The organism is Microcoleus sp. A6-C6, assembly GCF_036705955.1.
Taxonomy (GTDB): domain Bacteria; phylum Cyanobacteriota; class Cyanobacteriia; order Cyanobacteriales; family Microcoleaceae; genus Microcoleus.
Genome location: NZ_JAUBVR010000003.1, coordinates 154,996 through 197,735 on the forward strand (window position 1 = coordinate 154,996; position 42,740 = coordinate 197,735).

General features: G+C 45.9%; 31 protein-coding genes (1 of these 31 running past the window's edge). 18 read left to right on the forward strand and 13 right to left on the reverse strand.

Annotated features, from left to right (window positions below; genetic code table 11):
* Positions 1-967: the 5' portion of an aldo/keto reductase gene (locus tag QUB52_RS03050; protein WP_332974263.1), read on the reverse strand. 215 nt of this gene lie to the left of the window's left edge; the window shows 967 of its 1,182 coding nt (coding positions 1-967); its start codon is at positions 965-967; its stop codon lies off the left edge, out of view.
* Here QUB52_RS03050 and QUB52_RS03055 point away from each other — a divergent pair.
* Positions 930-1,145 carry a hypothetical protein gene (locus QUB52_RS03055; protein WP_332974265.1) on the forward strand — a complete coding sequence of 72 codons (216 nt, stop codon included), beginning with the start codon at positions 930-932 and terminating at the stop codon, positions 1,143-1,145. The two genes, QUB52_RS03050 and QUB52_RS03055, sit on opposite strands and share 38 nt — an antisense overlap.
* Before the next feature lie 160 nt (positions 1,146-1,305).
* Here QUB52_RS03055 and rpiA read toward each other — a convergent pair whose 3' ends face one another.
* Positions 1,306-2,022 (reverse strand): ribose-5-phosphate isomerase RpiA, encoded by a 717-nt coding sequence (rpiA, locus tag QUB52_RS03060; protein WP_332974267.1) that lies wholly within the window; start codon positions 2,020-2,022, stop codon positions 1,306-1,308.
* 214 nt (positions 2,023-2,236) lie between these two features.
* On the opposite strand from rpiA, the gene QUB52_RS03065 reads away from it, so the two are divergent.
* A complete protein-coding gene (locus QUB52_RS03065) occupies positions 2,237-6,685 on the forward strand; it encodes a tetratricopeptide repeat protein (protein WP_332974269.1) in 4,449 nt (1,482 codons plus the stop codon).
* Between the two features lie 356 nt (positions 6,686-7,041).
* Here the strand turns inward: QUB52_RS03065 and QUB52_RS03070 are convergent, their stop codons facing one another.
* A complete protein-coding gene (locus QUB52_RS03070; protein ID WP_332974271.1) occupies positions 7,042-10,983 on the reverse strand; it encodes a diguanylate cyclase domain-containing protein in 3,942 nt (1,313 codons plus the stop codon).
* Positions 10,984-11,278: 295 nt separating this feature from the next.
* Here QUB52_RS03070 and QUB52_RS03075 point away from each other — a divergent pair, with 295 nt between their 5' ends.
* Positions 11,279-11,683, forward strand: coding sequence for an SLC13 family permease (locus QUB52_RS03075; protein WP_265235281.1), 405 nt, complete (start codon positions 11,279-11,281; stop codon positions 11,681-11,683).
* Here QUB52_RS03075 and QUB52_RS03080 read toward each other — a convergent pair.
* On the reverse strand, positions 11,663-15,517 hold the full coding sequence (locus QUB52_RS03080; RefSeq protein ID WP_332974274.1) for an alpha-mannosidase: 3,855 nt from the start codon (positions 15,515-15,517) through the stop codon (positions 11,663-11,665). The genes QUB52_RS03075 and QUB52_RS03080 overlap by 21 nt on opposite strands.
* Before the next feature lie 183 nt (positions 15,518-15,700).
* On the opposite strand from QUB52_RS03080, the gene QUB52_RS03085 reads away from it, so the two are divergent.
* The 4 genes from QUB52_RS03085 (at position 15,701) to QUB52_RS03100 (ending at position 21,872) form a co-directional block, all read left to right on the forward strand.
* A complete protein-coding gene (locus QUB52_RS03085) occupies positions 15,701-17,677 on the forward strand; it encodes a hypothetical protein (RefSeq protein ID WP_332974276.1) in 1,977 nt (658 codons plus the stop codon).
* A gap of 75 nt (positions 17,678-17,752) precedes the next feature.
* Positions 17,753-17,869 carry a photosystem II reaction center protein I gene (locus QUB52_RS03090; RefSeq protein WP_039887172.1) on the forward strand — a complete coding sequence of 39 codons (117 nt, stop codon included), beginning with the start codon at positions 17,753-17,755 and terminating at the stop codon, positions 17,867-17,869.
* A 509-nt stretch (positions 17,870-18,378) separates the two neighbouring features.
* On the forward strand, positions 18,379-20,928 hold the full coding sequence (locus QUB52_RS03095; protein WP_332974277.1) for a DUF3769 domain-containing protein: 2,550 nt from the start codon (positions 18,379-18,381) through the stop codon (positions 20,926-20,928).
* Between the two features lie 272 nt (positions 20,929-21,200).
* Positions 21,201-21,872: a hypothetical protein gene (locus tag QUB52_RS03100; RefSeq protein WP_332974278.1), complete on the forward strand. Its 672-nt coding sequence runs from the start codon at positions 21,201-21,203 to the stop codon at positions 21,870-21,872.
* Between the two features lie 38 nt (positions 21,873-21,910).
* On the opposite strand, the gene QUB52_RS03105 is transcribed toward QUB52_RS03100, so the two are convergent.
* The gene (locus tag QUB52_RS03105; RefSeq protein ID WP_265235286.1) at positions 21,911-22,423 is read right to left on the reverse strand and encodes a phycobiliprotein lyase; all 513 of its coding nucleotides are present in this window, start codon (positions 22,421-22,423) and stop codon (positions 21,911-21,913) included.
* A 707-nt stretch (positions 22,424-23,130) separates the two neighbouring features.
* Between QUB52_RS03105 and QUB52_RS03110 the strand changes: the two genes are divergently transcribed.
* Complete coding sequence (locus QUB52_RS03110; protein ID WP_265235288.1) at positions 23,131-25,365, forward strand: hypothetical protein; 2,235 nt, start codon at positions 23,131-23,133, stop codon at positions 25,363-25,365.
* 147 nt (positions 25,366-25,512) lie between these two features.
* Here QUB52_RS03110 and QUB52_RS03115 read toward each other — a convergent pair whose 3' ends face one another.
* The 3 genes from QUB52_RS03115 to QUB52_RS03125 form a co-directional block, all read right to left on the reverse strand.
* Positions 25,513-26,232 carry a Uma2 family endonuclease gene (locus QUB52_RS03115; RefSeq protein WP_332974279.1) on the reverse strand — a complete coding sequence of 240 codons (720 nt, stop codon included), beginning with the start codon at positions 26,230-26,232 and terminating at the stop codon, positions 25,513-25,515.
* A 178-nt stretch (positions 26,233-26,410) separates the two neighbouring features.
* The gene (locus QUB52_RS03120) at positions 26,411-27,820 is read right to left on the reverse strand and encodes a (Fe-S)-binding protein (protein ID WP_332974281.1); all 1,410 of its coding nucleotides are present in this window, start codon (positions 27,818-27,820) and stop codon (positions 26,411-26,413) included.
* A 291-nt stretch (positions 27,821-28,111) separates the two neighbouring features.
* On the reverse strand, positions 28,112-29,431 hold the full coding sequence (locus QUB52_RS03125) for an FAD-binding oxidoreductase (RefSeq protein WP_332974282.1): 1,320 nt from the start codon (positions 29,429-29,431) through the stop codon (positions 28,112-28,114).
* 96 nt (positions 29,432-29,527) lie between these two features.
* Between QUB52_RS03125 and QUB52_RS03130 the strand changes: the two genes are divergently transcribed.
* From QUB52_RS03130 to QUB52_RS29205, 4 genes are all read left to right on the forward strand, one after another.
* Positions 29,528-30,991 (forward strand): ATPase domain-containing protein, encoded by a 1,464-nt coding sequence (locus tag QUB52_RS03130; RefSeq protein ID WP_265235292.1) that lies wholly within the window; start codon positions 29,528-29,530, stop codon positions 30,989-30,991.
* 437 nt (positions 30,992-31,428) lie between these two features.
* The gene (locus QUB52_RS03135; RefSeq protein WP_265235293.1) at positions 31,429-31,800 is read left to right on the forward strand and encodes a response regulator; all 372 of its coding nucleotides are present in this window, start codon (positions 31,429-31,431) and stop codon (positions 31,798-31,800) included.
* Positions 31,797-32,930: a hybrid sensor histidine kinase/response regulator gene (locus QUB52_RS03140; RefSeq protein ID WP_332974284.1), complete on the forward strand. Its 1,134-nt coding sequence runs from the start codon at positions 31,797-31,799 to the stop codon at positions 32,928-32,930. The genes QUB52_RS03135 and QUB52_RS03140 overlap by 4 nt, the downstream gene beginning before the upstream one ends.
* A gap of 164 nt (positions 32,931-33,094) precedes the next feature.
* Entirely contained in the window at positions 33,095-33,220 is a 126-nt protein-coding gene (locus QUB52_RS29205) for a hypothetical protein (RefSeq protein WP_375339798.1), read from the forward strand.
* 116 nt (positions 33,221-33,336) lie between these two features.
* Here the strand turns inward: QUB52_RS29205 and QUB52_RS03145 are convergent, their stop codons facing one another.
* Entirely contained in the window at positions 33,337-34,188 is an 852-nt protein-coding gene (locus QUB52_RS03145; RefSeq protein WP_332974286.1) for a DALR anticodon-binding domain-containing protein, read from the reverse strand.
* 357 nt (positions 34,189-34,545) lie between these two features.
* Here QUB52_RS03145 and QUB52_RS03150 point away from each other — a divergent pair, with 357 nt between their 5' ends.
* A complete protein-coding gene (locus QUB52_RS03150) occupies positions 34,546-35,403 on the forward strand; it encodes a Crp/Fnr family transcriptional regulator (RefSeq protein ID WP_442923207.1) in 858 nt (285 codons plus the stop codon).
* Positions 35,404-35,518: 115 nt separating this feature from the next.
* Here the strand turns inward: QUB52_RS03150 and QUB52_RS03155 are convergent, their stop codons facing one another.
* Positions 35,519-35,656, reverse strand: a complete 138-nt coding sequence (locus tag QUB52_RS03155) for a hypothetical protein (protein ID WP_332974288.1) — start codon at positions 35,654-35,656, stop codon at positions 35,519-35,521.
* Here QUB52_RS03155 and QUB52_RS03160 point away from each other — a divergent pair.
* The 4 genes from QUB52_RS03160 (at position 35,643) to QUB52_RS03175 (ending at position 39,504) form a co-directional block, all read left to right on the forward strand.
* Positions 35,643-36,311 (forward strand): HAD-IB family phosphatase, encoded by a 669-nt coding sequence (locus QUB52_RS03160; protein ID WP_265235297.1) that lies wholly within the window; start codon positions 35,643-35,645, stop codon positions 36,309-36,311. The genes QUB52_RS03155 and QUB52_RS03160 overlap by 14 nt on opposite strands.
* A 252-nt stretch (positions 36,312-36,563) precedes the next feature.
* Positions 36,564-37,193 carry a methylthioribulose 1-phosphate dehydratase gene (gene mtnB / locus QUB52_RS03165; RefSeq protein WP_332974290.1) on the forward strand — a complete coding sequence of 210 codons (630 nt, stop codon included), beginning with the start codon at positions 36,564-36,566 and terminating at the stop codon, positions 37,191-37,193.
* 258 nt (positions 37,194-37,451) lie between these two features.
* A complete protein-coding gene (locus QUB52_RS03170; RefSeq protein ID WP_265235298.1) occupies positions 37,452-38,486 on the forward strand; it encodes a patatin-like phospholipase family protein in 1,035 nt (344 codons plus the stop codon).
* Between the two features lie 208 nt (positions 38,487-38,694).
* Positions 38,695-39,504 carry an MlaE family lipid ABC transporter permease subunit gene (locus QUB52_RS03175; protein ID WP_265235299.1) on the forward strand — a complete coding sequence of 270 codons (810 nt, stop codon included), beginning with the start codon at positions 38,695-38,697 and terminating at the stop codon, positions 39,502-39,504.
* Positions 39,505-39,641: 137 nt separating this feature from the next.
* On the opposite strand, the gene QUB52_RS03180 is transcribed toward QUB52_RS03175, so the two are convergent.
* Positions 39,642-41,120 carry an SGNH/GDSL hydrolase family protein gene (locus QUB52_RS03180; RefSeq protein WP_265235300.1) on the reverse strand — a complete coding sequence of 493 codons (1,479 nt, stop codon included), beginning with the start codon at positions 41,118-41,120 and terminating at the stop codon, positions 39,642-39,644.
* A gap of 344 nt (positions 41,121-41,464) precedes the next feature.
* Here QUB52_RS03180 and QUB52_RS03185 point away from each other — a divergent pair, with 344 nt between their 5' ends.
* Positions 41,465-41,809, forward strand: a complete 345-nt coding sequence (locus QUB52_RS03185; RefSeq protein ID WP_265235301.1) for a Dethiobiotin synthetase — start codon at positions 41,465-41,467, stop codon at positions 41,807-41,809.
* A 47-nt stretch (positions 41,810-41,856) separates the two neighbouring features.
* Here QUB52_RS03185 and QUB52_RS03190 read toward each other — a convergent pair whose 3' ends face one another.
* Positions 41,857-42,054 carry a hypothetical protein gene (locus QUB52_RS03190; RefSeq protein ID WP_265235302.1) on the reverse strand — a complete coding sequence of 66 codons (198 nt, stop codon included), beginning with the start codon at positions 42,052-42,054 and terminating at the stop codon, positions 41,857-41,859.
* Between the two features lie 177 nt (positions 42,055-42,231).
* On the reverse strand, positions 42,232-42,645 hold the full coding sequence (locus QUB52_RS03195; protein ID WP_265235303.1) for a hypothetical protein: 414 nt from the start codon (positions 42,643-42,645) through the stop codon (positions 42,232-42,234).
* Between the last annotated feature and the right edge of the window lie 95 nt (positions 42,646-42,740).

Below are 42,740 nucleotides of genomic sequence, written 5' to 3' on the forward strand. Positions count from 1 at the left end.
TCACCAAATTCCACAGCCACAAAATCACTCGAATGTTAACCTCTCCGGGAGTATTTTCGATAGTTGGTAAACCGACATCCCAAGTCTTAAACCAATCTTCTCCTAATTTATCAATCGCTGCCTTTTCCAACCTTGCTAATATCGGCGGCAACAATTCATCGGCTTTATCTAACAATTTTACAGCTTTCAGATGCTCGTTAAAATCTTCAGGTTTTGCAGCACCCAAACTCAAAGTATGTACATGAGGTTGCGACAAACAAAACAAATCATTAAACACCATCGGACTCAGGGGATAGCACAAATCCACCAATTTTTGCGATGGGTTGTAAAGTTGACCGCCTTTGTCAGAAGGGCTGATAATAAAAACGCCCATGTCGTGACGTTTTGCCGCTTCAATTGCGGGCAAATTAATTTGATTGATGTAGTACCAGTGCAAGTTAAGATAATCGAATTGATTGGTTTCAATTGTTTTGACAATCACATCCGTAGGGCCGTGAGTTGAAAAACCAATAAACCGAACTTTGCCTTCTGCTTGCAATTGTTTAGCAACATCCATGCAGCCGCCGGGACGCATAGAGTCCTCTAGCAATTCCCACGTATTAATGCCGTGTAGGGAAAATAAATCGACGTATTCTAGTTGCAAATAAGCTAAAGATTTATTAAATTCTTCGCGAAACTCCTGGGAGTTGGCTTGGGGATTTACTTTAGTTTGAACTATCAATTCTTCGCGGGGAAAATGCGGCAAAATCCAGCCCAACTGCATCTCGGAAGTGCCGTAACCGCGAGCAGTTTCTATGTGATTGATGCCAGATTGGATAGAATAGCGAATCGTCGCTTCTAGATTTTGTTGATTGTCTGATGGAATCTCATTTGCTGGCACGTCTTGCCATTTGTGCTGATATCTCATGCCGCCGCAGGAAAAGACGGGCATGGATAATTCTGTGCGGCCGAATCTGCGATATTGCATTATCAAAAAGAAGGAAGAAGGAAGAAGGAAGAAGGAAGAAGGAAGAAGGAAGAAGGAAGAAGGCTATAAAGGCTTCGCTCAGGGTGAAAAGAAGGAAGAAGGAAGTTCGGCAACGGATTCTGTAACGGATGTAACGGATTTCAAGAAGAAGGAAGAGGGAAGAAGGAAGAGGGAATAACTTTAACGTCGGAACTTACGCACCAAGCTTAATAAACTGGGTTTCATGGACGACAATATTTCGTTGCAGTCCGTAGATTCGGGCAAAAACTCGGTTTCTGACTATTGGTGCGTAAGTCCTATTAACTCTAGGTACGCGCAGCGCCCTGTCTAACTATTTCCTATTTAGAAATCTCCCGCACTACGGGTTTCCCGTCTTTGATTTCGCCGACTAAAACCAAATCTGTACAGTTAACAAACAAGCCATTTTCTAACACGCCGGGAATATTATTCAAAGTTTTTTCTAATTCCGCAGGATTGTCAAGGTTATCAAATTGAACATCGATTACCATGTTACCTTGGTCGGTAATTACTGGGCCAGCTTTTCTGATTCCCATGCGGAGTTCTGGCTTGCCTCCCAATTTTTCGATGGCGCGAGTAACGGGGGTGATTGCCATCGGGATAACTTCGATGGGTACGCGAAAAGTCGAACCCAATTTATCTACCATTTTGGAACTGTCAACCACTACAATAAACTGAGTTGCGAGGTAATCGACAACTTTTTCGCGGGTGTGTGCCGCGCCGCCACCTTTAATTAAGTTGAGGTGGGGATCGACTTCATCAGCGCCGTCTATAGCTACGTCAATTCTGTCAATTTCGTCGAGGGTTGTCAGCGGTACTCCGTATTGTTTGGCTAATACTTCTGATTGAAAGGATGTCGGGACTCCTTTGATATCTTTGAGTTCGCCTGATTTTATGCGATCGCCCAACGCTTGAATAGTATAAGCTGTAGTTGACCCCGTGCCGAGTCCGACAATCATACCTGATTTTACGCGATCGGCTGCTGCAAAGCCGACTTGCTGTTTCATCAATTTTACGGGATCTTGTTCTGTGGTCATGTTCGGTATTCCTCAATAGCTTTAAGATTATATCATTTATTATGGATTTATTTAACCGCAGAGAACGCAGAGAACGCAGAGAGGAAGAAGCAGAAGAGACGGCACTCGCAAATTGTTTCAAGTGGGAAATTCTCTCTTTATTCTCTGCGCCCTCTGCGCCCTCTGTGGTTAAACAAAAAAAATCTAGTTCACAAATCGGCGGATAATTGCCATAATGAAAATCGGTTTTCTGGATACCTACACTTGGGATTATAATATTGAAACTCCTTATCGCGAACCTTTGGGCGGCACTCAGTCGGCTATTTGTTATTTGGCTGAGGCGTTGGCTGCGCTGGGAAATGAGGTATTTTTACTTAACAATACTTCCGAGTCTGGGATGTGGCGCGGTGTTGATTGCAGACAACGGGTAGGGGATAAAGCTAATTTAGAATTACTGCGATCGCTGGATTTTTTAGTTATAGTCAATATAGTCGGCAAAGCGCTGGAAATTAAGCCGCTTTTAGGCAAATATACTAAGTTGATTTTGTGGATTCATAATGAACCGGGCTTTGTCTTTCTTGAAAATTTTAATAATTATCAAGAAATTAATGCTTGCGATGCGTTTGTTTTTGTCAGCGACTGGCAGCGCGAGCAATTTCACGCTCGTTTTGGGCTTGACTCGAATCGCAGTTATGTTTTAAGAAATGCGATCGCACCTTGTTTTACTAACATTTTTTCAGATAATATTTTAATCCTATCTCAAAAATCTATACCGCCAATTATAGCTTATACTAGCACTCCCTTTCGCGGACTGGATATCTTATTAAAAGTCTTTCCCGAAATTCGCCAAGCTGTCCCCGGCACCAGATTGAAAGTATTTTCGAGTATGAAAGTACACCAAATAGATGACAATGATAACGAGCTTTTTTTCGGTAAACTTTACCAAGAGTTTCAGGCAACAGAAGGCGTCGAGTACGTCGGTTCCGTACCGCAACCCGAACTCGTCCGGCAACTGCGTTCAGTCGCGGTTTTAGCTTACCCGAATACCTATTTGGAAACGTCATCGATTGCCGTGATGGAGGCGATGGCTAGTGGTTGCCGGATTGTGACGAGTGATTTGGCGGCTTTGCCGGAAACAACGGCTGGATTTGCGCGTCTAGTTTCCATATCAGGGGTAGAAAATTTAGCATCTGTGACTAATTGGAAGCGTGCCGGCCAACCGGATTGGGAGGGATATACCAGGCGGTTTGTTGAGGCGATAGTCGAAGTTTTAAAAGAGTGTACTGGTGCAGGCGGCGCAACTGCTGAAACTGAGCTGAGACAGCAGGTAGAATATATAAATAGAGGGTGTATTTGGTCTGGACGAGCCAGAGAGTGGGTAGAATGGTTGAATAGTATTAGTGTAAAACCTGTAAGAGTGGCAGAGCAAATGATAACAGAGTTTTTGGTGGATTTAGAATCAGCTCAAGCATATTTTGTCAAGGGAAATCGCCTGAAAGATACAGGAGATATCGGTGGCGCAATCGAGAATTATCAGAAGGCTTTAGAGTGCAATCCCAAAGATGCGGAAGTTCATAAGAAGTTGGCGGAAGTTTATGTTTTGCAAGGAGAATTTGACCGGGCGATCGCCCAATGTAACCTCGCCATCAAATTTCAACCGAATTTTGCGGCCGCTTATTTGACAATGGGCAATACTCTGCACGCTCAAAACCATCTGGAAATGGCGATTCAAGCTTACTTGCAAGCTTTAGAAATTCAGCCAGAATTTGCCGAAGCTAGTGCGAATCTCGGCAGTATGTATTACAAGTTAGGGCAATTGGCAGAGGCGGCAATTGCTTACCAAAAAGCTGTTGCTATTAATCCCCGTTTGTGCTCTGTTCATTTGATGCTAAGCGGCGTTTTACAGCAGCAAGGAAAGTTAGATGCAGCAATTTCTTGCTGTCAAAAAGTGCTACAACTGCAACCGCGAGATGCCAGCGCTGCGGAGAAATTATCAAGTTTAATCGCCCAAAAACAGCGGGAAACTACCGACAGCAAATTTCTCGAATTAGAAACGGAATCTGACGAGCAAAAACCAGTATCTGTCAACAAAGATGAAGGCTATGGATTGCAGCCTTCGAGTATCAATTTGCCGCCAGCGCCCACTCCTGAAAATTTAAATACTCCGTTTACCAACCCTGCTGAAATTTCCGAACAAGTTACTTCGCTGAATGTTCCAGATAGCACACAAGTTGCTAATTTTCAAGCAGTAGAACAGTACAAAAAACTGGCAGAAAACTTTTTAGTTAAAGGTAAAATTCAAGAGGCAATCGCTGCGTGCCACCAAGCGATCAAAATTCGACCTGATTATATCCATGCTTACGTAACTTTAGGCAATGCTTTGCAAGCGGGAGGCAAAATTGAAGCTGCGATTAGATCCTATTCTCAAGCCCTAGAATTGCAGCCAAATTTTGCGGAAGTGCGCGCCAATATCGGCAGTATGTATTTCAAAATGGGGCGTTTGGAAGAGGCGATCGCACATTACCAACAAGCCATCGCCCTGAGTCCCGATTTAGCGGGTGCTCACTGGAATTTAGGCAAAGTATATCACAAACATGGCAACGTCGAAGCTGCGATCGCCTGTTTTCAGAGAACATCCGAACTCAACCCGCAACTGGTGGGCGCAGACTTCCACTTTAACCTCGGAAATCGGCTTTTTGGTCAAGGCAAGCGCGACGAAGCGATCGAAAGCTACGAAAAGGCGATCGCCATTAAACCAGATTGGGCAGAAGCCTATGCTAACATCGGCAGCGCGCGATCGCAACAAGGCAATCTCGATGCCGCCATCACTTCCTACCAGAAAGCCGTAGCCCTCAAGCCGGAATTAGAAGTGCTGCACTTCAATTTAGCCAATTCTTTCATGCAGCAATACAAGTACGAAGAAGCGATTACTAATTACCAAAATACTCTGAAAATTAAGCCCGATTGGCCGGAAGTTCACGCGAACCTCGGCAGTTGTTTTTCCATGCAGGGGCGGCTGGAAGAAGCTTTAGCCAGCTATCAGCAAGCTTTGACACTAAAACCGGATTGGGCAGAGGTTTACTGCCGGATGGGACACATTCAGAAGCAGGATAAGCCGTTGGATGCGATCGCATATTTTGAAAAGGCGATCGAATGCAACCCCAAATACAGCGAAGCCCACCAACAACTGTGCGACTTACTAAGCCACTCCACCAACCTCGCCAGAGCCCGCAGCGTAGCCGACAAATACTGCGAATTTTGCGGCGACAATGCCCCAGTCATGTCAGCCACAGCCTACGTTTTTTCCTACCTCCAATCAGGAGTTAGCAAACAGGCAATTCAAAAACTAGAAGAAATCGAAAAACTCTGCTACGAAAAAGTCGAAACCTTTAGTGTTATCGAACTCAAACTGCTTTACGAAATCTTCCTGTTTGCAGTTTCCCACCTACGAGATCACCGTGAAAAAAATGCCAGTTTCTACCGACTAATTGCGAAAGAATACTACCAAAAAGCCGTCCCGCAGCGGCAGCAACCCAACAGAATCAAATCCGCAAATTACCTGACAAAACAACAACCATTAAAAATCGGATTCCTTTCCAAACACTTCCGCCGCCACTCAGTAGGTTGGTGCAGCGAAGCCTTAATTCGCGAATTAAGCCGCATCACCCCCCACGTTCACCTTTATGTAACAGGTAAACTCAACCGAGATGAAGTTACGCAACGGTTTGAAGATATGGCCGGCAAGTTTTACTGGCCGAAAAAATATCCCAACGGCTTTGCTGACGGTGGCGAAATCCTCGCCGAAGTAGTGCAAGACGATTTGGATGTTTTGATAGATTTAGACTCGATGACAGTGCCGACAAATGTCGAAGTGCTGCACCAATATCCGGCGGGGATTTGCGTTTCTTGGTTGGGATTCGACGCGCCCTATATTTCGGATAATCACTACTTTCTTTGCGACGAACACACTCACCCCCCAGGTGTTGATAAAAATTACTTAGAACAGTTAGTGAGATTGCCTAATTGTTCGGTAGCAATTGGCGAATTGCAAAGCATTCCTGTGAATCGAGAGGCGATTAGAAATGCTCTGGGAATTGGCTTGGAGCAAATGGCTTATCTCTGTGTTGCGCCAGGGAGAAAAACTAATCCTGAAATGGTGCAAGCTCAAGTTAGAATACTTAAGGAAGTACCAGATAGTATGTTGATTCGCAAGGGCCAAGGCGATCCAGATATTATTCACAGCACTTATCGGGAAGAATGCGATATTCAGGGAGTAGATTTTGCTCGGATTAAGTTTATCGGCCAAACCAGAAGTGAAGAAGAACATCGCGCTATTTATTATGTAGCTGACGTGCTGTTAGATTCCTATCCTTATAATGGTGGGACTCACAATTTAGAGGCTTTATGGGCGAATTTGCCAGTAGTAACTAGATCCGGCGACCAATATCTTTCACGGATGGGTTATGCTTTTCTCAAAAGTGCAAATCTTGATGTGGGTGCGGCTTGGAGTTGGGAGGAATACACGCAGTGGGGAGTTAAGTTTGGCCGCGATGCTGGTTTGAGAAATGCGGTGAAACAGCATTTGATTAAGTCTAAACTGCCAGAAAATCTTGCGCCTTTGTGGAATCCTAAACAGTTAGCCCAGGATATGTATGAGGTGTTTCAAAAACTGTTAGCTAAATAGGTGGGGAATTGGGAATTGGGCATAGGGCATAGGGCATAGGGCATAGGGCATTGCTGCTATAGCAATCCCTCATCAGTTGCCAACTCCTTTCTTTCTTCTCTTCCTCTGTGCCCTCTGCGCCCTCTGCGGTTCAAAAAAAAGAGATATCAGGTAGAGAAAAGCGATTTCTGGATATTTTTACCCACCAGTAAAGTTTTGTAACAATATTCGTGAAAATGCGTAAAAACTCCGCGCCGAGTCTGATAAATAAATGCTGATTCATAGTACCGCGATCGCACTGACCTTATGCCGGTTAGGGCGATCGCTTTTTTTACCAAGCTGTCAACCGTCAACTGTCAACCGTCAACTGTCAACCGTCAACTGACTACTCGATCGCGCCCGCCCGACTTAGCCCGATACAGCGCCTTATCAGCAGCTTCAATCAGCATCTTCGGCGAATTTTGACCTTCAGAAATCGTCGCCACCCCCATGCTGAGAGTCACACAATCGGTGACAACGGACTTGAGGTGGGGAATTGCTAAAGCTTTGACGCGCTGGCGGATTCCCTCAGCAAAAGCCTGTGCAGCCGCGATATCCGTATTTGGCAAAATTACCCCAAATTCCTCGCCACCGTACCTAGCAGCCAAATAAAGGCGTTCTGCGGGTGCGTTCGTGCAACAATCCCCGATCGCCCTCGCCACTTGTTGCAAACAAGCATCCCCAGCCTGGTGGCCGTAGTTGTCGTTATAAAGTTTAAAACAGTCAATATCGCACATGATCAAAGATAGCGGTTCCGAACTGCTCGATAGTTCCCATTCGCGGTTAATCACCTCGTCAAACCGGCGGCGGTTAGCTAGCTGAGTCAGACTGTCCAAATTCGCCAACCCGTCCAACCGCTGGTTAGCAACAGCTAACTGCTGGTAAAGTAAAGATTGTTCGATCGCGATCGCCACTTGAGTAGCCAACTGACTCAGCAAATCCATGTCAAACTGCTGCCACTCGCGGGGTCCCGAACAGTGGTGGGCAATCATTAAACCCCACAGTTTCGGCACTTGACAAGAAGGATTACCGTCACGGTGTTCCATTCCCTGCTGCACAATAGGCACCACCAAATTCGCCTTCACCTGACACTGGGCCAAAAAATTGACGTGACACTTGGTCAAATTAGAACCCTGAATATCCTCTATGGCGCGAATGCGGCCGTTTAAATACTGTCCGATGTAAGTATTAGCAAAACAGCAATCGTCAATTCCCATCCCCTTCAGTGGCATCCATCCTTCTCCAACCGACTCCACCACCACATCTCCGTTCCAATCTGGGCGGAACCGGAAAAGAATCACCCGATCCGTTGCCAAAAACTCCCGCACTTCCGCTACTGTAGTGTTGAGAATCTCTTGGAGATCGAGAGAAGAACGGATGCGCGATTGAATCTGCGCGATCAAGCGTTCCCGTTCTATTTGTTGCCGCAGCGCGACTTGGGCTTGCTTACTGTGAGTAATGTCCCGACCTTCCGGCAGCAACAATACTATTTTGCCAGTTTCGTCCGCCACCGGTTTGAGAGAAAAATCGATAGTTGCCGTGCGGTTTGCACCTTGAACTTCCACTTCATAGCGGACAAATTCACCTTTTGCCGATCGAGAAATCGCCTCTTGCAACTGTTCCCGAACTTCCTGAGAAACTCCCCACCAAGGCCCCTGCCAAAACGGACGATTTGCCACATCTCGCAGCTTAATTCCAGCAAAATCCAGAGAAGTTTGGTTAGCTTCCAGTAAAGTGCCGTCTGGTTTCAACAAGCTGACAAATTGAAACGAAGAATCAAAAATTGCCCGAAAGCGCCGTTGAGAATCTCCCAACATTGCCGTCACCTTTTCACGAGAAGTAATATCGCGGAAGCGCCACACCCTGCCAATAATATTTTGTCCGACTCGAATCGGCTGCGTGTAGCGCTCAAAAGTCCGTCCGTCTTTAAAATCGAGAATATCGCAGCCATTAGACTCCGCATCGCTATAAATTTCTTTAACTCTCTGCAAAAAATCCCTCGGATCTTTAACTTGCTTAGTAAGAAATGTCAGCCGCACCGTTCTATCCAGCGAGTTTCTAACTTCTTCATGAATCCCCCACATTTGAACTAATTTTTCGTTAAAACTAATTAATTCTCCGCTGGTAGTAACGGCAAGAATGCCGTCTGCTGTTGCTTCCATAGTAGCGTGCAACAAAGAGCGCGAACGCTCTAATTCTGCTGCGATTAATTTGCGTTCCGTGAGGTTTCGCACTGCTTTAACCTGCACCAAACGACCTTCGTAAACTACGAATTTGCTGCGCACATCAGCAGGAAAAGCAGTTCCGTCCCGCCTGAGAAAAATCGCTTCACAGACGGTATTGCTGGCTGCGGAAATCATTTGCGGTGCCACTTTGTAAGATTTCGGCGATAGCAGTTCCAGCAAGCTCATTCCCACCATTTCCGCAGGTTCGTAAGCAAACAGCTTAGCAAAATTGCTGCTGACGCTCAAAATTGTGTCGCGGTCAGCGACGGCAACTGCTTCAAAATAAGCTTCACATTCGAGCAATTGTGCTGCTGTGTTGCCGCCACTCCCCCCGGCATAGCTGTTGTTGATTAGCTGTTGCATTTGCATATTTGCCGAGTACAGAGCGGCCATTGCCTGCCGATACATAGCAGTGCGTTTCTCGACTTTTTCAGTGAGGCGAGCGCGATTTTCTCGCAGTTCTCTTTCGACTGTAATTAAATCCGTAATATCTACTGCAAATACGATCACGCCAGCCACTTGCCCTGAGTCGTCACGGTAAGGTATTGTATCTGTCCGCACCCAGCATTTTTGACCGGAGGAAGTTGGCAGCAGTTCGACTTTTCCCAGTTTAGGAACGCCGGAATTGATTACTTCCAAATCTTCTAAATAATATTGCTCTGCTTCGTCTGGATAGATTTCATAAAAAGATTTTCCTTCTAGTTGATTTGCTGGAAAACCTCTCGATGCAGCGGCGGCTTTGTTAATTCGCAGCAGGCGGCTTTCCGTATCTTTGTACCAAATCATCGCCGGCACGGAATCAAAAATAATTTGCTGTTCTTGCTGCTGCTGACGCATTTCTGCTTCTGCTTGTTTTCTTTTAATTATTTCTTTTTGCAGTTTTTCGTTAGCTTTTTTGAGTTCGGAAGTGCCTATTTCTACTGTTTTTTCTAATTGATCGTAGTATTTTTTCAGCAAGTCTTGATGCTGTTCGCGTCGGATTTCTTCTAGTTTCAATCTTTCGCTAGCCTCCCAACTTTCCGATACAAAGTCTGCTAAAATTTGGCTGAATTCCTGTTCTTCTTCCGTCCACTCGCTGCCAGAATTTTCCCGTTCTACTCTGACAATTCCCGCCATTTTGCCTGCTAGCATAATAGGTAAGTGCAACAGGGAAGGAGAGCCTTGATCGGCAAAATAAAGACTGGCAAATTCTCGCGTTATCGGGTCATTTTCTGCTGCCACGGTTGCGATCGCACTTGCGGATTTTAAAGCTTCAAAATATGCCTGACAGTCGGCTGCTGTGACGATTATTTGTACGGAATGGAGTTGAGTATTTTGTTCGTAAAGGTCGATGCAGTGAAGCTGCGTTTTGTCTTCGCCGTACAGCCAAATGCTGGCTCGATCGCAGTTGACGATACTGACAGCCGTTTCTGTGACTTCGCGGATAAATTCTTCTAGATTGTTGCGTTCTTTAAGTTGACTTTTGGCTAATTTTGCGATCGCCAAAGCTGAACGGTGCCAATTGTCCTGAGAGTTTGGTGGCGCTGCGGAGGGCGAAGCGGCTTTAATTTCTTCGCAAACTAACAGTACAACCGGCCGTTGGAAATTGGCAACTGAGCGACCATCGGTATTTTCCTCTATTTTCCATTCTACCCCAGGCATGGCGCGCGCGGTTGCTTTTACCCAGATAATCTTGCCGTCTTTGCAAGTCAAGCCGCCTTCCCAACAGGCCACTTTTGGAGTTGACGTGCCGTTTTTCGGGTGAACCAATCTCGCAAATTCTGACTGCATCTTCTCTTGATCTTGGCAGTAAAAGATGTTAAAAAATGAATGACAAATTAATTCCTGCGACCTGTAGGCGAGGCGATACTGGCCGAATTGATTGAGCGAAAAAACTCTTCCCAAAGCATCTAGAACGAAATAAATGCCCGGAAAATTGTCGTAGAGAGTTTGATACCAATCCTGTTCGACTTGTTTGTTGGACAAAACTTTCGTGACTGCGAGAGCGTCGCCCGTGCCTGTCAAGTGAGAATTGTTGGTTTCTGGGTTGCTTGAATTACTTTTTTTAGCAAACACTTTTAGGTTAACTCGACTGTAATTAATTTTACTTTCTGGAATTTAACTTTCTTTTGAAACTAAATTCAACCTTTTATTTCAAAAAATTACAACTTGTAACAAAATTACAACTTGTCCAGCGCGTTGGTTTTCGCTTCCCAATGCAACCCCCGTATTTGTTTGTAATTGGTAAATTGTCTGTCGGCGATATTTGCGCCTAGTTGTAGTACCAGCAAGTTTAACTGCAATTACCCCCTGTGTAGCTGTAGTATCCTCGACAATGGAAAAAATAGGCAATTAATGGTTTTAAGTATCTATGATAACACTCAAATATCTCGTGTTGGGATTGACTTACTTGGGTTTCGGTTTGGGATATTTGCCCGGACTGCGGATGAACCGGGCAGCGATCGCAATTGTCGGGTCAGCTTTTGCCGTAGCTTTGGGGATACTCGACCTGAAAACTGCTTGGCAGGCGATCGACCCTGGTACGATCGTTTTTTTGCTAGGAATGATGGTCGTCAATTCGGCTTTGGGAGCATCCGGTTCTTTTCAACCAGCTTTAGAGTCTTCAATTCGCTTTACTCATTCTCCTTTGGGCATTTTAGCAGCGGTTACTTTTGGCAAAAAGGCGATCGACATTACCCGATACTTCGAGATAATTCCTTCTTCCCTTCCCCCTCTTCCTTCGCGACAAGAGCGGTTACGCGCGGGCTTCACCTAAAGCGCCTTCGCGGTTGATTAAAACAGCAAAACTCGCTATTTTCCAAGGCTCTATCTTAAAACCTCGCCCTTGAGGCAACTTTTCAGACAAATGTGCAGGTCGTTCTAACAAATCGACTGGCTCTACAATCTCCAACTCCAAATCGCTATCCAATTCTAACACAGCCTGTTTACCCTCGGATTCGCAGCACCGCAAAATCCACAGATTCGCATCATCTTCCGACTGTTTAAACGCCATCAACACTAAATTTTCGGCGGACAAATCCAAAAACTTGCCAACTGTCGGCAGAGTCTTATTTCTGGTTTTCTGTAACTGCGGCAACACCTTTACTAGCAGTGGCAAATTCAACTCGTACCCACGCCGAAATGTGCCTGCATCTTGCCAATTTCCAGCGTGGGGATAGACTGCACAAGTAAATTCTGAAACTCCAACATCTGCTTGTTCATCCGGCCAAGTCGAGCCCCGGAGTAAAGTCAGCCGGATTTGATTTGGTTGAATGTCGCAACCATATTTACAATCGTTGAGCAAACTCACTCCAAAACCGTTATTGCTGATATCAGTCCAGCGCAAAATCGGCACTTCCCATTTAGCTTTTTCGGCGGCTGTCTGCGGTTTTGTGGTGCGTGCGATCGCCCCGCCGGGAATTTCGCAAGTTGCAAAATCTGCTTCTACATTTAACCCGAAGGCTGCTTTTACCAAAACGTGAGTTTCTTGCCAATCTGCAACTGTCTTTATTTTCAGCAGCGGTGAACCTTTTTCTACCATATAATCTTGGCAAAACTCGGATTTGCCAATTTGCATAACTACGCGCAAACTCTGCCGCAATTCTCCCCGCTCTACCCAATAAATCTCTTTGAGTATCGGCGCGGGTAAAGGATGTTTTTGATAATTCGGATCGATGTTCCAAGCATCCCAATATTGACCGCTGTCTTGAAAGGCTTGCAGTTGATTGCCTCCGGCTGCATTCAACACTTCTCTATGATTAATTTTATCCCAAATGCTGGATAAATTGCCAGTTTGTTGGTCTATTTTTGCCAGAATAAGTTCATTTTCTAAGATGATTTGTGGGGCAGCAAAATGCGTTTCTTGACAAAGTGCGTTTTTTTGTGTTATACCGTATGTAAGTTTCGATAAATCTGTCTTGTTTTCGGTTCCTGGGCTTGTGGAGAGATTATGAACGGTTTGAGAGTCTTTACGACAGAGCCAAAACACGCGGTAGCCGATCGCCGGAACATCCTCTGCACAAAATAACATGGTAAATTGCGGTGGGAGTCGATCGCCCTTAACAATCTGCGAAATCAGCCGTTGTCCCGACAAATCGTAAATTTGCCAAGCTGTATCGGAGGAATCGGGAAGAGTTAAAGCGACAACCTCAGAGCGCGACCAATTGAGAGTATTAAAAATCAGAATCGGTTGAGCGTCCGACTGCGGCGGAGAAGGCAGAGAAATTTGAGCAGCGATCGCATCTAAAGATTGTAACAGGATTTGGCGACAAGCGCGATCGACCTCAGCAAAGGCTAGATTAGCATCCGTGTAGACTTGGGCGATCGCCGAACCGGGCAAAATATCGTGAAACTGGTTAAACAACACTTGTTTCCAAGCCGATTCTAACTCAGATTTCGGATAAACCGCACCAGTGCAGATTGTGGCGATCGAAGACAACAACTCAGCTTGATAGAGCAAATCTTCACAGCGGCGGTTTTGGCGTTTTTGGTCAGCGCGAGTCGTGTAACAACCCCGGTGGAATTCTAAATAAAGTTCGTCCTTCCAAATCGGGAGAGTGCGGAGATTTTCGAGTTGTGAGATAGAAGGATTTGCATCCGAAATTTTCGACAAATCGGAAAATTCTAGCGCCCGCAAATTCCCGACAGTTTCGCCAACTTGCAAATTTTCCCGATTGTCCGATTCTGAAACATCATTTTCGGGCCAAGTTGGCGTAACTTGCGGCAAAAACTGACTCTCAATCAAAGCCAAATAATCAACCGCCTTCGCAAACTCCATCCTAGGGAAAAAAGGCGACAATTTCCAGCGTTTCGCCACCTCCAGCATATCACGAGTCGGGCCGCCGCCGTGGTCGCCAACTCCCGGCAACCAAAGAGCATCTGGCAAATTAGTATTAACTTGCCAATCAAAAGCATAACTCGCCATTTTGACAGATGCTATACTTTCGCCGATCGCCCCAGACATCATGCTAAATATTTTAGTACCATCCAACCCTTCCCACCAAAACGCACCATAGGGAAATTCCGTCGAATCATTCCAGCGCAACTTCTGAGTCACAAAATAATCAACTCCACCGTCGCGCAAAATCTGAGGTAATTGCCATCCAAAACCAAAAGTATCCGGTAGCCAAGCCACCCGCATCAATTCCCCAAACTTTTCCCTTGCATAACGCTGTCCGTAAACAACTTGTCGCACCATTGATTCAGCCGAAATCAAGTTTAAATCCGGTTCAACCCACATCCCGCCAACAACTTCCCAACGTCCGACAGCCACCTGTTTTTGAATCGCTGCAAACAAGTCCGGGCGGTGTTCTTCCATCCAAGCATAAAGCGCCGGAGTTGAATGACAGAAAATCAAATCGGGAAACTCCGATTGTAATTTCAACACCGACTCAAAAGTTCGTTCAGCAGCTTCCCAAGTTTCCGGGACAGGCCACAGCCAAGCTAAGTCTAAATGAGCGTGACCGACCAAATAGATTTTACTTTTATATATAGATTTCGCGCCGCCATTTTCACCTATATATATAGATGTACTGTTTTGATTATCTCCAACCTGAGAAACTGCATTTCCTCTTCTCTCTGTGTTCTCTGTGGCCTCTGCGGTTAAATCATCTAACTCCCCAGAAAAAAATTTAATGTTGAGATTTTCCCCTATATATATAGATGTACTGTACTGATTCTCTCCAACCTCAAAAACTCGATCTATTCTTCCCTCTGTGCTCTCTGCGGCCTCTGCGGTTAAATCATCCAACTCCCCAGAAAAAGATATCCTCTCGCCATTTTCTCCAACCTCAAAAACTCGATCTATTCTTCCCTCTGTGTCCTCTGTGGCCTCTGCGGTTAAATCATCCAACTCCCCAGAAAAAGCTCGGAGATATCCCAGTAAATTGTGCCGCAAAACCGACAGAGAGCGATCGAACTTAGCGCGATTCGGTAAAGCCGACCAATCAATCAAATTAACCGCCAAATCAATCTCAGATTTTGGCAAATTCCCCTTGACAAACCAGGGATGATTTGCTATATTTTCGGTAGGGAGATATTGGGAATTTTTATTTTCTGAATTACCAGCTAGGGATTTTTGCAAAATCTCTAATTCATCCGCCACAAAACCCGGATCGAAACAAGCAGAATCTGCCGCTTCGTACAAGCAAATCGATCGCACTAAAGCACCATTATCGTGCCCCGGACTTATCAACCGCAACATCACAAAAAATTCATCACCCGGATTGACCGACGCACTCAACAAAACTCGATCGGCACAATCGAATAAATCACCTTGTCCGACTAACTCACCGCCCACAAAAATTTGAGCATCTTCCGCCCACCAAGTCAAGCCCAGCAGCAATCGCAAACCAGCCACAGGATAGCCGTGCAAATTGTCAGGAATGACAAATTTCTGCCCTAAATAAACAACTTGCTTCCCAGAGGGCCAAGCAATATGTCCTTTCCCGTTCAGTTCGGCAACTGGCCCGTTACAAATACCTACCGAACCCGCCACCGCGTCACCATCGCAGTACCTCCAGCCAGACTGAACCTCCAATTGACTGAGGCGGCGCAACTTCTCTACTACTTCAGAAATATTATTGCGATCGGGTGGCACGGAAGTGTTCATTTTTAGCTAAAATAGGAATTGCGTAGGAATCAGGGCTCAGCATCGAACCGCGTTGGCGCAAAGGACGCGAAGAAATAAGGGTTTCAGAGGTTTTGAAACTGCGATTAATATCTCGGTTTGATTTTACAGCAAAGTTTAGCAATTCCGGCGCGAATCTAAAACCTGAATTCAATAATTAAACTTATGTCTAACGGTTACTACGGCCCATACCAAAGCCGAATATTAAATTTTATATCCAAACAGTCCCGCCAAGTCGCCGATAATTGCGATCGCACTTGGCGACAAATTAAACAAACAACGCTCAACGGCACCCAAATTCTACTTTATCCAGCTTACTTGCTGGTGCAAAGTTCCCGAATGTTGACCAGACAGTTGCGGGAATCAAGTCCCAAGGTAGATTTACCCGAATTGCAAAAAGATGTCGGGGACGAAAATCGTGATTTGCTGCAAAATTGGGATGAGGGGGAAATGTCGGAAGGTGCGATCGGCAAAATCCTGCACTTAGCCGAAAATTTGCTAAACCCGTCACAAACTGCCAAAACTTTAGCCAGCGTCCCGCTGTTAATAAATCAGACAAATCCAGCAACGGAGAAACCAGCTAGGGGTTTACTTCCAGTTATCAATTTTTTCAGTGGAAAAACCGCCAAACATCAAATAACTTCCGCCTTAGAACATCCGCTAACCAAAACTCAATTAGACAGCAAACCACAAGTTAGCGCCATCGCGACTTTCATTCCGGCGCGCACTTTAGTTTTGGTGGGAAAAGAAAATCAGGTATTAGATATTTTGACACCCCAACAGCAGGAACTGCTGGAAAATCGGATAACTTGGGAAGTCGCCAACAACGGGCCGGAACGGCGGGAAGTTGCCCAAAAAGAATTAAAATTTAATCTCGGTTTGGAGTCGGCTGCTAAAAAATCTCAGTTAGCGCCGGTGCGTCGTTTTTGGGAATTGATGGCTTGGCTCCAGTCGAGTCCGGTTGCGGTGAAAAGAAATCAGTTTGGAGAATCAATTTTTGCAGTCAAAAAATCGATCGACCGCAACGCAATCTTACTCCAAAAAGCCGCAGCGCAGATGGCTGCTGCGACAACCGCACCGCAGTCGATTGCTCAATCACATTCCACCGATGACAATACCCCAAAATTAGAAACTAATTTTAACAGCAAGAGCGATCGCACCGGCAATCCGCTCTCCTTTGTCACATTACTCGATCGCGCCGCCGTCAACCTCGAAGAATTTACCGTCCCCCCAGCCGCCAAAACCACCGCCGCTAATCCCGAAGTCAAAATTGATACATCAGCTACACAAACTAATTTAGGTCTTACCGCCCGCGAAATTCTAGAAAAATACGCTCAAAACATCGAAAAAATGATTTGGTCGTCCGTAGACAACCTGCTGGGCAAAGAAACAGCAGCCAGTGATAATACTGAGAAAGCCGTTGCAATTCAGTATTATTTGAAACAGCGACAAGATCAAGAAACAACGCAAAATACCCCAGAGGTCGATCGACCTTGGTTGAATTGGCAAGACTTATTCGGGGAACCAGCGCCGCAGCAGTCGATCGAGGGAAGTTCCGAACCAGACGGCGCAACAGATGAAATCTCCATATCACAAAATAGCTCAAAAGTCAAGCAAGAAATTGCAGGAATGGCAGAAGGTCGATCGACCGCCGTCTCAATGTCGCCCTACCCCAAATCAATTCACCGCCTGCTAGCCGGACTCAGGCAGAGCTTGCTCGCACCAGAGTCAAAAAGTCAACCCCAAGAAGCATCAAATTTAGCAGTAACTCAAAAAAATAGCCCTGCACCCGCAGCAGCATCAACCCCAGGGGGGGTACAGGAAACCCAAGTGCTAAAAGACACAAACCCCAATACCGCACAAAACAGCCAATCCCCAGCAGCAATCACCCAGCAAACCAGCAAATATACCCCAACAGCGACAGCCTCCCAACCACAAAATCGCAGCGCCAGCGTCCCGCCCGCAGACGAATACTTAGAAACAAAATCCGAATCAATGGGTTACATTAAACACCCGCTAGAACAAGTGCTCGAATGGCTCGACCTACTCATGGTGCGACTAGAAAACATTTTAGAGCAACTCTGGAACTGGGCAAAAACTAATTGGCCAACAATCCCCCAAACCAAAGATAAAATTGAGTAATCTTTAGCCTATGATAAAAAAAGTTGCACTCGCAGCAATCAGCTCAGTATTAAACCATCTTTGGAGGCTCCCATAGTGCTAACCCTCAAAATCGTAGTTAATGTAGTTGTCCTATTTTTTGTTTCCCTGTTCATATTTGGATTTTTGTCCAATGACCCAGCCCGGAACCCCAACCGCAGAGACATGGAATAAGCCAGTTATCTGGGCCGCTAGTTCGGGGGGCCGACACCGCAGCCCCCGAACCAGGGCGCGAAGCCACAAAAGTGACTCAATCAAAACTTGACCTCGCACCACCAGCGAGGTTATGTTGTGGCAACAGAAACCCGTTTGCTAGGAAATATTCGCTGATTGCCGCGAAACATCTGTTTATTCAGTTGACAGTTGACAGTTGACAGTTGACAGTTGACAGTTGACAGTTGACAGATGAGAGCGACCTCTACAATGTAGAAGGAGGAGGATTGGAGCAATGAATAATCTTCTTTTAATTTCTTCCTACAAGGGTTCCGGCTTTAAACCAATTCTTTCTGGTAAGCAACCAAGTTTCTGAGGATGAGTCGGTTAGCTGCGAGGCATACCTGAAGATTTCCGGTTAACCTGGAAACGCTGCCTGTTAAATGCAAAAATTTTGATGATAAATTGTCCGCTATAAAAAACCCTCTAAAATCTAAAATCTAAAATCGGATGACTCACCTGTTGTAACTATGCCATATCCGGTCCCGCCGCCCGAACCATCTGCCATCATCTACATCGCGAAACAAAAGAAAGCAGCCCTAACTGTCGCAGCCAGTGATGGAGATATCCCCAGCAACTCCGCAGAAACACCGGAACCAAGCCCAGAAATCGTTCAGCCACCCCAGCAACCGGCCCAAGTAGAAGAAGCAGCAGCACTCCTCGATAACGCCCCAGCCACCAACCAACAGCCTCCAGAAATCGCACACCCCGCAGCCACAGTCGAAAGCGACGAAGCAGTAGAAGGATTTCAGCGCCCGGTTGCTGCGGAAAAACCCGAAACTGTAGAAGCCAAGCAAGATTCCTCATTTACTGCTTACCAGTTAGGTTCGGTAGAAAATGCTGTGGCAGCTCGGAATCGCCAAAAAATAGCAGGGGAGCAGAGAAAAGACGACAAGAATGCGCTAAAACCGCAAGAAAGTTGGTATCAGGCCCAAGGCCGACAGTTAGAAGAGAACGCTCCCGTACCAGCAGAGATTCCCGTTCCAGAACCCGCACCAGAACAGCCTCCCACCGAGCAGCAACAGTTCGAGATTCCCACACCAGGAACCGCCCCCACACCAAGAACCGCCCCCGCACCCACAACGCCAAGAGCGCCCAAACCAAAGCCCAAACCTGCCGTGCCCGGAGTCCGCACTGCGCCTTCTCAGCGGACGGTGCCATTTCCGGTGAGTCCGGCTGATACGATCGAAATTAAGGCCGACAGACAAGAATTTGACGATAAGCAGCAAATTGTCACGGCGGTTGGTAATGTTGTGGTGCGGTTCCGGCAAACTGTGATTGATGCCGATCGCGCGATCGTCAACCTAGTCACCCGCCAAGTGGTAGCATCAGGCAACGTCGCCTATACCCGCGGCCAACAAGTAGTCCGCGGCCAGCAGATGGAATTCAATCTCGGCCTCAACTCCGGCGCAGTCGAACAAGCCAGCGGCGAAATATTCCTCCCCGCAGCAGGTAGCGAATTAACGCCCACACTACCCACAGATATTAGTGCTGGAACCATTCTCGAACAGCCTCTGAGCGATCGAATTACCAGCCAGCAACCCCTGCGCGGAGTCAAATCCCCAGGAGCAGCCAGCATTACCGTCGGCGGCGGCGGACAGCTAGCAGCCCCCCAAGTTGTCGGCGCAGTCAACCGCATCCGCTTTGAAGCAGAACGCCTCGAACTTCTGCCAAACGGCGCCAGAGTAGCAACCAACATTCGGATTACTAACGACCCGTTTTCCCCGCCAGAATTTGAATACAGGGCGCGGAGGGCGACGATTACCAGGATTTCGCCCACGGCTGAAGAATTAGTCACACATTCGCCCCGCTTAGTATTCGACAACCGCATCAAAATACCCGTGTATCCCCGCAGACAAGTGTTTGACAGCCGACAGCAGAACGGCCCTTGTTTGACCTTTGGCTACGACGCCCGGGACAGGGGCGGTTTGTATGCCGAGTGCGGTTTTCAGGTATTGCAAAACGGGCCGGTGCGGCTCACCCTGACACCCCAAGTTTACCTTCAGCGGGTCGTGGCAGATCACGGCGGCAATCCGTTTTTTCCCGACAGCTACGGACTCAAAGCGAAGTTGACCTCTAGGCTCGGCCCCCGTACCAATATCGAAGCCTCAGCGATATTTCTGAGTTTCGAGAATTTCCCGAATTTGCCAGAAGACAGCTTTCGGGGCAATTTTCGCCTGCGGCAGGCGATCGGCACTCACTCTCTAGCGGCAGAATACAGTTATCGCGATCGACTGTTTAACGGCTCTCTGGGCTATCAAACCGTTCAGAGCAGCCTCGGAGCAGTGCTCACTTCCCCTGTCATCCCGCTAGGCAGAACAGGCATCAATCTCAGCTACCAAGCCGGGTATCAATTTATCAATGCTGACACCGATCGAGCAGATTTGCTCGAACCAGTGCGCGAAAACAACCGCATCGATTTAGGCCGCGCCCAAGCCAGCTTCGCCTTGAGCCGCGGCTTCAACCTGTGGGAGGGTAAACCGCTACCCCGCACTCCCACCCAGGGTTTGAAGTACACGCGCAACCCAGTGGTTCCTTTCTTGCAACTAGCCTTGGGAGTCCGGGGAGTTGGCACTTATTACAGCAGCGGCGACACACAAAACTCGATCGCCACCAGCGTCGGCATTCAAGGGCAGTTCGGTCATTTCTCCCGCCCTTTCCTCGACTACACTGGATTTAACGTAACTTACACTCAGGTAGGGCGGGACGGCATATCGCCTTATTTGTTCGATCGGCTAGTAGATTTGAAAGTCCTATCTTTTGGACTTGTCCAGCAAGTTTATGGAGGATTTCGAGTCGGCTTTCAAACAGCTATTAATACAGAGAGCAAGGAAGTAATCAGTACGAACTACACTTTAGAATACAGCCGTCGCAGCTACGCAATTATTTTGCGTTTTAATCCTGAACGTCAAGTCGGCAGCCTGACTTTTAGAATTAGCGACTTCAATTGGAACGGCAGTCCCCAACCTTTTTACGGGGACGTGCGAACTGTAGAAGGAGGCGTGCGTTTATCCGATTAATTCAATTGGGGGTAATGGGTAATCAGTAATTGGTAATCGGTAATTGGTAATAACCAAGCAAAAAAAATCACCAATTCCCAATTCTTCAATTCCAAATGCTCCAAATGCTCCAATTCCCAATTTCCAATTCCCAATTTCCAATTCCTAAGGACAACTGACAACTGACAACTGACTACTGACTACTGACAACTGACAACTGACAACTGACTACTGACTACTGACTACTGACTACTGACTACTGACTACTGACTAATGACTAATTACCAATTCCCATGACAGATGGACGTACAATATCTGCACAAGCAGCAGCTCTGCTGGTTCACTACGGTTTTGATCTAGGTGGCAAAAAAGCAGAGAAATTGGCTGGTGAATGGCTGACCAAGTATCCCGGCTATTGGCTGCGTTTAGCAGTAGTTGAAGCGCTTTATCAAGGGCGCTACAAAGCTGTTTCTGTCGGACAGCTATTGAGTATGTGGCACCGGATAGGCCAACCACTTTATCATTTTAATCGCGAGTTTGAACGCTTAGTCTGCAACAACTTTCCTCAAGATTTAACCTTTGAAAGTTATGCTCAACCGCCGCAGGAAGAGATACTTTTATCGAACCCGGAATCGGAAGTCGGTGTCGCAGAATTAGATCCAATTGAGCACTCAGAAGCAGAACTCGATCGCCCGCCAGATGCAGAAGTCCCGAATACAGAGGTTCTGGAAGCAGAACAACTGCGCGTCGCGGACGATCGCACAAAAGAAAATACAGAAGTTGTAGTATATGAAGATGTGGATGTTACCGCCCTGGCCGATCGAGCCGAACCAGAGCGCCAATTAATAGACCAAGCTGTAACAAAATCATTCCCAGTTGCCAAACACACTGATTTTCACACCAAACTAAAAGCCGTTGCCCGAGAAGGCCGTAGAAAGAAAGGAGAAAGCATCAACAAGAAATAAGCTGTGAACTTTGGGAATGAGATAGTTGTTTGTCACTATTAACTTTTCGGACTTGCACCCATCCGAATTTCCGAACAAAAAGATGCTTGTTCCGTACCGTTAGCTTGCTTAACAACGCTAGTCCGCAGCCGCAGATTGGGGATGAGATACCACAGCCTTTCTTCAGCATGGACGGTATCTGATTCTGTAATCAATGTCAGCACATCGTCGCCACCCATCACGTAGCGGGTGTTTCCCTTTGCTTGCAAAACTTTGCCTTCGCTGGGATTGTCGGGATTCGGGACGATCGCTAATATTGTAGAACCAACTTGTTTAGCTTGGTTGCGATCGGGAACACCATCCCAAGAAATCCGAACGCCCTTTAGCCCAGTTGAGTCCGGGTTAATCGAGTGCTGTTGGCAAAGTTTGACGACTGCTGCATCGCTAGCTGTCAGCATTTCTATTTTGAGGTCAGATTTACCTGCTTGCAATTCCCCAGAATTGAGATTGTGTACGGTGCGCTGAGAAAACCATTTGCCTGCACTTAACTCAAAAAACTCGATAACATCCATGAAATTTGTCTCTAAACTTAAATACTTCTTTATTTTCGATCGCCACGGGCGTACTATAAACTCAGAAACCCGGTTTTTGCCTGCGTACCTAGCGGTTAAACCAATGATTTTAGCCGATCGACCAGGTTTAAGAGTGCAAGTGCCACTCTATATTTTAAAGGAATAGGGCGCGCCTGCAAAACTTTCCGGGATTTGGGCCAAGCAGATTGCAGGTTTGGTTGAGGTAGGAAACCCCACCGGGCGACAGCAGGCTGATGCAGCCGAGTTGACAGAAAACTAGATTCGGCATCGTATTTCGCTAAAAAAGTCTTGTTCGCACATCAAATAGGATTGCGATAGCTCAAAAAATTGAGCTTTGAGAGTGTTAGCCGATCGACAATCATCGTTCCCCGACCAGCTATATTAAGAAAAACAACGATATATGTCAGGTTTTGTCGATCGGCAGATTTGGGGCTGTTGAGTTGAATTATCTTGGTGACGGTTGATGGTAATCGCAGGCCTTGAAAATTCTCAAACCAGACTCAGACTAAAAAACCAGCGATTCATCGAAGCATCACCAAACCGATGGCAGCAGCCCCGTAGCAAATAGCCTTCAAATATGCCATGCTAAGTAAACGAGCAAAGTAAGCAATAAAACTTTCTCGATCGGGTTTTGGACAAGGTGCAGCTAGCGATCGCATACATTAAAAAAAGACATCCACAAATTTATGAGCGAGTTTACACAAGGGCTAGATAAAATGCAGCCCGCAGAACAGACGCACTGTTTGGGAATCCTACCAAGTCAGCTAGCAGCGACTTCAGACTCAGAGAAATTATACAGCTTACTAACAGATTACAATTTTATTCAAGCCAAGCTGTCAGCATCGGGAGTACAAGCGCTAATAGAAGACTACGATTTAGCAACAAGTCCCGATATTATCACCGACAAAAAAGCCGACAAACTCAAATTAATCCAAGAAGCAATCCGGCTTTCTGCCCACATTTTAGCCAAAGATAAAACCCAACTAGCGACCCAACTAATTGCCCGCTTAATGCGCTTTGAAATTCCCGAAATTCAAGCACTACTAGCCCAAGCAAAACAGCAGAAAAACCCCTGGTTGCGGCCACTAACGCCCAGCTTTACCCCTCCAGGTGGCAGATTGCTACGCACCCTCACCGGACATACAGACTGGGTACAAGCTGTAGCAATCACCCCCGACGGCAAGCAGGCAATTTCTGCATCCTCCGACCACACTCTCAAAGTTTGGCACTTAGAAACAGGAGAAGAACTTTTCACCCTCAAAGGTCATCTTACCTACGTCAATGCTGTAGCTGTCACCCCAGACGGCACTAAAATAATTTCCGGTTCTTGGGACAACACGATTAAAATTTGGAATTTAGCAACTGGAACAGAAATATTAACATTAGCAGGTGATACTTTTGCAGTAGAAGCAGTAGCAGTAACTCCCGACGGCAAGCGAATAATTTCTGGTTCCTGGGACGGCAGCATAAAAGTTTGGGACTTGTCAACAGGGGCAGTGATTTTTAACCTGAAAAGTCACAGCAGTTTTGTGCAGTCCGTAGCAGCAACTCCCGATAGCAAACAGTTAATTTCCGGTTCGGGAGACAACAGCATTAAAGTCTGGAATCTAGAAACAGGACAAGAACTTTTTACCCTCACCGGACATACAGATTGGGTAAAAGTAGTAGCAGTAACTCCCGACGGTAAACAAATAATTTCCGGCAGTTATGACAGCACAATCAAAGTGTGGAGTTTGTCAGAAAAAAAGCAACTTTTTACTTTAGGAGAACATAGCAGTTTCGTCCAAGATATAGCAGTAACTCCAGATGGAAAACAAGTAATTTCAGCAGCCGGCGACAAAACGCTGAAAGTTTGGAATCTAGAAACAAAAGCAGAACTTTTTACTTTTACTAATCACATCGCGCCCGTGAATGCTGTCGCTGTTACCCCCGACGGGAAGCGGATAGTTTCTGGTTCATCTGACAAAACTCTCAAAGTTTGGCGCTTAGAAACAGGCAAAGAAAATTTATCACCTGCCAGTCACGATGACTGGGTAAATGCTGTAGCACTGACGGCGGACGGTACTAAAGCAATTTCCGGTTCAGGAGACAACAGGATTAAAGTCTGGAATCTCAAAAACGGGCAAGAAATTTTTACTATTGGGGGACATCAAGACTGGGTAAAAGCGATCGCAATAACAGCAGATAGCCAGCGAATAATTTCGGGTTCCGGCGACAAAACCGTGAAACTTTGGGATCTAGAAACCGGAACCGAAATCTTGACTTTCACGGGTCATACAGACTGGGTAAATTCTGTAGCTGTTACCCCTGACGGAACGATGGCAATTTCTGGTTCTGGAGACAAAACTATTAAAGTTTGGAGTTTAGAAACAGGAGACGAACTTTTTACATTTTCAGGTCATACTGACGGGATAAAAGCTGTGGCAGTTACTCCAGACGGAAAATGGGTAATTTCGGCGGCCGGCGACAAAACTTTGAAAGTTTGGAGTTTGGGGAAAGAAAAGAATATTTTGAAAAATATGTGGAATTTAGTCGTAAAAAATCAACTTTTTACTCTCAAAGGTCATGAGAGTTTTGTGAATGCTGTGGCAGTTACAACGGATGGCAAATGGGTGATTTCTGGCGGGCGGGAACACGATCTGAAAGTTTGGAATTTGTCAAGTAAAAAAGAAGCTTTTACTTTGGTAGGTCATGCTGATGCAATCACAGCTTTGGCGACTGTGGGAAATAAGGTGATTTCGGTTTCGGATGACAATACTCTGAAAGTTTGGGATTTGTTGAGTCGCAAAGTAGTTGCTAGTTTCAGGGGAGATAGTGCTTTGAAAGCTTGCGCTATTGCACCGGATGGGGTGACAATTGTGGCGGCGGAAGCTTCGGGACAAGTTCATTTTTTGAAGTTGGAATTAGTCAGTCGTCAGTAGTCAGTAGTCAGTCGTCAGTCGTCAGTCGTTAGTCGTCATTAGTCATTGTGACGATCGCATTTTTGCTAAACTTGAAAAGTGCGATCGACCTTTTCCCCAATCTAGTTTACAATTATTCCGGGTCAATGCCCATCGATCGCAGTCTGTCTAACTTAATTCATCTGGGTTAATTCCCATTTCTCGCAGCCGTTCCGCCAAAAGTTGCGATCGCCGCCGTTCCTCTTCTAAAGCTGTTTCTGCAAGTTCTGCCCGCTGACGTTCTTGTTCTGTCCGCTGTTCGGCTTGTTCTAGCAGTTGACAAATCTCAACGTAGGAGAAAAATCTAGTGCCATCAGGTCGATAAATTTGCAATTCATCGCCTGATAAATCGAACCGGATGGCTAACCTTGGACTCGCGTAGTTGTCCATAGATGCGATCGCATCCAAGCCGTCTTCTCCGCGCAACCAACCTCTGAGTTGATTGTTAGTAGGATTGTAAATGTAATATTCTTCAACTTGGTGGCGATCGTAAAAAAGTAATTTCGTCTCCATTTCATCCTGGCTATTGCTAGGAGAGAGAATCTCAAACACAACTTGCGGTGCAATTCCTGACTCGTTCCACTGCTGATAAGAACTCCGTCTCCTTTTCGGTGTGCCGAAGACAACCATCACATCCGGGGCATTAACAATATTCGGTCTTCCCTGAACCGGATACCAAAACAAATCGCCCGCTACAAATACATTCTCGTCATTAGCATACATCCATTCTAGATTTTGCTCAATGACTAGAATCCAGCGAAACTGATCGGTATTGTTTGCCATTGGTTTACCGTCGGTGTCGGGGTAGATAATCTGTTGCTGAGTTGGGGATGGGATTTGAGTTACCATAACTGTTGTCCGGGATTAGGGACTATTTGATTTAATTTTAGCTGTTTCGGAAGGGTGAGAAGTGCGACTCACGCGCGGGATAGCTACGCTTCACGACTTTTCAACGAATTTCTGCGGTTCATTAAAAAAAATCTCATTCAGCAGCGAAAATAGGGCAGACACCGCCCGCCCCAGCAAACTACTTCCTCTGCAACCTCACCCCACGTATAGAATAGTCCAAAAGCTCGATCGGGTGCATCAAAGTAACAGCCTTCCCCTGCAACTCCAAATGCTTCTTAATTTGCAAAGAACAACCAGGATTAGAAGAAGCAATCAACTCAGCCCCAGTATTCAGCAAATTCTCCACCTTCTGCACACCCAACTCATCAGCAATTTCCGGCTGCAACATATTGTAAACCCCCGCACTCCCGCAACACAAAGCAGCATCCACAGGTTCTTTTAACTTCACCCCCGGAATTTGTTGCAGTAATTGACGCGGCTGCAAACTAATCTTTTGTCCGTGCAACAAATGACAAGCATCCTGATAAACAATTGTCAAATCTCCATCAATCAAAGGATTGAGTTTCGCCGTAATTCCCGCACTTGCCAAAAACTCCTGCACATCCTTCACATTAGCAGCAAACTTCTCAGCTTTCTCCCGATAATCCGGGTCATCAGCTAAAATGTGACCGTATTCTTTCAAAGTGTGGCCGCAGCCAGCAGCGTTGATAATTACAAAATCAACATTAGTATTTTCAAAGCTGTCAATCATTTGTCTCGCCAAAGATTGCGCCTGCTGGGCTTGTCCTTGATGTTCCGGTAAAGCAGCGCAGCATCCTTGACTTTTGGGAATCACAACCTCGCAGCCGTTAGCCGTCAAAACACGCACCGTAGCCTCATTAACCGGCGAGAACAACAACCTCTGCACGCAACCTAAAATCACGCCGACTCGATAGCGTTTCTCCCCTTGTGCGGGAATTACTTCCGGCAAATTATCCCGAAAAGAATCAACTGTTACCTTCGGCAAAATTGATTCCATCGCCGCCAAGCGGGGAAATACCTTTTTCAACAAACCTGTTTTACGAATGAGTTTTGGCAGTCCTAATTTTTGATAAATAAACAGCGGTACAAGCAAAGGCCGCAATCTGTGAGGATAGGGAAATAGATTAAAAATCAGAGTACGAATTACATTGTCAGAAAAAGTGCGTTTTTGATTCCTAGTAACTTGGTGGCGAGTTGCAGAAATCAGCTTATCGTATTGAACTCCAGAAGGGCAAGTTGTCACGCAGGCCAAACAGCCCAAACAAGTATCGAAATGCTGCGAAGTTGCTTCATTTAAAGGTGCGTCGCCTTCGTTGATTGCATCCATTAAATAAATGCGGCCTCTGGGCGAATCCATTTCTTTGCCAAGTACGCGATAACTCGGACAAGTTGATAAGCAAAAGCCGCAGTGCACGCAAGTATCAATTAATTTGGGATCAGGCGGGTTGATGGCGTCGAAACCGGGAATTTCGAGGGTTTGCAAGTGAGGATTTTGTGCTAAAAAATTGCTTTCTTTAGCTGGCTTTAAATCTTCGCTGGGAATTTGTGATTTTTCTGATGTTTGCATATATGGCAGTTGACAGTTGACAGTTGACAGTTGACAATTGCTTAGTACGGGAATCAAATCATTTATGCTTGACGGATATCGGATATATTCATGAGGTTATTTATGTTATTTATGTCCGCGCCCGATGTGGCGGTTGCTATATTACTTAATTCTTTTGGTTTGCATTCAGGATTTTAGTTCTTTTCCTGGGATTTAAGAAGGACTGAATTCCTCACTACAAACCTTAAATTCCTGGTTCGTAGTGAGGATTTTAGTCCTCTTCCTGGGATTTAAGAAGGACTGAATTCCTCACTACGAACCTTTCAAGATAAAACGATCGCAATTCAAGATATTTTCCGGGTCAAACTCTTGTTTAATCCGGCGCATTAAATCGATCGCACTTCCAGTATAGCCCCAAACATCTAACCCTTGCTTAATGTCGGTCGGCGCTGCCAAAACAGTCATAAAACCGCCTTTAGCTTCGCACGCCCTGCGTACCTGCAACAGTGTATCCGCAGTCGCAGTCTCAAACCGCAAAACCCCCAAACCGCTGCCCGCGTGAATCAAAGCGTCCTGTACAGGCAACTCGTTAATTGCTTTGACTGCTTCCGAGGGTCTGATTCCTATTTTGCAAATAATTGCTGACTTTGTGCCAGAATTCCACATTGTTTCTGGTAATCTTTGCCATAACTGAAGCTCATCATTCTCCCCGCAGTTAGTGCCTTGCAAACCCAACTTTTCGGCAACTTCCAGCAAGCGGGCTGATTGTTGTTTAACGCTTTCGGCGATACTTTGAAACCTCACTACCAATCCAGAACCTTTACCCAAACTAAGTTTTTCTACTAACTGCGGTGATAGCAAATCAACAGCAGTCGGTGTCAGAGCAGAAGATAATAAAATTTGAGTGGCTTCAGCTAAAGCATTAGTTTCTCCTGTTAGTATGACAGTTCCCGATGATTCCGGCAGCGGATAAACTCGGAAAGTTACTTGAGAAATGATGCCTAATGTGCCGTAAGCACCGGTAAACAGTTTCATCAAGTCGTAACCGGCGACATTTTTAACAACTCGACCTCCGGCTACAGCAATTTTACCGTCCGATCGCACAAACGTAATTCCCAACAACAAATCGCGCACGCCCCGATAGCGGTGTCGCAAGGAACCCGTGTCAGCAGTAGCGACAATCCCGCCCAAAGTTGCCTGTTGCGGATATGCTGGATCGATCGGCAAAAATTGACCTGCTTTACCTAAAATTTCCTGCAAATCCGCAAACTTCATGCCCGCTTCCGCAGTCACCGTCAAATCGCCCACAGCGTGTTCTACCAGCCTGTTCAGACGCCCCGTACTGACGGCAATTTTGACTCCCTTGACTAAACCGCCCCAATCGAGTTTGCTGCCACTACCACAAGGCAAGACTGCACAGCGATTTGGCTCAGCCCAAGCAATCACCGCCGCGAGTTCTTCCTGAGTATTGGGGTAAACGGTGCAGTCTATTTTCGTGCCCGGGGCAACAGCTTTTTCTACCCGTTCTTGCCAAAATGGCTCTGTATCTTGCCAGCGACAGATGCCAGCAGTCCCGACAATACTTTCTAATTCTTGTGTGCTTACGTAATTTTCGGTAGAAAAAGATTTCATGAAGGTTATCAGACGCCCGGTAAAAAAAATATCAAAACACTGCCTAAAACCATTAAATATTAATACGGGCCCGATATTCAAAACATGAACAAACAAATGTCTCAAAACCGAATTTCTCTGGGAATTACCGGTCTCAACGAAGTGATTGGCGGCGGCCTAATTTCTCAACGCTCTTATCTGGTGCGCGGCGGCCCGGGTACTGGCAAGACTACACTGGGCTTTCACTTTTTGGCAGCAGGTTTGGCTGTGGGAGAAACGCCCCTGTTTATTACTTTAGGAGAACCCGAAGCGCAATTGCGGGCCAATGCCCAAAGTCTCGGTTTTGATATTGAAGCGATGGCGTTCCTGGATTTGAGCCCATCCTCAGAATTTTTTACAGAAGTTCAGACTTATGACATTTTCTCCCCCTCGGAGGTGGAGCGAGAACCGACTACACAAAAGATTATCGATCGAGTCAAAGCTGTCAAGCCACAACGGGTGTTTTTGGATGCAATCACCCAATTTCGCTACTTAGCTGCGGATGAGTTTCAGTTTCGCAAGCAGGTTTTGTCTTTTCTGCGGTTTTTGGTGGAAGGGGGGGCGACGGTGGTGTTCACCTCAGAAGGCACTTCAAGTGCTCCCGACGACGATTTGCAATTCATCAGCGACGGAGTAATTTACTTGGAACTGCGCCCTGAAGGACGCGCCCTGTCTGTCACCAAGCTGCGAGGCTCCAACTTTCGCAGCGGCCGCCATTCGCTGCGCCTGACTCAGGCTGGTATGGAGGTGTTTCCGCGACTGCTTCCTGGCAACTATCAACAGGATTTTGTTGCTGAAGCAATTTCTTCTGGGGTTCCAGAAATGGACGAGCTGCTGCACGGGGGACTGGAACGGGGGACTGTGACGGTGATTACTGGGCCTAGCGGCGTGGGTAAAACGACGGTGGGGATGCAGTTTATGAAGGAGGCGGCGGGAAGGGGGGAGCGATCGGTAGTTTACATTTTTGAGGAGTCAATTTCTACTCTGCTGGGCCGCTGCGAATCAGTTAACATCCCGGTTGGGGCGATGATTGGGCAAGGAAGTCTTTCCGTGATACCCGTAGAACCTTTGCTGTACTCGCCGGATCAGTTTGCCTGTATGGTACGCCAGGAGGTGGAGCAGCAAAAGACGCAAATTGTGATGATTGACAGCATTTCTGGCTATCAGCTTTCGATGCAGGGGCAAGATTTGGTGAACAATTTGCACGCTTTGTGCAAATATCTGAAGAATATGGGAGTCACCGTTATCTTGATTAATGAGGTAGAAGCCATTAGCGGAGATTTTCGCCTGACTGAGATCGGGATTAGCTATTTGGCGGATAATCTGATGTTTATACGCTATCTGGAACGCCAACTGCATAATAGGACAGAAATCCGCAAGGCGATCGGCGTAATTAAAAAACGAGTCAGCAATTTCGAGAGAACTCTGCGAGAACTTGAGATTACTCGCTACGGCATCAAAGTCAGCAAACCGATACGGGGGCTGCGCGGCATTTTGAGCTCGGCGCCGACGTGGATTGAGGGGGAAGCGGAGGAAGATTGAATCGGGGTTCTCCGTGCTGTTTTTGGCCATTTGCTGCTAATTTTGCAGTTGTGAATCTACTAATCAGTAGGGTGCGCACCCCGCACCTCACCACTAACAGTAGTGCGCGCACCCCGCACCTCACCACTAGCCTAAGTTCTGGAAAACTTAAATATATTGGTAAAATTGTATATTTTCCGACTTTTATAGCAGTTTTCAATTCTATAAAATACAGTAAGGACTTAGCAACGGGGCCGTGTCCTGCGATCGAGCATCTGTACTTCACTCAACTGAAAACCGCTGTAAGAGCTCGCCGAAAAGTAAGCTAATACCAGATCAAAAAAATAATCCAACTTTAGGTAAGCTCCAAACCCATATATAATCAGTCATTCCCAATTCTTCACTTCTTTAATCTAAAACCTCAAATTGTATAATCCGTATTCAGAGGAAGCTGATAGATGACTGACAACTCAATAATTTTAGCCGTAGACCGCAATCACCGAAACTTGGAACTCCTAGCACAATTTCTCAACAAAGAAGGATACCAAATGATCGCGGCTTATAGTTTTGAAGAGGTTGCAAAAGCTATCAGTGAGCCTGCTAGGATCGGGATGGCTTTAGTAGATATTTCTGGTTTTGACCGCCAGATTTGGCACTGTTGCGAACAACTGCGAAATCACCAAATCCCTTTTCTGATACTCTCGCCCAGACAAAGCGCTGCCATTCAGCACGAAAGCCTCTGCCACGGTGCTCGGAATATGTTGGTAAAACCTTTGATCGTTAGAGATTTGCTATCCATTGTTCACAGCTTGCTAGGAGAACCTGTGTGAGTCAAATTTTATTGCTTGTCGAACAGAAAGAAAATCGCCGCCTGTTATTAGAATGGCTAGCAGTTTACTATGAGGTGTTGCTGCCAAACTCAGGAGAAAATAGTGAGAAATTTTTACCATTTAATCAATCTTTTGACCTGGCTATAATTGATGGTCTTGCCCTGAAACGCCACTGGCAATGGGTTGCAGCCCAAAAACAGGCAGAACACCCGGTATGCTTGCCTTTTCTTTTGATTACATCCCGCTCGGATGTAGGGATGGCAACGCAATTTATTTGGCAAAGTATTGACGATTTGATTATCGCTCCGATCGAGAAGATAGAATTGCAAGCGCGGGTGGAGATTTTGCTGCGATCGCGCCAGTTGTCTTTAACTCTCAAATTGTCTCACGACCAACTCGATCGCACTTTGCAAACAGCCCAAGAACTCAACGAGATGAAAACCTCTTTGCTGTACATGATTGCCCACGACGTTCGCAATCCTTTGAATTTCATCATCGGCACTACACAACTTCTTACCCAGTACAAATCGAAATTAACAGATGAGAAAACACAAGAACTGCTAGACAAAACTCAAGCAGCCGCCAAAGGCATCGATCAGTTATTGGACGACGTTCTGCTGCTAGGCCGTGTTGAGTCAGGAAAAACCGGGTTTTGCTTGCTACCGCTTGACTTAGCAACGTTTTGTAATGAATTGGTAGAGGAATTTCAGAGCAGCCTAAAGTTGAAACCTCAAACTGAGCCGGTAACGCTGATTTTTGTGAATCACGGTCCATCGGCGATGGCGTGTTTGGAGGTAAGCTTGCTCCGGCGCATTCTGGGAAATTTGCTGTCAAATGCGATTAAGTATTCTCCCCCAAATACCGAAGTAATCTTTGAATTAAAACTTACTGAAACTGAGGCTATTTTTTCGGTACAGGATGCAGGAATTGGCATACCTGTAGCAGACCAAGGAAGGCTGTTTGAGTCATTTTACCGGGCTACAAATGTCGGTAGAATTCCCGGTACTGGACTGGGGCTGAGCATTGTTAAAAAATGTGTGGACTTGCACGGTGGCGAAATTACATTGATCAGTGAAGAAGGCGTCGGCAGTATATTTACGGTAACGCTGCCGATCGATCGCAAAACCTAGAAAAAAGCAAATCTCGCCTGCAACGCCTTAAACTAGATGCAGGAATTATATTGGGATTTAAAGACGGGATTTTTGGCAGGGATGATAAATCGCTGGTTTCTCATTTTTATTACGGCATCGATGCAAGGCTTTTGATGGTTTTTTCCTAGGCAATTCCAGCGGAAATTTATCATGCTCGATCGCACCGCTGGCGGAAAATTCACACTATTTTAAAGTGCATCGCGCTGCTGCTATTTCTCTGCCCAAGAGTAACGGGTTCTCGCGATTTGTTGGAAATTCGTTTAAGCTAGCAAAAATAACTCATTTATCACGGCAATTTCAAGAACTAAACTTGTCCGAAACCAGCGCCAAAATACAGTAAAATACTTTATTTTGTGTTCGTTATTACTTTTTTAGACTGACTAATTCAAAGTTCTAAAGGAGCAATAGCGTTAAACAAATTTTCTAGGATAAATCGCAGCAAAGATTGAGTTGCTAATATTAAACCTAATCGAGCTTGGGCTAGTTTTGGCTGTTCTATTTTAACTTCTCCCCAAATTCGGCACTGGCTGTAAAAAATCTGAAATGCTTCGCTCAAACTATTGGCTAATTTGAAATAATTGACAGGTTGTTCGCGGTTTTTCACGTCAAAAGTAGGATATAAATTGTCTAGCACTGTTAACAGTTGGGATATTAAACGGCGTTCTGCTGGATGCACTAACCGCAGTCGATCGCCCTCGTCAATCCAAGGGATAGGATTTGGACTCGCTAGGAACCAAATTTGCGGCGCTGTAGTGACATCGGGCTGTGCGATCGCAATTATGCGATCGCGATCGGCCATTCGCAACAGGGAACAACAGCGCGCGTGGCTGTACTGAATCGGAAACAGTCGATCGGCACACACAACAGGAGATAAGATCCGATATTCTGGAACTGGGAGGGGAATTTGAGCTAAACGCTGCAACCAGACGGCTAAACCGGCATCCGTCAACTCTAGTTCAATCATTCCATCCCGTGCGACTTTAACGGCGAAATCCGGGTAACACAACGGTTGGAGAGTTTCGGCCAACTGTGTGGCGATCGCCTGCGGTGTCTGCTGCCAAGTTTTAGTCAATTTCAGGGCGATCGCAGACACATACAGCACTCGCGCGCTATTTTTAGCCCGATTTAACGGAATTTCGGTCATTGTCCCCTGCTGGGCGATCGCCCTGTGGAACCTTAAGAGCAAGAAACACTTCACTGTAACTTCTGGGTACTGCGAGATATTTGCTGTATCCATTATCGGCCCATCCTGCGGTAAAAGTGCCTAGAGACTGTTACCACTTGTGCTGTCCTTGTACGTTAAACTGCTCATGTCAGAGATAGTCGATCGGCTTATTCCGGTGGCGCTACATCGAATTAATCCACTTTCTAGCGATTTTTGGGCGAAATATACAATAATTTACGATCGACTCATTGCTGAATTCTACCATTTTCATGTATTTTTTGCTACATTAAAATTTTGGGTAAAACTGAGAAGAGTCAGCACAGTTAAGAAGCGTGTCAGCTCGATCGGGGGTTGGTTGTCTCACTTAGTATCGCAATGCAGGCCAAAGCTGTTTTTCTCACTAACTAAATATATCCCAGAGCCTCACTTATGCAATCAACTTCCACACATCCAGAAACGATCGATCGACCTTTTATCACCTGGCAGCGAATTATCGACTGGGCCCAGGAACACTACCGCTGCCGGACTTTTAGCAAAGACGAGAAGATTCCAGCCAGACCCGGACTGCTCTATTTAGTCCAGAAAGGTTCTGTGCGGCTCGTAGGCAGCGCTCAGGTTAGCGCCGCTTCAAAATCGTCGAAATCCTCTGACAAAACTACAGAAGAAGCTTTTTTGGGTTTCGTCGGCGCAGGTCAGCCCTTTGAACTGGTTGCTCAGTCTCCCTTTACGCTCCAAGCTTATGCCCACGCCGATCACACTCACGTAGTGTGGATGTACTGGCACGATTTGGATAATTGGCCTCACTTTCGCCGGGAAATTCTGGATGCGTTTCGCTACCAGCACCAGCGAAAACTGCTCTGGCTAAGCACTTTGGGACAGCGCCGGACGATCGACAGATTGCTGGGTTTTCTCACTTTGTTGATCGAAGAGTTCGGCGAACCCTACGTAGGTGAGGGATCACCGGATGTGGTTCGGGGCTACCGATTACCTTGGACATTGACTCACGCTCAAATTGGTAGCGCCATCGGCTCAACACGGGTGACGGTGACGCGGCTGATGGGTAAGTTGCGATCGAAAGGTTTAATTAATACTGAAGATGACAATTTAATCTGTTTGCCGGCTAAGGCTACTCCCCAAAAGACCAAAAATCAAAAACAGGATGTAGCAGGATTCCTCGAAGATTCCCTCGAAGATTCCCTCGAAGATTCCCTCGAAGATTCCCTCGAAGATTCCCTCGAAGATGATCTAGAAGATTCCCTCGAAGATGATCTAGAAGAATCTGCATAAAATCCTGCGGGTGATTCCCCACAAACAGCGCATCGCTATTAAATCAATCGCCAAAATGGTTGGGAAGTTCTTAATTGCTGAAGCATAAGCGGTCGATTGTTACTCTCGGAGATAACTAACTAAAGCTTTCTTCCCTCTTCCTTCTTCCTTCTTCCTCGTTCCTTCTTCCTTCTTCCCTCTTCCTTCTTCCTTCTTCCTTCTTCCTTCTTCCTTCTTCCTTCTTCAAGGTACTAATGACAATGACCGATGACAAGCAAAAATCTCCAATCCCGAACAATCAGCAACGGGTGGTATTCTGCGACTTTGACGGCACGATAACTGTTGAAGAAACTTTTGTAGCAATGCTCAAGCATTTTGCACCGGAATTGTCATCTCAACTAATGCCGGAAATACACGCAAGAAGGCTGAGTTTGCGATCGGGAGTGCGCCAGTTACTAGAGTCTATTCCCTCGGAATGTTATGGGGAAATTGTAGAATTTTCTAGGGGAAAGCTGATGCGGCCGGGATTGGTGGAATTGCTGGATTTTTTGGACGAGCAAAAGGTGGATTTTGCGATAGTTTCCGGTGGCCTGCGGATTATGGTAGAGACGGTGATGGGTGATTTGGTACACCGGGCGATCGCCATTTATGCTGTGGATGTAGACGCTAGTGGGCCTCACTTACGAGTCAATTCTGAGTTTGAAGGAGATGCGGAATTGGTGTCTAAGGTGCGGGTGATGAGCCTGCACCCATCCCAGGAACAGGTGGCGATCGGAGATTCTCTGACGGATTTTAACATGGCTTTGCAGGCGAATTCGGTGTTTGCGCGCGATCGGCTAGCCGAGTATCTAGACGAACAGCAAAAGCCGTATACTAAATGGGATAATTTTTTTGACGTGTTGGAAACTTTATCCCAGAAATGGAATTGAAACTTAACTAGGAATTGCGCAAAAATCGCACTAAGCAGCCTATAGCGGTTCTCAAAAAAGTGAGGAGAGCCTCATGCCCTATGCCCTATGCCCCATGCCCTATGCCCTATGCCCTATGCTGGAAGCGTACCTGATCTTTCTGAGAAAGGCTATATATGTACTTGTAAGGTGCATAAGCACCCTACGTTTAAAACGGCTAGCGCAATTCCTATCAACGTCAAAAATAGATCAAAATCTGAGGATTTGCAGAGAATGAGTGGCGATTTGAGATCGGATTTAATTGCAGCAGCCAAACATTTTTACGATCGCGGTTGGATGGCTGGGACTGCTGGTAATCTTTCAGCCCGCTTACCAGACGGCAGTTTTTGGATTACTGCTAGTGGGCGTCAGAAAGGGCAGTTAACTGCTTCAGATTTTATCAGAATGAGCTTAGACGGCGTTATTGTTGAGCAACCTGTTCCCGACAGCCGCCCTTCCGCCGAAACCAGCATTCATTTAGCCGTTTACAATTGTTTTCCAGACGCGAAAGCTTGCTATCACGTACACTCAATCGAGGCAAATTTAGTTTCTCGGCTAGTAGCAGGCGATGCAGTGCCTTTACCTGCGATCGAAATGCTCAAAGGTTTGGGGGTGTGGGAGGAAAACCCGCAGGTGGCGATACCCCTATTTACAAATTATTTAGAAGTCCCTAAAATTGCCAAGGAAATTTGTGAATATTTTGCGGTTTCATCGCCCTCTGTACCCGCTTTGTTAATTCGCGATCACGGCATCACAGTTTGGGCAGACTCCCCAGCCGCCGCCTACAATTACGTAGAAATTGTAGAATACATTTTTCGCTACACCCTCGCAGCCCGCCAATTAAATTTAGATTTGAAATGTTAGATTTGAAATCTGGACATTCCAGGATGCAAAACCTAATTATGTTGAGTTCCATTCACACCGCACCTTACCGCTATTACTATGCAATACTTGGGACAATTTTTGATGGCTAACCGTATAATAATGGTTGCAAAATGATTCGGCAATCGAGTTACTTTCCGGTAAATCTAGGGTTTCAGACTACGAACTAAAAACTGTCCTGACTATGGACTATGTAGACTGTATAAAACGAGCAAACATCAAGAATAGATAATAAAAATTATGGCTAAATATACCAGAATTCTATCCATAGATGGAGGCGGAATTAGAGGGATTATCCCCGCGCAAGTTGGAGTTAGCCTTGAGACCAAGCTACAACAGAAAAGCGGCAACCCAAATGCGAGAATAGCTGACTATTTTGATTTAATTGCCGGCACGAGTGCCGGAGGAATTTTAACCTGCATCTATTTGTGTCCCGATACCGAAAATCCCAGCAGACCTCGGTGGACGGCTCAAGACGCTGTTAATTTTTCCATCAAGAGCGGTCGCGAGGTTTTTAAGAGTTCATTTTGGCAAAAACTCAAATCTATCGACGGTTTGATAGATGAGAAATATCCGAGCGATGCCTTAGAAAAATTCTTTTTGGAACATTTCAAAGATTGCCAACTCAGCCAACTGCTGAAACCTTGTTTAATTACCAGTTACGATATCGAAAGAAGAAAAGCTAACTTCTTCAATCAAATAGATGCTAAAAAATATCCAGAAGCAGACTATTTTATCAGAGATATCACCAGAGCCACATCTGCCGCTCCCTCTTACTTTGAATCTCCCAAAATCTACTCTCTGACAAACGAATCCTACGCTTTAATTGATGGGGGAGTATTCGCAAACAATCCAGCACTTTGTGCCTATGCTGAAGTCAGAAATAAATTAAAAATTCCCGACGAACGCCCAGAGAGAGGCCCCACAGCAAAAGATATGGTAATCTTATCGCTGGGGACGGGACAAGCTCAGAAAAAATTCCCCTACGAAGAAGTAAAAAACTGGGGTCAAGTTGAGTGGGTTGAGCCTTTGATTAATATCATGATGACCGGAGTTTCAGAAACTATAAATTATCAAATGCTCCAAATTTATGATGCGGTTGAAAGACCAAATCAATATTTGAGAATTAGTCCAGATTTGAGCCACGAACAACCGCTGCCGATTGATGATGCTTCGGAAAAGAAGATATCGGAACTGGTGAGAATTGGCAAGGAGCAAGCCGAAAAGTATAACGAACGGTTGGATGAGTTGATCGACTTGTTGCTTGCCGAGTAGTTAGTCATATTGTAGGGTGGGTTGGGCGCGGCGATTAAGTTAAGTAACCAATAAATAAATCTCAAACCGCGCCTAACCCACCAATCGCTCCCTCTGGCAGACTGAAAATATATGTTGACAAATCGTGCAATAATTGCTGTACAATTGCCGAAAATCTCTATGTGGCAATGCTTCGTCCTGTTTGCAATTAATCGCGAGCCGTCAGTAATTGGTTAAAAAACACCAAAAGCGCGATCGACATTTAGATGAAACCTTGAATAACAGGTGGTTTCAGCGGTTTTTAGTGACGCTGTTCCTGGGCGGCCAAGTGCTGCTGCGCGTCCTGCAAGGCAAAATTGACCGCCGCAAAATCATGGAACATTTAGTCACCGTAGGCCTGGATTCTTTGCGCTCCGTGCTGCTAATAGCCTTTTTTGCGGGCATGATTTTCACCGTTCAATCGGCCAGAGAATTGATTCGGTTTGGGGCGGTTGGGGCGGTGGGAGGTGCTTTTGCTCTGGCATTTTGCCGCGAATTAGCACCAGTTTTAACGGCGGGCGTGGTGGCGGGACAAGTAGGTTCGGCTTTTGCTGCGGAGATTGGAGAAATGCAGGTGACGGAACAAATAGATGCCCTGTATATGTTGAGAACAAATCCAGTTGATTATTTAGTAGTGCCGAGGGTGATAGCTTGCTGCATCATGCTGCCGATTTTAACAATTTTTGCGGTGGCGGTGGGGATTTTGGGCGGGCTGTTTGTGGCGGTTAATTTTTATGAGTTGGAACCGTCGGTATTTTTGGAATCGGTGCGGACTTTTTTGGGGCCTTGGGATTTAGTAACTGTGGCGATTAAGAGTTTTATTTTTGGGTTGATTATTGCCCTCGTCGGTTGCGGTTGGGGGTTGACTACCACGGGCGGAGGAAAAGGTGTAGGCCAAGCTGCAACGGCGGCGGTTGTGACTTCTTGGGTGTTTATTTTTGTGGCAGATTTCTTTTTATCGCTGTTGATGTTTCATGAGTTGGGAATTACTAGAAGTTGAGGTTAATTGATTTTAGATTTTAGATTAGACAAGATTACCAAAATAATTAGGACGACGCTTTGAGCATCGTCCGAAAATTTGATTCAAAGGGCTTTTGCAATTCAAGTCTATTTTATTGCAATCTTGTCTATTTGAGATTAAACAGAGGGTTTCGGCTCAGGAATATAAGGAGGGCGATAAACTCTAATTTCCTGAATTGGAACTTTGCTGTCTGTTTCGGGAATGATTTCGAGAATGTGTTTGGAATTGCTTAAATTCTGAGCCAATGTTGTAGGATATTCTAGGCTTGAATCTACAATCTTTGGCGGAATGTATGAATCAACAAACATCGGTTTAACCTGCCAAGTAATCTCAAAACCTTTCGGAGTCAGCTTTTTAGAGTATTCATAGGCATTTTGCAGCCACCAGTTTTTCGGTTCAATCACGACGCGGCCAGATTTTGAAACAAACATTTCGTCGTTTGTACCGCTGCCGTCGTAACCTGTTTTAGAACCGATCACGTCAAATTTAAACTTGGTAGCATCGCTGTTAATCTCAGTGATTATCGCTTTCCAATCTTCGATGATTAGGGGTTTTTGGCTGGATATTTGGAGAATTGCGGGCCAAGCGACGCCCAGACTAGCGCTGGGTCTGGTGATACTGTAAAGTTCGGGAAATTCTGAGGGTTTTTTGCCGTCGATCGCAATTTTAGCAGAAATTGCCTTGCCGTTGAAGGTTTTATCAGCGATCGCATCTATCCGATTTCCTTCAAACTCCAAAACCAACTTACCATCTTGCCACTTAACATCAGTGCCAACTCTATAGGTTTTGACTAAATCCTGCGACGCTGCTTGAGGAGAGTTTGGGTTGTATCGCAGGTGCGGTTTAATCAAAGCAGCCAAGAGGAAATTTCCCCAATCATTGAGGTGAATGCTGTCACTCAATAGCTGTTTGGGCTGCAATCGATTGTCTTTTAAATATCTGCGCCAAGGTGCGCGAATTTCTGCGATTTCGCAGCCGTATTTATCTGCCAACTCAGGCAGCCATTTAGTTGAATGAGTGTTGTGCCATTCATATCCTTTGACTTCATCTGGATTATCGCTCTTGTTACCTGCGGGCAACCAGTTTATGTGGTCTGAATGCAAGAGTATTTCGCTAGCAGTGCGGCTGCGGACATTGGCAATTATCGCTTCGTAATCTTCATCGCCTCCGTAGACGTGAAAAATTAGCAAGTCTGGATAAAAAGGATACAAATCGTGTTCGCTGGGACGGATTAAAATCGGCGCTGCAAATCCTCCGATTGCCCGATTTTCCACTATCAAATCTGCATAGGGAAATCGCTGTTTCAAATCCTTTGCTACATCTTGCCACCAATCTTGCTGAGTGATGGATTGACCGTAAAATAAGATGCGTACTTTTCGGCGTTGTGTGGGAGTGCTGGTTGCAAGTAACCCCATCGTCCGTTGAATTCTGGCTCCCAAATTAGCATTATTTGCAATAGGAGCGGGTGGGGGAAATGGGGTGGCGACTGCTGTTTTTTTAAGAATCGGAACTAACAGGAAGCTCAAACATAATAAAAGTAGCCACCAGTATCTATAAATCTGGGATTTTAGGCTGTTACCGTGCCGTTTTGCCATTGTTTTATGTTTCGGTTCTCTAAAAATTATCCCTAACTAAGCTGTGGAGCATTTAAATTGCATATTCGGGACGCTGCTCAAAGCCCATCCCACAAGAATTTTATTGATTTTTGACACACAATTTAAATGTAGAACAGCTTACCAAAAGTATCTCTAGCGTTCACATTGTAAACCTTTCGATAGCTTGTACGCTACATGGTGCGGTTCAGGAATAGCTTGCGGTTGTACAGTGCGCGCCTTACGAGTTGCTTTTTTATTCTTGATTCTGTTATATTAACAATATAGTGCGACAAAAGATGATATAATTCTGGCTGATTAATTGCAAAAGATCGATCGCACGTCAAATGGATTACAAAACAGCCCGCAGTTTTCTGATCGACCAAGGAACAGCCCTGGACACCAAGAAAAATCCCGACGCCTTCCTGATGCGCCTCAAACAAGGCCAGCCGCCCGTACCGGGACAGGTGACATCGATTTTATTAGCTTTAAAAATATTGTTTGAAGGGCTGCAAGAATCTCCAATGCTCGATCGCCAATTAATCTCGGCACTGCATTTACTCTCAGTCGAGAGTTTGCTACAATTTGAAGCAGGACTTCGCAGAGGAGTTTCTTGGCCGCCACTGCTCAAAGAAGACTTAACTAGAATTGCGATCGCAGTCAAGAATATCTTTTCCGGCGTCTGGCAATAGTTTAGCTGAGTCAACTCCCGACGTTTAACAAGAAAAATTGTCAAACTCTACTCGCGAAAGCTTTCTAGGGATGCCAAAAGAGCCGGAAGTCCCGCCAGCGAGGCGGACACTAAAGCCTCATCTTTGTAAACTCGCGATCGGGTAATGCCAATAGTTTTAGCAGCCGAGGTTGTAGAGCCTCGCATCTCCCTATTACTGGTTTCGACTATCCCTAAATTTCTGGTTTCTCGCTTCAAACCCAACATAGCAGTATCCTCAATTTATCCGTAGGGTTGCGCCGCCAAATTTTTCGGGGCTTGCTCAATACTTCTATTATTACTCAGATTGGCAAAAGATATGAAACGATGAAATAATTATTCACGATTGGTAGGGATCAAGTTAAACTGCATCATAACTCTTGTCAAGCTCCATAACAACTCTTATTAATTTTTTACAGAAAGTGTTTGTTTGAGCCGATCGCCCGCAGCGACACAGACACCAGCAACTAAAAAGGCGATCGTGCCTACAACCGCCGTGTTAACAACAGGAATAGCCCAAGGTTCTGCAAACATAACTGAGTACAAACTCATCTCCAGCGAAAAACCGCCAAAATAAATCCCCACGCCCAACCCTCCCTGCTGCGGTGGCACCAGAGACAAAGCAAAAGGAACCATACCGTTAGCCACCAAACTATAACTAAAAATTACAGCCAAAACAGTTACTGCTACCATCACAATCCCCTGACTGAAAGCCACCGCTAACAGCAAAACAGCAGTTGCCGCCAATCCGCCCAAAAGCGCCCGCTGATTCCCCGCACGGGTGGCAATTTTCCCAGCAAGGAAAGCAGCAAAAGCCAAAATAATAGCAAATAAATCCCTTGATACTCCCCATGCCTAAAGGCGAGGGGATTCTTGAAGAGTCCAAATACGAACCTTCAAAGGCGAAATCAAAG

What these genes read in the sequence shown, in the direction of transcription:
- QUB52_RS03075 (WP_265235281.1), top strand. Translation starts at nt 11,279, where the DNA reads ATGATAACACTCAAATATCTCGTGTTGGGATTGACTTACTTGGGTTTC.
- QUB52_RS03055 (WP_332974265.1), top strand. Translation starts at nt 930, where the DNA reads ATGGATAATTCTGTGCGGCCGAATCTGCGATATTGCATTATCAAAAAG.
- QUB52_RS03135 (WP_265235293.1), top strand. Translation starts at nt 31,429, where the DNA reads ATGACTGACAACTCAATAATTTTAGCCGTAGACCGCAATCACCGAAAC.
- QUB52_RS03095 (WP_332974277.1), top strand. Translation starts at nt 18,379, where the DNA reads ATGCCATATCCGGTCCCGCCGCCCGAACCATCTGCCATCATCTACATC.
- QUB52_RS03170 (WP_265235298.1), top strand. Translation starts at nt 37,452, where the DNA reads ATGGCTAAATATACCAGAATTCTATCCATAGATGGAGGCGGAATTAGA.
- QUB52_RS03110 (WP_265235288.1), top strand. Translation starts at nt 23,131, where the DNA reads ATGAGCGAGTTTACACAAGGGCTAGATAAAATGCAGCCCGCAGAACAG.
- QUB52_RS03190 (WP_265235302.1), bottom strand. Translation starts at nt 42,054, where the DNA reads ATGTTGGGTTTGAAGCGAGAAACCAGAAATTTAGGGATAGTCGAAACC.
- QUB52_RS03150 (WP_442923207.1), top strand. Translation starts at nt 34,546, where the DNA reads ATGCAATCAACTTCCACACATCCAGAAACGATCGATCGACCTTTTATC.
- QUB52_RS03125 (WP_332974282.1), bottom strand. Translation starts at nt 29,431, where the DNA reads ATGAAATCTTTTTCTACCGAAAATTACGTAAGCACACAAGAATTAGAA.
- QUB52_RS03105 (WP_265235286.1), bottom strand. Translation starts at nt 22,423, where the DNA reads ATGGATGTTATCGAGTTTTTTGAGTTAAGTGCAGGCAAATGGTTTTCT.
- mtnB (WP_332974290.1), top strand. Translation starts at nt 36,564, where the DNA reads ATGAGTGGCGATTTGAGATCGGATTTAATTGCAGCAGCCAAACATTTT.
- rpiA (WP_332974267.1), bottom strand. Translation starts at nt 2,022, where the DNA reads ATGACCACAGAACAAGATCCCGTAAAATTGATGAAACAGCAAGTCGGC.
- QUB52_RS03085 (WP_332974276.1), top strand. Translation starts at nt 15,701, where the DNA reads ATGTCTAACGGTTACTACGGCCCATACCAAAGCCGAATATTAAATTTT.
- QUB52_RS03130 (WP_265235292.1), top strand. Translation starts at nt 29,528, where the DNA reads ATGTCTCAAAACCGAATTTCTCTGGGAATTACCGGTCTCAACGAAGTG.
- QUB52_RS03180 (WP_265235300.1), bottom strand. Translation starts at nt 41,120, where the DNA reads ATGGCAAAACGGCACGGTAACAGCCTAAAATCCCAGATTTATAGATAC.
- QUB52_RS03185 (WP_265235301.1), top strand. Translation starts at nt 41,465, where the DNA reads ATGGATTACAAAACAGCCCGCAGTTTTCTGATCGACCAAGGAACAGCC.
- QUB52_RS03115 (WP_332974279.1), bottom strand. Translation starts at nt 26,232, where the DNA reads ATGGTAACTCAAATCCCATCCCCAACTCAGCAACAGATTATCTACCCC.
- QUB52_RS03145 (WP_332974286.1), bottom strand. Translation starts at nt 34,188, where the DNA reads ATGGATACAGCAAATATCTCGCAGTACCCAGAAGTTACAGTGAAGTGT.
- QUB52_RS03160 (WP_265235297.1), top strand. Translation starts at nt 35,643, where the DNA reads ATGACCGATGACAAGCAAAAATCTCCAATCCCGAACAATCAGCAACGG.
- QUB52_RS03120 (WP_332974281.1), bottom strand. Translation starts at nt 27,820, where the DNA reads ATGCAAACATCAGAAAAATCACAAATTCCCAGCGAAGATTTAAAGCCA.
- QUB52_RS03100 (WP_332974278.1), top strand. Translation starts at nt 21,201, where the DNA reads ATGACAGATGGACGTACAATATCTGCACAAGCAGCAGCTCTGCTGGTT.
- QUB52_RS03065 (WP_332974269.1), top strand. Translation starts at nt 2,237, where the DNA reads ATGAAAATCGGTTTTCTGGATACCTACACTTGGGATTATAATATTGAA.
- QUB52_RS03080 (WP_332974274.1), bottom strand. Translation starts at nt 15,517, where the DNA reads ATGAACACTTCCGTGCCACCCGATCGCAATAATATTTCTGAAGTAGTA.